Here is a 55,721-nt window from a genome sequence, read left to right on the forward strand (position 1 = left end):
CGCCCCTCCACCACCAGCACCTGCAAGTGACCGTCGGACAGATCCTGCTGCGGCAGGTAGGCACGACTGGTGACCAGGCCTTTCTCGATGTAGCGGTCGGTGATGACCTTGAGCAGTTCGTTGAGTTGCGGCACGCCCAGGCATTGGCCGATGTAGGGCGCCAACAGGCGCTCGCGCTCAGCGGAGGAAAGGCTGTCGGCGCCCTTGAGCTCGATGGTGCGGATGGGGAAGCAGCGGGTATCGACCGGCGCCGTCGGCTGGGCCGGCTTCGCCTCCTGGCCGGGCAGGTTCTTCAGATCCTCCAGGCGCCGGCGCTGTTCTTCGAGCAAACGGTTCTGGCGTTCGCGGATCAGGTCGGTGTCACCGGGGGTGGGGGCAGCGTGAGCGGGGGGCAGCGGAGAAAGGCACAGCAAAGCCAAGCACAACCTCGCCCAACGGGCGGGTGAGAACATGTTCGATCCCTCGAGCAAAATGACATCAAAATAGTGGCGCGACACTAGTTAGCCATCATTTTGACGTCAATTAAAAAGCTGGACCCTGAGGGTATGGCCGGAACCGTTTGTCGGAAATCAGACGATTCTGTCTTTGGGTACGAAACGTCTCGTGAGGAAGCCGGACGCTTCTCTTGAAGCCCAGAAATAATTCGATCCAATCGTCCGGCTTCCTTGGGTCGCTGAACTTTCAACCCCGCGCAAGCCTCAACCCCTTACAGCCCAACAAGGAATACGAGGCCCGCCATGAAGACCCTGATGAAACTCACCTTTGCCGCCACCCTCGCCTGCGCCCTTCCGGCCTGGGCCACCTGCACACCCGAAGAAGCCACCATCAAGCGTGAGCAACTGGCCCAGGAAGTGACCAAGCTCACCGAGCAGAACCCGGCCAAGGCCAAGGAAATCAATGATGAGTTGCAGGCCATGGACCTGGAGACGGCCAGCAAGGATCTGCCGGATAAGTGCCAGTTGATCGATAAGCGCCTGGAAGAGTTGAAGCATGCAGAGAAGAAGGCCGACTGATCGATCCAAACCTCCCTCCGCTTCTGTGGCGAGGGAGCTTGCTCCCGCTGGGGGCGAAACACCTGTGAAACCAGCGTGGCTGATGTGTCAGGCAGAACAGTAGTGGGGCTGTCATGCAGCCCAGCGGGGCGGTGCGACGTTTCGCTAAATCCCTTCGCTACAGTTCTGGTCGAACTTCTGAAGTTCATGCATAAAAAAACCGGACTCAAGGTCCGGTTTTTTTATGCAGCGCTACTGACCACTCATTCAGCCGCCGGCGCCTGGGGCTTGCGGCGTTTGAGCGGGGCCATGCCGTCCTTGCTGACCAGGGCCGGGGCCTCGGTCTTCGGGCGGTTGGCGGTCTTGCGCTTGGTCGGGGCCTTGGCGGCGGATTTCTTCTTGTCGCCCTTGGCATCGACTTTTTTCTTCTTCGCGCCAACGGCCTTGCCCGAAGCCTTGACCTTTTTCGGTCCGCTGTAGGTGCCTTTGACTTCCTTGATGGTGCGGCGCTCGAAGCTCTGCTTGAGGTAGCGCTCGATGCTCGACATCAGGTTCCAGTCGCCATGGCAGATCAGCGAGATCGCCAGGCCATCATTGCCGGCGCGGCCGGTACGGCCGATGCGGTGCACGTATTCGTCGCCACTGCGAGGCATGTCGAAGTTGATGACCATGTCCAGGCCTTCGACATCCAGGCCACGGGCGGCGACGTCAGTGGCCACGAGGATTTTCACCCCGCCCTGCTTGAGGCGGTCGATGGCCAGCTTGCGGTCTTTCTGGTCCTTCTCGCCGTGCAGGACGAACGCCTTGTATTCCTGGGCGACCAGGCGACCGTAGATGCGGTCGGCCATGGCCCGGGTATTGGTGAACACGATGGCTTTTTCGTAGGTTTCGTTGGCCAGCAACCAGTTCACGATCTGCTCTTTGTGCTGGTTGTGGTCGGCGGTGATGATTTGCTGGCGGGTGGTGGAGTTCAGCTGGCTGACCGCGTTGAGCTGCAGGTGCTCGGGATTGTTCAGCACCTTGGCCACCATTTCCCGCAGGCCCGAGCCGCCGGTGGTGGCGGAGAACAGCATGGTCTGTTGACGCTGGCTGCACTCGTCCACCAGGCGCTGCACGTCTTCGGCAAACCCCATGTCCAGCATGCGGTCGGCTTCATCCAGCACCAACACTTCGACTTCCTTGAGGTCGAGGTTGCCGGCGTTCAGGTGCTCGATCATCCGCCCCGGCGTGCCGATCAGGATGTCCGGTACCTTGCGCAGCATGGCGGCCTGGACCTTGAAGTCTTCGCCGCCGGTGATCAGGCCGGACTTGATGAAGGTGAATTGCGAGAAGCGCTCCACTTCCTTCAAGGTCTGCTGGGCCAGTTCGCGGGTCGGCAGCAGGATCAGGGTCTTGATGCTCACTCGAACCTTGGCCGGGCCGATCAGGCGGTTGAGGATCGGCAGCACGAACGCGGCGGTCTTGCCGCTGCCGGTTTGCGCCGTCACCCGCAGGTCACGCCCCTGGAGCGCGAGCGGAATAGCCGCGGCCTGCACCGGCGTCGGCTCGACAAATTTAAGCTCGGCCACGGCTTTGAGCAGGCGTTCGTGCAGGGCGAATTGGGAAAACACGGGTGCTACCTCGAAGAAATGCAAAAAAACAGCTGCATAGGGTAACGGTTTCGAGCGCGCAGGCCGAGTTTCTTTGTGCAAAGCGCGACAAAACAGTGTGTTTTTATCAACGAAACCGTCATCAACGGTCACTTCACCGGGCTTAAATGCTCTAATTCGCCTTCGTCGCGCTCACAGAAGAACCGTTTCGTCCATGGATATCAAACAGCTCTGGCTCAATCTTCAAGACCTCTGGGGTGCCCTCGACCAGCATCCGCTCCTGCATTGCGGCCTGGCCCTGGCGCTGCTGCTGGTCATCGCCCTGGTACTGGGGCGCGTGGCGCGCTACGTGATCCTGCATGGTGCCAAGCTGCTCGGGCGCCAGCCGGCCCTGAACTGGGTCAACGACCTGCGCCAGAACAAAGTCTTCCATCGACTGGCACAGACGACGCCGTCGTTGATCATCCAGTTCGGCCTGCACCTGGTGCCCGGGCTGAGCAAGACCAGCCTGGTGTTCCTCGGCAATGTCGCCCTCTCCTTCACGATCCTGTTCATGCTCCTGGCCATCAGCGCCCTGCTCAGCGCCCTGCTGGACGTCTACGCCCGCACCGAACATGCGCGTACCCGCTCGATCAAGGGGTATGTGCAACTGACGAAAATGGTGCTGTATGTGTTCGGCGCGATCATCATCGTCGCCACCCTGATCGACCGTTCGCCGCTGTTGCTGCTGTCCGGCCTGGGTGCGATGTCGGCGGTGATCCTGTTGGTCTACAAGGACACACTGTTGTCCTTCGTCGCCAGCGTGCAGTTGACCAGCAACGATATGCTGCGGGTCGGCGACTGGATCGAGATGCCCCAGGTCGGCGCCGACGGCGATGTGGTGGACATCACGCTGCATACGGTCAAGGTGCAGAACTTCGACAAGACCATCGTCTCGATCCCCACCTGGCGCCTGATGTCCGAATCGTTCAAGAACTGGCGCGGCATGCAGCAGTCCGGCGGGCGGCGGATCAAGCGCAGCCTGTTCATCGACGCCAGTGGCGTGCGCTTCATCAACGACGATGAAGAACGGCACTTGACCCAGGTACGCCTGCTGACCGACTACATCACCCGCAAACAGGCCGAGCTCAAGGCCTGGAACGAAGCCCAGGGCAATGTGGCGGCAATGTCGGCCAACCGGCGGCGGATGACCAACCTGGGCACGTTCCGGGCCTATGCGTTGGCCTATCTCAAGAGCCATCCCGAGATCCAGCCGAACATGACCTGCATGGTCCGGCAACTGCAGACCACGGCCCATGGCATCCCCCTGGAAATCTACTGCTTCACCGGCACCACCGTGTGGGCCGATTACGAGCGGATCCAGGGGGACATCTTCGATTATCTGCTGGCGGTGATGCCGGAGTTCGGCTTGAACCTGTACCAGCAACCCAGCGGCATGGACCTGCGTTCCGGCTTGCTGCCGGCAGTGCTGGGGGCCAGTCATCTGCCCGAACAGGAAAAAGACCTGGCGTAGCGCCAGATAAAGACCTGCCCCTTTCCACAGCGCCATAACGCTGAAAAAGGAAAAACCCCGGCGGGAGCGAGCAAGCTCGACTCCCACCAGGGTGATGTCCCGCCGGGTTACTTGACCTGGCGCTGCGGTGCCTTGTGCACCATGGTGTAGGCGTAGTCCACGCCCATGCCATAAGCGCCGCTGTGTTCCAGCACCAGTTCCATCACCGCCTCGTACGTGTCCTTGTGTGCCCAGTCGCGTTGGTATTCCAGCAGCACTTGCTGCCAGGTCACCGGCACCGCACCTGCCTGGATCATCCGCTGTACCGACATGTCGTGGGCTTCCTTGCTGGTACCGCCGGAGGCGTCGGTGACGATGTACACCTCGTAGCCTTCAGCCAGTGCTTCCAGTGCCGGGAAGGTCAGGCAAACCTCGGTCCACAGCGCCGCGATGATCAGTTTCTTGCGGCCGGTGGCTTTCACCGCATCCACCAGGGCCTTGTCTTCCCAGGAGTTCATCGAGGTGCGCTCGATAGGCTTCTGGTCCGGGTGGACCGCCAACAGCTCAGGCCAGATGTAACCGCTGAAGCTTTCGGTTTCGACCGATGTGTAGATGGTCGGCACGTTGAAGATCTTCGCCGCCTTGGCCAGGCCCACAGTGTTGTTCTTCAGGGTCTGGCGGTCGATCGATTGCACGCCGAAGGCCATTTGCGGCTGGTGGTCGATCAGGATCAGGGCGGAGTTGGTTGGGTTCAGCAGTTCGCGGATAGACATGGTGTGTTCCTTTTAAATGTCGATATTTCAATGGTTTGGGTCAGTAGCGCTTGCCTTCGTCGGTGTTGTCGTCGGCATGGGTGTACTTTAGGGGCTACCAATAAAAGGGACAATTACCTAAAATAGAGAATCATTGATTCTAAAATAGGGACAATAATGGATCGCATCGACTGCATGCGTGCCTTCGTCGTCACGGTCGGAGAAAACGGCTTTGCAGCCGCCGCCCGCGCCATGGACGTACCGAGGTCAAAGGTCAGCAAGCAAATCCAGGCGCTGGAAGAAGCGATTGGCGTGCAGCTGCTGCAACGCACCACGCGCAGCCTGCATCTCACCGAAGCGGGGGCCGAGTATTTCGAAGCGGCGCGGGAAGTGTTGGCGGCCCTGGATGAAGCCGAGCAACGGGCACGGGACGGGATTGGCGAACTGCGCGGGGTGTTGCGGGTCAACGCGCCGATGTCGTTCGGCCTGCGCCGGCTGGGCAAGTTGATCCCGCTGTTTCATGAACGGCATCCGAACATCGAGCTGCAGGTGGTGCTCAGCGACCAGCAGGTGGATCCGGTGCGCGGCGGTTTCGACGTGACCATCCGCATCGCCAGCATGCCCGACTCGACCATGATCGCCCGGCAACTGGCACCGGCCCCGCGAATCCTGGTGGCCGCCCCCGCCTATCTCGAGCGGGCGGGCGTGCCGCAGAACCCTCAGGACCTGCGCGCCCATCAATGCCTCAACTACGGCTACCTGCAAAGTGGCGCGAGCCTGCAACTGTGCAACGGCAAGGAGACGCAACGGGTCAATGTCACCGGCCCCCTGCATGTCAACAACGGCGACTTGCTGGCACAGGCCGCCGAGGCCGGCATGGGCATCGCGCTGCTGCCGGACTTCATCGTTGAAGATGCCCTGGCTGCCGGACGCCTGGTGCCGGTCCTGTGCGACTGGAAGGCGCCGGCGATCAGCATCAATGCCGTGTACTCGTCGGCACGGCGGCTACCGCAGAAAACCCGGGCGTTCATCGAATTTATGGTGGAGCAATTGGCGATCAAGCAGGGCGCTCCGGGCGCTTGCTGAGATCGCCGATGATTCACCTGGCAACCAGCGGTCTGCGCAAGCTCAAGCGGCTCATCCAGACCGCCGCCAGGATCACGCCCCCGCCCAGGAACAGCCGCCCCAGCTCCTCGTGCTGATTCCAGATCAGCAGGTTCAACAACAACCCCACCGGCACATGCAGGTTGTTCATCACCGCCAGCGTCCCGCCCTGTACCAGGCAGGCGCCTTTGTTCCACCAGTAAAGTCCCAGCGCCGTGGAGACCAGGCCAAGGAAAACCAGCACGCCCCATTGCAACGCAGCTTCAGGCCAGAAATCCGCCTTGCCGAACAGCAGGAACGCCGGCAGCACCACCGCCAGCGCACCGAGGTAGAAGTAGCCGAAACGCCGATAGTGCGGCAGATCGCTCGGGTAACGCGCCACCAGGTGCCGGTACAGGACCTGCCCGGCCGCGTAGGTGAAGTTGGCCAGTTGCAGCAGCAGGAAGCCCATGAAGAAATCCGGGCTGACCCGGTCATAGCGAATCACTGCGGCTCCCGCCACGGCCACCAGCGCCGCGATCAATGCCCAGGGATTGAATCGGCGGTTCAGTGCGTCTTCGATCAGAGTCACGTGCAATGGCGTGAGGATGGTAAACAGCAACACCTCGGGCACCGTCAATACCCGGAAGCTCAGGTACAGGCAGACGTAGGTCACGCCGAACTGCAAGGCGCCGATCAGCAGCATGCCGCGCATGAACGACGGTTCCACCTGGCGCCAGCGCGTCAGTGGAATGAACACCAGCCCGGCCAGCAGGACCCTTACCAGCACGGCAAAGTAGCTGTCGACATGCCCGGCCAGGTATTCGCCAATCAGGCTGAAGGAAAATGCCTGGATCAAGGTTACAAAAAGTAGATAGCCCATACGCCCCTCGTTTCGAATGGCGGCGAAGATAGCCGTTTTGACGCAGGGGGGCGAGCCTGGGCGGATTACGGACCGGGGATGGGAGCTGCGGCCGAGTGGCTGGCACCGCGTTGCCAATGGGCATTGGTCGCGCGCTGCAGCACTCGGGTCAGCGCTTGGAAGTTCGCCGGCTTGGTCAGAACGTCATCGGCGCCAGCGGCTCTGAAACGCTCGATCTCGCTGGAAAACGCGCTTGCGGTAAATGCAACGACATAACAGGTATCGCCACATGGAAGTTCGCGAATCCTGCGGATGGCCTCCAGACCGTCCATGACCGGCATGTTGATATCCATGAAAATGATCCCCGGGATCGCCGCCATGCACCGGTTGATCGCCTCCTGGCCGGTTGATGCCAGGTCCGGCGAATATCCCAGCTCCTGCAGCATCGCCATGGCGACTTTCTGGCTCACGGGATGATTCTCCACCAGAAGAATATCGAGCGGGTACTGGCTGGCAAAGGATGAGTCGTAACCCGCCTGCGCCTCCTCCTCGAGGGGGATTTGCGAAACTGGAAAGATTTCCATCGGGAGCGAGAAGCTGAACGTCGACCCCACCCCGGGCTGACTGGTGAACGACAACGTTCCGCGCTGCGCCTCCACCAGGTTCTTGCAGATGGAAAGCCCCAGGCCACTCCCGGCGAAGCGCTGGTTGCTCGCCCTTGCGAGCTGGGAGAACGGCTGGAAGAGGTTGTGCTGCAGCTCCTCGGGAATGCCGATGCCGGTATCACGAATGGAAAAATCCAGCCAGGCCTGGGGGCCATGACCACTGGTCGTGACCTTGAGGGAGATCTTGCCGCTGTCGGTGAACTTGACCGCATTTCCCAGCAGGTTGATCAGTATCTGGCGAAGACAATCGCTATCGGTCTTGATCAACGATGGCACATCCGGCGAAACCTGGGCCTCGAGTACCACTGGCTTGTCCTGGATGTTCTGGCGGGTGATGTCGATACAGGACGAAACCAGCGCCCTGAGTTCGAAAATAGAAGGCTTGAGCTCCAGCTTGCCGGCTTCGATCTTCGCCAGGTCGAGCACGTTATCGATCAGGGAGAGCAGGGTTCGCCCGCTGGCATGAATCGTTTTCAACAGGCGGCTTTGCTCCGGATCCAGGTCGGATCGAGCCAGTAATTCGGTCGCGCCGATGACGCTGTACATCGGCGTGCGGATTTCATGGCTCATGGTCGCCAGGAACCGGGTTTTCGAACGATCGGCCTCTTCGGCGGCCTGTTTGGCCTGGTTCAACAGCCGTTCGTTCATGTGCAGCTCCTGGAGGTGGCCGCGCATGCGCAGAAGAATGAGCGCGAGAAAGACCAGGATGGCCACGACGATGTGATACAGCGAATCGTGGTTGAGCTGCTGGTAGTAATCCTCCAGGGTAATCTCGGCCCCGGCCACATAAACCGTTCCATCCCTTGATTTCATGGGGACGAAGACAGCGCGAAAGTCCCCCCAGTGATCCGAGTAATCGATCCAGGTGGGCTGCGTACGCTCGAAGCTGTCGAGCAGCGCCTGGCTGGCATCCGGGTAAGGATCGAAGAACCGCACGAAATTCTTCTCTCGGATTTCCTTTTCCGATGCGCTGGAGCTGATCAGGATGGCCTTGGCGTCACGTTTGATCACGCTATAGACGAAGGCGGTGCCCATGGACTCGTTGAAGCTGGAAAGCCGCTGGATGGCGTCCCAGTCCTGTTCCGGGGTCTTGGACTGCTTGTCGACCAGATTGTCATGGTAGCGGTCGCCCAGGATCGCCGAAGCGCCCAACGCGGCATGCAACAGTTTGTTATTGATGTTCTCGGTGAGTACGCCCTGGGTCTGGACGTAGAGATAGTAGATGTATCCACTGGCACCTAGGACATAAGCCAGAAGTAAAGCCCATGTCTTTCGTTTGAGTTTGAACATCTATGACAGCCTCCCTACTGCGCGCGCCCAAGCATAGGTTGATGACCGGCGGGAAACAATTCTTATCTCCCTGGGCTCGATCATGAAGGGCCGGTGTCGACTTGACCGAGCGCCCCGTTTCCCTTCCTCGGCCGGTGTCGCAATCGCTGCAGAACTCAAACCTCAGGTGAACAGGCAAAAAAAAGCCCGATGTCGCTAAAGCGTTCGATCGGGCTACGGCACTCAGGAGCAATAAGTGCAAAGGGAGGTTCGATGCGCAAAACGGTTTGAAGGGAAGCGCCAGGTCACTAGACCACCTGGCGATTATCCGAGGATTAACGGATCAGGCGACCTCGGCCAGTCTGGCATTGGCCTGGTTCAAGCCCTTCTCCTGGAAGTCGCCGCCCAGGTTCATGCCCTCGGCGTGGATGAAGGTCACATCATGGATGCCGATGAAGCCCATGACCTGGCGCAGGTAGGGTTCCTGATGGTCCGAACTGCCGCCGGCGTGGATCCCGCCACGGGCGGTCAGTACGAAGGCACGCTTGCCTACCAGCAGGCCCTGCGGGCCGGTGGGGGTGTATTTGAAGGTCACACCGGCGCGCAGCACATGGTCGAGCCAGGCTTTCAAGGTACTGGGGATAGCGAAGTTGTACATCGGCGCGGCCATGACCAGCACGTCGGCGGCGAGCAATTGATCGGTGAGCTGGTTGGAGCGCTCCAGCGAAGCAGTTTCCACTTCGTTGCGTTGCTCGGCAGGCTTCATCCAACCGCCCAGCAGGTTGGCGTCCAGATGAGGCACCGGGTTGACGGCCAGGTCCCGCACGCTGATTTCATCGCCGGGGTGGGCGGCTTGCCACTGCTTGATGAAGGTCTGGGTCAGTTGACGGGAAACCGAGTCTTGCTGGCGGGCACTGCTTTCGATGATCAGAACGCGGGACATGGGATGTAGCCTCCATCGGAAAATGTTGTCAGTCGATGGAGTGAAGGTTAAACGTGACCATATCGATGAAAAAGCGCAAATAACTGCTGCAAACCATCGATAATTTCGTTTATAAGCAAGGCACGCGTTGCAGCGCCGCCTTGCACCCGATCATTTCGGCTTGCAGGTCAGCACGATCCGCAGCTTGATGATGTCGCGATTGAACTTGGCGGTCACGTTCTTGAACTTGCCCGCGGCGACTTCGATCTTGCGAGTGCGAGGTGCCTCGGGACCATTGCGGAACAGCACGGTACAGGCCGCGTCGGTGTTGCCATAGTTGTTGACCTGGATGGAGCCGATATCGGCGTCGGTGTCGTAGGGGGTGTAGTCGATGCTGACGCCTTCGAGGTGTTTTTCCACGTCGATGGGGTAGGCAAAGGCAGTCAGCGGCAGCAGGGCCAGCAACGCACAACAGGTTTTTTTCATTCGGCAGTCTCCACCCGGGGACCGCCAGCTTAGGACAAGAGGAGCTCAATATGAAAGCGCCCCGTGTGACCCTTGATCAATGGCGAACGTTGCAGGCGGTAGTGGACCACGGCGGCTTCGCCCAGGCCGCCGAAGTGTTGCACCGCTCCCAGTCATCGGTGAGCTACACCGTGGCCCGCATGCAGGACCAGCTCGGCGTGCCGCTGCTGCGCATCGATGGACGCAAGGCCGTGCTGACCGAAGCCGGGGGCGTGCTGTTGCGTCGTTCCCGGCAACTGGTTAAACAGGCCAGCCAACTGGAGGACCTGGCCCATCACATGGAACAAGGCTGGGAAGCGGAAGTGCGCCTGGTGGTCGACGCCGCCTACCCCACCGCCCGTCTCGTACGGGCGCTGACGGCATTCATGCCCCAGAGCCGCGGTTGCCGGGTGCGCCTGCGCGAGGAGGTGCTGTCCGGCGTCGAAGAAGTATTGCTCGAAGGCGTGGCCGACCTGGCCATCAGCGGTTTCAGCATTCCCGGTTACCTGGGGGCGGAATTGAGCGACGTGGAATTCGTCGCGGTGGCCCATCCCGAACACGCCCTGCATCGGCTCAATCGCGAACTCAGTTTCCAGGACCTGGAAAGCCAGCTGCAGGTGGTGATCCGCGACTCCGGTCGCCAGCAGCCCCGTGACGTGGGCTGGCTCGGCGCCGAGCAGCGCTGGACCGTCGGCAGCCTCGCCACCGCCGCCACCTTCGTCAGCAGCGGCCTGGGCTTCGCCTGGCTGCCCCGGCACATGATCGAACGGGAATTGAGAGAAGGCACGCTTAAGCGGCTACCCTTGGACCAGGGCGGCAGTCGCAACCCGAGCTTCTATCTGTATTCGAACAAGGAAAAACCCTTGGGGCCGGCCACGCAGATTCTCATCGAACTGCTGCGCACCTTCGACACCGCGCCGCTGGATGCGCCCTTCGCCGCCCCTGAACAAGCCTGACAAGGATTTCGCCGATGGCCTATTTCGTTCATGAAGATTGCAACCTGCATTACGAGGAATATGGCCACGGCGCCCCGTTGGTCCTGGTCCACGGGCTGGGCTCCAGCACTCAGGACTGGGAAAAGCAGATCCCGGTGTTATCCGCCCATTACCGCCTGATCGTCGTGGACGTGCGCGGCCACGGCCGTTCCGACAAACCCCGCGGGCGCTACAGCATCGAAGCCTTCAGCGCCGACCTGGTGGCCCTGATCGAGCACCTGGCCCTGGGCCCGGTGCACTTGGTGGGCTGGTCCATGGGAGGCATGATCGGCTTTCAACTGGCCGTGGACGAACCCCGCCTGGTCAGGAGCCTGTGCATCGTCAACAGCGCTCCCCAGGTCAAGATCCGTACCGCGGACGATTGCTGGCAATGGTTCAAGCGCTGGAGCCTGATGCGCATCCTCAGCCTGGAAACCATCGGCAAGGCCCTCGGTGCCAAGCTTTTCCCCAAGCCCCACCAGAGCGCCCTGCGACTGGAAATGGCCCGGCGCTGGGCAACCAATGACAAACATGCTTATCTCGCCAGCTTCGACGCCGTCGTGGGCTGGGGGGTCCAGGAACGACTTTCCCGGATCGCCTGTCCAACCCTGGTCATCTGCGCCGATCACGACTACACCCCGGTGGCAGTCAAAGAAGCCTATGTAAAGCTGCTGCCCGATGCACGGCTGGTAGTCATCGCCGATTCACGGCACGCTACCCCGCTGGATCAACCCGAACACTTCAACCAAACCCTGCTCGACTTTCTGATCGCAGTCGACTCCACCCCTCAGGATCATTGAACCCATGCTGAAAAACATCGCCCTCGCCGTCGGCTCCGTCCTGTTTGCCGCCAACCTGATGGCCGCGCAGCCGGCCAAGGCGCCCCACGTAGTGCTGGAGACCACCAACGGCCAGATCGAAATCGAACTGGACCCGGTCAAGGCTCCCGTCAGTACGCAGAACTTTCTCGAGTACGTGGACAGCGGCTTCTACAACGGCACGATCTTCCACCGGGTGATCCCGGGCTTCATGGCCCAGGGCGGTGGCTTCACCCCGCAGATGCGACAGAAGGACACCAAGGACCCGATCAAGAACGAAGCCAGCAACGGCCTGCATAACGTACGCGGCACCCTGGCCATGGCCCGCACGTCCAACCCGAATTCGGCCACCAGCCAATTCTTCATCAACGTCGCCGACAATGCGTTCCTCGACCCGGGCCGCGACGCCGGCTACGCGGTCTTCGGCAAAGTGGTCAAGGGCATGGACGTGGTGGACATCATCGTCAACTCCCCCGCCGCTACCAAACAAGGCATGCAAAACGTGCCGATCGATCCTGTGATCATCAAGTCGGCCAAGCGCGTCGACCAATAAAGGCACAGGGCAAGCCTGAGCGGCGGCTGATCGAGCGCCGCTCACAGCAGAAAGGAGAGCCCTCGCCCGGGCTGTTTATCCATGGTTTACCGCCGTTTCGAAAAACTGATCGACATCTTCCGCGACGCGCCGAGCGCCGCTCCACCTGACCGCGTCCTGCCCTTCTACACCTACTACCTGAAGCAGGTCTGGCCAAGCTTCGCCGTGCTGCTGGTGGTGGGCTTGATCGGCGCCCTGATCGAAGTGGCGCTGTTCAGCTACCTGAGCCGCATCATCGACCTGGCCCAGGGCACGCCCAACGTCGACTTCTTCAAGATCCACGGCCTGGAGCTGGCGTGGATGGCAGTGGTGGCGTTGATCCTGCGGCCCATTTTCGTGGCCCTGCATGACCTGCTGGTGCACCAGACCCTGAGCCCCGGCATGACCAGCCTGATCCGCTGGCAGAATCACAGCTATGTGCTCAAGCAGAGCCTGAATTTCTTCCAGAACGACTTCGCCGGACGCATCGCCCAGCGCATCATGCAGACCGGCAACTCCCTGCGCGATTCGGCGGTACAGGCCGTGGACGCGCTGTGGCACGTGCTGATCTACGCCATCAGTTCGCTGGTGCTGTTCGCCGAAGCCGACTGGCGCCTGATGATCCCGCTGCTGCTGTGGATCAGCGCCTACATCGGCGCGCTCTACTACTTCGTGCCACGGGTCAAGGAACGCTCCGTGGTGTCCTCCGATGCCCGCTCCAAGCTCATGGGCCGGATCGTCGACGGCTACACCAACATCACCACCCTGAAGCTGTTCGCCCATACCCATTTCGAACAGCAGTACGCACGCGAGGCTATCGAGGAGCAGACCGAAAAGGCCCAGCTGGCCGGACGCGTGGTGACCAGCATGGACGTGGTGATCACCAGCATGAACGGGATGCTGATCGTCGGCACCACCGCCTTGGCGCTGTGGCTATGGACCCAATCGCTGATCAGCGTCGGCGCCATTGCCCTGGCGACGGGGCTGGTGATTCGTATCGTCAACATGTCCGGCTGGATCATGTGGGTGGTCAATGGCATCTTCGAGAACATCGGCATGGTCCAGGACGGCCTGCAGACCATCGCCCAGCCAGTTACCGTCACCGACCGCGACCACGCCAAGCCCCTGGAGGTGGCCCGTGGTGAAGTGCGCTTCGAGCATGTGGATTTCCACTATGGCAAGAAGAGCGGCGTGATCAGCGACCTGAACCTGACCATCAGGCCAGGGGAAAAGATCGGCCTGATCGGCCCGTCCGGCGCGGGGAAATCCACCCTGGTCAACCTGTTGCTGCGCCTGTATGACGTACAGGGCGGACGCATTCTCATCGACGGCCAGGACATCGCCGAAGTGAGCCAGGAAAGCCTGCGCGAACGGATTGGCATGATCACCCAGGACACCTCGCTGCTGCACCGCTCGATTCGCGACAACCTGCTCTACGGCAAGCCCGACGCCACCGATGCGCAGCTATGGGAAGCCGTACACAAGGCCCGGGCCAATGAGTTCATCCCGTTGTTATCCGATGCCCAGGGCCGTACCGGTTTCGATGCCCATGTGGGCGAGCGCGGCGTGAAACTGTCTGGCGGCCAGCGCCAGCGCATCGCCATTGCCCGGGTGCTGCTCAAGGATGCGCCGATCCTGATCATGGACGAAGCGACCTCAGCCCTGGACTCCGAAGTGGAGGCCGCCATCCAGGAAAGCCTGGAGACGCTGATGCAGGGCAAGACCGTGATCGCCATTGCCCACCGCCTCTCGACCATCGCTCGCATGGACCGCCTGGTGGTACTGGAAAACGGCCGCATCGCCGAAACCGGCAGCCATGCCGAACTGCTGGCCCACGGCGGGTTGTATGCGCGGTTATGGCAGCATCAGACCGGAGGTTTCGTGGGGATCGACTGAGCTGAGAGGTGTGGCTTGGCCCCATGAACAAGGAGCTGACGGCTTGCTCACTGTGGCGAGGGGATTTATCCCCATCGGGCTCCTGGCAGGCTGAACCCGGCTGGCCTGACAGAGCGCAGTCTCAGGTTTTTGGGTTGCTGCGCAACCCAGCGGGAATAAATCCCCTCGCCACAGGGGCCGGTGTCGGTCAGCCGATATCAGCACTGCCGATACGGCAGTGCCATCCTGGCCTCTTCGGCATAGGCCAACACGCCTTCATGCTCGCGGGCGAGGAAATCCGCCACTGCCGCTTTCAACCCGGGGTGGCGCAGGTAATGCCAGGAGCGGGTGATCACCGGCTCGAAACCGCGAATCAGCTTATGCTCGCCCTGGGCACCCGCATCGAAACGCTGCAAACCGTGGGCAATGGCGTAGTCCATGCCCTGGTAGAAACAGGTTTCGAAATGCAGGCGGTCGAACTCCGCCAGGCAGCCCCAATAGCGCCCGTAGAAGCTGTCGCCCCCCACCAGGCTGAATGCCATCGCCACCGGCCGGGTGCCTTGCCTGGCCAGGACCACGCGAATGGCCTCGGGCATGCGTTCGGCCAACAGGCTGAAAAATGCCCGGGTCAGGTACGGCGCCTGCCGGCGTATCGCATAGGTATTGGCGTAACAGGCATAGACAAAATCCCACGACGCCTCATCCAGTTGATGCCCCTCGAGCCATTCGAACTCGATGCCCTGCCCTGCCACCTGCTCGCGTTCCTTGCGCATCTGCTTGCGCTTGCGGGAACTGAGCACGTCGAGGAAATCCTGGAAATCCCGATAACCGCGATTCTGCCAGTGGTACTGGCAGCCGATTCGCTGCAGCCAGCCCTCCTGCCCGGCCAGCGCCGAGTCGGTGAAGGCGTCGGTAAAGTTGATATGGGCGCTGGATAGCCCTTCGATTTCCAGGTAGCCCGGCAGGCTGGCCAGCAACTCCAGGCCGTCCTCGACCCGAGCCGCCAGCAGTCGCGGACCGCTGACCGGGCTGAACGGCACCGCCGTCAGCAGCTTGGGGTAATAGTCGATCCCGGCACGGGCACAGGCGTCGGCCCAGCCATGATCGAACACATATTCGCCGTAGGAATGCCACTTGCGATAACTGGGCAAGGCGGCCAGCAGACGACCCTCTTCGATATGCAGCAGATGTTCCGGCCGCCAGCCGGATTGCGCGCCCAGGCTGGCGCTGTCTTCCAACGCGCCCAGGAAGGCGTGGCGCAGGAACGGTTGGTTGGCGGGCACCAGTGCGTCCCACTCTTGAGGCGCGATGGCGGACAGGTTGTCCAGGACGTGTAGCGGCATGCGGTTCCCCGATCTCCAGACTGCGGATGGGGCGAGTATCGCCGATCTCGGCCTGCGCACCATAAAAAAACCCCGCCGGAGCGGGGTCGAAAGGAGCTTTAACGGATGAAGAAAGAGCTCTGTATCAAGTCAGCGCGATTCAGAACACGTACTGGGCACGGACCACGAAGCCGTCACCGTCGTCATCGCCATTGGCGTTGGTGACCTTGTCGGTCTTGGCCTTGATGTAGGCACCGGTGATTTTCACGGCTTCGTTGGCGTACCAGTTCACACCCAGGTTGTGCACCTTGGCTTCGGCATCGCCCACTTCACGGGTGGCCGAGGCCGTGGTGATGTTGTCGTCCTCGACGGTCAGGCTGTCGAAGCGATAGAACAGTTCCCAGGCACCGATGGACTTGTTCTGAGGCTTGATCGAATCGAATTTGCCGACCTTGTAGCCACGGGACTCACCGGTGAGGGTGTAGGCGCCCTGCACGTAGAAACCGTGGCCCTTGATGTCTTCGAAACCGTCGGCGTCAGCCTTGGTCTTGCGGGTGACGTATTCACCCTGGATCGAGGCCGGGCCCATGGCGAAGGCGGCTTCCAGGCCGAACGCGGTGTCACGGTCGTAGGAGCCGGCCGGCGAGTTGTTGGCACCGCCCAGTACCGGACGGTTGCCGTTCGGACCGGCATCGTTGCCGCCGAGGGTTTCCACGCCACGCATGCCCAGGCGGGAGCGATAACGCGCGTCGAACACGGTGTCGGACACGTCACGGGAAGCCACGTTCACACCGAAGTGCAGCACGTTGCCGGCGTCATGCATCGGCGCGAACACGAAACGGCCGTTGACTTGCTTGACGCTGTCGCCGTCGGTGTCGTCGGTGTCCTTGCTGAACACACCGGCCGAGGCATAGAACGAATCGGCGAAGGTGCTGGAGGCTTGCAGGCCCAGGCCGTTCTGGTGGCTGTTGGTCCAGTCGATCAGGTCGTAGGCAGCGTTGCGCTCAGGTGCGGTGACCCACTTGGAGCTGGTGGCTTTTTCCAGGCCGAAGTCGGGGTCGAAACGACCGACCTTGATCGAAACCGGCTTGAAGCCGTTGTAGGCCAGGGACGCTTCGTCGAAATAGCCGTTGTCGGAGTCGCCGCTGTTGTGGGACATGTCGTAGTTGATGGTGTAGGCCCAATCCGTGTACAGCACGCCGGACAGTTCCAGGAAGGCGCGGCGGATGTAGGCGGCATCGGCCGAATTGCCGTTGTCGGTGTAGATGCCGTCGAACTGGCTGTAGTCAGCCTGCAAACGACCGCCAAGCTTGAAGCTGAACTCTTTGTCAGTGGTGGCGACTTCAAGGCCGCCCTTGGTTTTGACCACGATATCGGCGCCGTCGGTGGTGACGGTACCGGCGAAAGCCTGGGCGGTTACTGCCATTGCCAGCGCGCTGGCGGCAAAACCTGCGAAGTGCTTACGGATCATCGAAGAATTCCCCTGTTGGTAGTCTATGCGTTAGAAAACACGCGGAAACGGGCCCGCTGGTGTTGGGAGGGGATCTTGGCGGCGGGTTGTGTCAGGCAAGTTGCCATCACATAAAGATTTCATGACAGCGGAACTTTTTACTTCGAATTGAAATAACCAGTACCACGGCCAGCCCTTGTGGGAGCGAGCTTGCTGGCGCTAGCGGCATGTCAGTGACAGCTTTTTGCCTGATACACCGCCATCGCGAGCAAGCTCGCTCCCACAGGGGCTCTCAGGACTCAGCGGATGTTTCGGCGACGCTCGGCGGCAAGCTTTTCGGCGAGGTGATCCAGATCGGGAATGGGGGGTTGGGGAAGACGCTTGAGCGTCGCCTGCATCAGGCGCATCTGGCGGATAAAACGCCGGCAGTTGGGGCAGAACATCAGGTGATGGCGCACCATCAGGCGCTCACGAAAGGTCAATTGACCATCGAGGTAATCGCTGGAGCGCGCTACTTGTTCCTTGCAGGTCAGCATTCACCGGTTTCCTCGAAATGTTCCACCGTCGCAAAGACCTTCAGCCGTGCGCGATGCAACAGCACCCGTACATTGGAGAGCGTCAGGTCCAGAAGATTACAGATTTCCTGCAACTCCAGCCCCTGCCGCTCCCGCAGGTCCAATACGCTGCCCTGCAGTTGCGACAGGCTGAGCAGCGTGTGTTCGAGGCAATCACGTAACTCGCCTTCGGTAAGCAAGGCCTCGGGCGAGTCCTGATGCCAGGCGAACGGCGCCAGCAGCCAATGGCCATCGGCGGCGAAACGATCGTCCCCCACGGTGCCGTGAGGCGACGGCAGGTCATCGAGCAGCACCTCGCGACGATTCTGCTTGTAGCGCCCTTTGGCTGTGTTGGCGGTGATGGTCAACAGCCAGGTCTTGAGACTGGAGCGCCCCTGGAACCCGCTGAGATTTCGCACCACCGACAGCCAGGCGTCCTGTACCACTTCATCGGCATGACGGCTGCCGACGATGGCATAGGCCACGGCGCGCATCGGCCCCTGATAGGTGCCGACCAATTCCTTGTAGGCCTGCTGCTCGCCCGCCAGCAGGCGCTGGAGCAGCTGGGTGTCATCGATGGCCGTCATTCAATCCCCCGCTGCCTGGCAAGACTGACGATGTATTCGTGGCGAGGGGATTTATCCCCTCGTCACAATGAACCGTCTCGCCGAAGTGTGGATCAACGCTTGCGCAGGATCACGCTGCCGATCGAATAGCCGGCGCCGAACGAGCTGAGCACCGCGACCGAGCCGCTGGGCAGGTCGTCCTGATACTTGTGAAACGAAATCACCGAACCGGCCGAGCTGGTGTTGGCGTAGGTATCGAGAATCACTGGTGCTTCCGCCTCGGTGGCCTCGCGCCCCAGCAGCTTGCGCACGATCAGCTGGTTCATGCTCAGGTTGGCCTGATGCAGCCAGAAACGCTTCACTTCGCCGACGTTCAGCTGGTTTTCTTCCAAGTGAGCCCCGATCAGCTCGGCCACCATCGGGCAGACGTCACGGAAGACCTTGCGACCTTCCTGGACGAACAGCTTGTCCCGGGTGCCGATGCCCTCTTCTGCCGCACGGTTGAGGAAGCCGAAATTGTTGCGGATGTTATTGGAGAACTTGGTGAGCAGCTTGGTGCTGACCACATCGAACTGGTACGGCGACGTCGCCAGGTCCGCCCGCTCGATGATCACCGCAGTGGCGGCGTCACCGAAAATGAAGTGGCTGTCGCGGTCGCGAAAGTTCAGGTGGCCGGTGCACACCTCGGGGTTGACCATGAGGATGGCCCGGGCCTGGCCCAGTTGCACGCTGTTGGCTGCCGCCTGGATGCCGAATGTGGCCGAGGAACAGGCCACGTTCATGTCGAAGCCGAAGCCCTCGATCCCCAGGGCTTCCTGGACCTCGATGGCGATGGCCGGGTATGGGCGCTGCAGGTTGGAACAGGCGACGATCACCCCGTCGATGTCGGCGGCCGTGCGGCCGGCGCGTTCCAGGGCCTGACGGGCGGCACCGACGGCCATTTCGCACAGCACCGACCACTCTTCGTTGGAGCGCTCGGGCAGGCGCGGGGTCATGCGTTGCGGGTCGAGGATGCCGTCCTTGTCCATGACAAAGCGGCTCTTGATACCGGAAGCCTTTTCGATGAACGCTGCGCTGGATTCGGTCAATGCCTCCACTTCACCCCGCTCGATGGCCTCGGCATTGTCGGTATTGAACTGCGCGACGTAGGTGTTGAAGGATTGCACCAGCTCTTCATTGGAAATGCTGTTGGCCGGGGTGTACAGGCCGGTGCCACTGATGACGACGTTATACATGGTCGTGTCTCTGATCTGTTCAGGCAGAAAGCATTGGTACAACCGTACCAATACACAAAGGGTCTTTTCCCATCCTGGGGAAGCAGACCTGGCATCGCTTTATTCCGATCCGCCCGTGGCATTGAAGCTCAAAACCACGGGACCGGCATTTATAGGCGCGAAGTTTGCCATAAACGCTGGCGTTTGGCCCATTCTCCCTCACTTACAACACAAAACCTGTGGGAGCGAGCTTGCCCGCGATTGCGGTGTATCAGTCAACATCAATGCAAGCTGAACCACCGCTATCGCGAGCAAGCTCGCTCCCACAGGGGTCATGGGGCTACCCCCTGATTCTGCGATCAGCCCTCTACCACGCTCCACTGCTTGCCCAGGCGCTTATCGGAAATCGGCACCTTGGTTCCCAGTTGCTGGGCAAACAGCGATACCCGGTACTCCTCCAGCCACCAGCGATACACCTCCAGCTGCGGATCGCGCTTGCCTTCCTGGGCGTGCTTGGCGGCACGGGCCTGGTACTGCGCCCAGAGGTTCGACAACTCGCCGCTCCAGACCCGATCCTTCTGCACCTGGCTGCCCAGCTTTTCGAAGCGCTGCTCGACGGCCCTGAGGTAGCGCGGCAACTCCTTGAGCCACTGGTGCGGGGTTTCGCGCACGAAACCGGGGTACACCAGATGGCTGATTTGCTGCTTGATGTCGTTCAGGGCCACGGCCTGGGCCAGGTCGATCTTGCCCTTGAAGCGCTTTTGAAGACCGTGCCAGAGCTTGAGGATGTCCAGGGTCAGCTTCGCCAGGCGTTCGGCGTGCTCGGTCCAGCCGCCGCGCTTGCGCTCGGCCAGGGAAGCCAGCGCGGCGCCGTCGCGGGGCAGGTTCGCTTCGCCTTCCAGTATGCAGCTGTCGAGGCTGGCCAGCAGGATGTCTTCCACCAGGCTATCGATACGGCCCAGCTCGCGATACAGCAGGCCCAGCTCCGTCAGGCCCGGCAACTTGCCTCGCAGGAACTTCGCCGTCTCGGCCAGTTGCTGCATCAGCAGCCGTTGCAGGGCGCGGCGATGCTGGAATTCGGCTTCGGCGGGGGTCGGGAAACGACCTTCCTTGACCACGCCTCCCTCTTCCACCAAAGCCGGGTAGACCGTCATCGACAAGCCGGCGATCTGCTGCTGGGTTTTCTCGGCCACTGGCGCGAACACCTTGGCTTGCACCGGCGCCTGGCTTTTCGCCGTCTGGGGCACGGCCAGGGCCGCCTGGCTGGCTTCGGCAAATCGCGCCGTCAGCTCGGCCAGGTCACGGCCTTCGCCCAGGAACTTGCCCTGGCCATCGACGATTTCCAGGTTCATGCGCAGGTGGCTTTCCACCTGCTGCGCGGCTTCCGTCCAGGCTTCGTCGCTGACCCGCGCACCGGTCATGCGCAGCAGTTCACGGCCCAGCGCTTGAGGCAGCGAACCTTCGGCGAACGTGATGCGTTGCAGCGCGGCCTTGACGAAGTCCGGCACCGGTACGAAGTTCTTGCGCAAGGCCTTGGGCAGGTTGCGCACCAGGGCGATGCACTTGGCCTCGAGCATGCCGGGCACCAGCCATTCCAGGCGCTCCGGCGGCAACATGGGCAGCAGCGGCGCCGGTACGCGCAGCGTCACGCCGTCGCGCGGATGATTGGGCTCGAAGTGATAGCTCAACGGCAAGGTCAGGTCGCCGACACGCAATGTGTCGGGGAAATGCGCGGCAGTGACCTCACTGGCCTCGCGCGCCAGCACGTCCTCTTCACGCATGATCAGCAACTGCGGGTCTTTCTGGCTGTTGATCCGGTACCAGCTGTCGAAGGTCGCCGTCTGGTGGATCTCGGCGGGCAGCCGCGCGTCGTAGAACGCGAACAGGGTTTCCTCATCCGCCAGGATGTCCCGCCGGCGGGCCTTGGCCTCCAGTTCGTCGAGCTGCTCCAGCAAGCGGGTATTGGCCCCCAGGCATTTGGCCCTGGACTGGATCTCGCCGCGCACCAGGGCCTCGCGAATGAACAGTTCCCGGGACACCACCGGGTCCACCGGGCCGTAGTGCACTGGCCGACGCCCGACCACGATCAACCCGAACAGAGTGATCTGCTCATAGGCCACCACCTGCCCACGTTTCTTCTCCCAATGGGGCTCGAAGTGGTTCTTCTTGATCAGGTGTCCGGCCAGGGGTTCGATCCAGTCCGGCTCGATCCTGGCCACCATGCGCGCGTACAGCTTGGTGGTTTCCACCAGTTCGGCGGTCATCAGCCACTGCGGACGCTTCTTGCCCAGGCCCGATGACGGATGCACCCAGAACCTTCGCTGACGGGCGCCGAGGTAGTCACCGTCCTCGGTTTTCTGGCCGATCTGGCTGAGCAGGCCCGAGAGCACCGCCTTGTGCAGTTTCGGGTAATCCGCCGGGTCCTTGTTGAGGCTCAGCTGCATGTCGCGGCAGATCAGGCTCAACTGGCGGTGGGAATCGCGCCACTCTCGCAGACGCAGGTAATTGAGGAAGTTCTTCCGGCACCAGTTGCGCAACGGGCTGGCGGTCAGGGCCTGGCGCTGTTCTTCGAAACCACGCCACAGATTGACCAGCCCGGCGAAATCCGAATCCGGATCCTTCCACTGGGCGTGGGCCTGATCGGCCGCCTGCTGGCGCTCGGGCGGACGCTCCCGCGGATCCTGGATCGACATGGCGCTGGCGACGATCAGCACTTCCTGCAGGCTGCCCAGCTTCGCCGCCTCCAGCAACATGCGGCCCATACGCGGGTCTACTGGCAGGCGCGCCAGCTGACGACCCAGTGCGGTCAATTGGCCGTTGCGGTCCACCGCCGACAACTCTTGCAGCAGGTTGAAACCGTCGCTGATGGCCTTGCCGTCCGGCGGCTCGATGAACGGAAAATCGGTGATTTCACCCAGGCGCAGGTGCAGCATCTGCAGGATCACCGCCGCCAGGTTGGTGCGCAGGATCTCCGGGTCGGTGAATTCCGGCCGCCCGAGAAAATCCTCCTCGCTGTACAACCGCACGCAGATCCCCGGCTCGACCCGCCCGCAGCGCCCCTTGCGCTGGTTGGCGCTGGCCTGGGAAATGGCCTCGATGGGCAGGCGCTGGACCTTGGCCCGATAGCTGTAGCGGCTGATGCGCGCGGTGCCGCTGTCGATCACATAGCGGATGCCCGGCACGGTCAGCGAGGTCTCGGCGACGTTGGTCGCCAGCACCACGCGCCGGCCCGGGTGAGACTGGAAGATCCGCTGCTGTTCGGCCGGCGACAAGCGGGCATAGAGCGGCAGGATCTCGGTGTGCTTGAGCTGGGCCTTGCGCAGCATCTCGGCCGCGTCGCGAATTTCCCGCTCGCCCGGCAGGAAAACCAGCACATCCCCAGGGCTGCGGCGTTCGCTGCGCTCATGGGCGGCGATTTCATCCAGCGTGGCCAGGATGGCCTGGTCGACGGTCAGGTCGTCCTCGACCCGGTTGCCTTCCTCGTCCTGCTCCAGGGTCAGGGGCCGATACCAGGTTTCCACCGGGAAGGTACGGCCCGAGACTTCCACGATCGGAGCGTTGTCGAAATGCCTGGAGAAGCGCTCCAGGTCGATGGTGGCCGAAGTGATGATGACCTTGAGGTCGGGACGACGGGGCAAGAGGGTCTTCAGGTAGCCGAGCAGGAAATCGATGTTCAGGCTGCGCTCGTGGGCTTCGTCGACGATGATCGTGTCGTAGCGCTCGAGGTAACGGTCGTTCTGGGTTTCGGCCAGCAGGATGCCGTCGGTCATCAGTTTGACCAGTGTGTTGGCATCGCTCTGGTCTTCGAACCGCACCTGATACCCCACCAACGCTCCCAGCGGCGTCCCCAGTTCCTCGGCCACGCGGCTGGCCACGCTGCGGGCGGCGATCCGCCGTGGCTGGGTGTGGCCGATCAGGCCATGCTGGCCGCGACCGATTTCCAGGCAGATCTTGGGCAACTGCGTGGTTTTGCCCGAGCCGGTTTCGCCGGCGATGATCAGCACCTGGTGTTTTCGCAACGCGTCCTTGATTTCATCGCGCTTGGCGGCGATCGGCAGACTGTCGTCATAACGGATCACCGGCAGGCTGGCCTTGCGCGCCAGCACCTGGTCGCACGACGCCTGCATCCGCGTCACCCACTGGGCCAGTTTCGCCTCGTCGGGTTTCTTGCGCAGCTCGAGCAACTGACGCCGCAACCGGTGACGGTCGGCGAGCATGGCGTGGTCGAGGTTCTTCAGCAGTTTGTCGATAGCGGGGGCTTGGTCAGTCATCAGGTACGCAAGGGTCATCGGTTTGAGCAAGGGGCGATTGTCGCAGATTTGCGGCCATTGCGCCGAACACGCAAAGCAGCCCACCGCCACACCCTTGTGGGAGCGAGCTTGCTCGCGATAGCGGTGGTTCAGCCTCGATTGATGTTGACTGATATGCCGCTATCGCGAGCAAGCTCGCTCCCACAGGAGATTTTCGTCAAGGCTGCTTTTGTGGCGAGGGAGCCTGCCGGGTTATTCGTTATCCAGGTCCTTGCGCCGATATGGAAACACATCGATCACCTTCCCTGCCCGGATCGCCTCTTGCAGGCCTTTCCAATAGTCGGCGTTGTACAGCTCGCCATGCATCTGGTCGAACAGTTTGCGTTGCCCGGCGTCGGCGAACAGGAAGGGCGGGAATTCCTCGGGGAAGACATCCAGCGGCCCGATGGAATACCAGGGCTCGGAAGCCATTTCGTCTTCCGGCGTGCGGGGCTGAGGGATGTGGCGGAAGTTGGCTTCGGTCAGGAAACAGATTTCATCGTAGTCATAGAACACCACGCGACCGTGGCGGGTCACGCCGAAATTCTTGAGCAGCATGTCGCCGGGAAAGATATTGGCGGCCGCCAGTTGCTTGATGGCCAGGCCATAGTCCTCCAGGGCTTCGCGCACCTGGGCTTCGCTGGCATTTTCCAGATAGAGATTGAGCGGTGTCATGCGCCGTTCGGTCCAGCAATGGCGGATCAACACGGTGTCGCCCTCGACCGACACCGTGGATGGCGCCACATCCAGCAGCTCCTCCAGGCAGGCCGGTTCGAACTTGCTCAACGGAAAGCGGAAATCGGCGAACTCCTGGGTATCGGCCATGCGCCCCACCCGGTCGACGCTCTTCACCAACCGGTACTTCTCGATCACCGTGGCGCGGTCGACGTTTTTCGACGGCGAGAAACGGTCCTTGATGATCTTGAAGACCGTGTTGAAGCCCGGCAAGGTGAATACGCTCATGACCATGCCCCGCACCCCGGGGGCCATGATGAAGCGGTCGTCGGTGTTCGCCAGGTGATTGATCAACGCGCGATAGAACTCCGACTTGCCGTGCTTGTAGAAACCAATGGACGTGTACAGCTCGGCAATATGCTTGCCCGGCAGGATGCGCTTGAGGAAGCCGATGAATTCCGCCGGCACCGGCACATCCACCATGAAGTACGACCGGGTGAACGAAAAGATGATCGACACCTGTGCCTCGTCGGTGATCAAGGCGTCGATCTGGATGCCCCGGCCCTCGCGGTGCAGCAACGGAATCACCAGGGGCCATTGGTCATCGCGGGTGAAGATCCGGCCCACCAGGTAGGCGCCCTTGTTGCGATAGAGCACCGAGGAAAACAGTTCCACTGTCAGTTCCGGGTCCTTGCAGACCCAGTCCGGCAGGTTCTCTCGTAGCTGGGCCTCCAGGCGCTGCAAGTCACCCGGCAGATCGGCGTAGTCCTCGCTGAAACGGTAATCGGCGAAGATGCTCGCCAGCATCCGGTCCAGTTGGCCCTGGGGCTTGTAGGTGCGGGTCTGGGCAGCGCGGGCCCGGCGCAGGCTGGGCCGGGTGGTGTGGATGAACATGGTGCCGTCGCTGATCAGGTCGTGGCTGAACAGGCCGCAGAAGATCGAGTTGTACCAGGTCTCCGACAGCTCGTCGTCGAAGCGCAGGTCGATCAGGCTGATGTAGGCGCTTTTCACCAGCGGCCAGCAACTGACGTCCATCAGCGCTTCGGCATCGAACGCCTGGCGCAGGCGGGTCACGGTTTCGAAGACTTTTTCTTCGTACAGGTTGATTCGTGCCGCTGACGCCGCCTGTGCCTCCTGCCACCGGGCCTGCTCGAACCGGGCACGGGCGCCGTCGGTGATCTGCCGGAAATGCTCCCGATAATCGTCGAAGCCTTCGAGGATCGAACGGGCGATATCGATGGCGGGCCATGGTTGCGGCATAAGGTGAACCTCGGCGGGTCATATTTATTGTTGGCGACTGAGCTTAGAGGCCAATCGCGCGGCAACGCAACCATTGCCATCGGTCTTCGCGGGGGCGACACTTGCCAGCCAACCACGGAAGGAACCCCCTCTTGAACCTCGTCGATCTCCTGCGTCTGCTGTCACTGGCCGCCATCTGGGGGGCGAGCTTTCTGTTCATGCGCATCATCGCCCCTGTCATCGGTACGATCCCCACCGCATTCTTTCGTGTGTCCATCGCCTTCGTCGGGTTGCTGGTGATCCTGGCGCTGATGCGTATCGACTGGAATTTTCGTGGCAAGCTGAAAGTCGTGATGGGCCTGGGCCTGATCAACTCCGGCATCCCGGCCACCTTCTATTCCCTGGCGGCCCAGGTGCTGCCGGCCGGTTATTCGGCGATCTTCAACGCCACGACACCGCTGATGGGGGTGCTGATCGGCGGACTGTTCTTCAGCGAGCAACTCACCGTGGCGAAAGTCAGTGGCGTGTTCCTCGGCCTGTTGGGCGTCGGCATCCTGACCGGCGCCGGTCCGGTGGCCTTCGACCTGCAATTGCTGATGGGCGCCCTCGCCTGCCTGATGGCGACCACCTGCTATGGCTTCGCCGGTTTCCTCACCCGGCGCTGGCTCGATCATCAAGGCGGGCTGGACAGCCGACTCTCGGCGCTGGGCAGCATGTTCGGCGCCACGGTGTTCCTGCTGCCGCTGTTCGGCTACAGCGTCATCAGCCAGCCACCGGCCAGCTGGGGCGGCTGGAGCGTCTGGCTGTCGCTGCTGGGACTGGGCCTGGTGTGTACCGCCCTGGCGTACATCCTCTACTTCCGCTTGCTCAGCGCCATCGGTCCGGTCAAATCCATGACCGTCACGTTCCTGATCCCGCCGTTCGGCGTGCTGTGGGGGGCGCTGCTGCTGGATGAGCCGTTGGGCATGGCACACCTGTATGGCGGGGTGTTGATTGCGGCGGCGTTGTGGCTGGTGTTGAAACCGGCGGCCCAGACGTCCGTTCAGGTGCCTCAGCGTCGCTGAAAATGCCATCGCCAGCAGACCCACTCCCACGAGGATCACCCTGTGGGAGCGAGGCCGCTGCGATGGCGGTCGTACAGTCACTCTCGCGCTAGTGGTCAGCGGCTTTTACGAAACACGAACGCCAGCCCGATGATAATCAGCACCATCCCCAGCACGCTCAACAACGCCAGCCGGTTGCCGAATACCAGGTAATCCATGATGGCCGTCACCGCCGGCACCAGGTAGAACAGGCTGGTGACATTCACCAGGTTGCCCCGTGCGATCAAGCGGTACAGCAACAACGTCGCCAGTACCGAGACCACCAGCGCCATCCACAACACCGGCACGATGAAACCCGCGTTGTGCTCGAAGTGAAACGGCTGGAACGGCACGAACACCGCACACAGGACAAGCCCGGCCAGGTACTGGACAGGCAGCGTGCCCAAGGGATTGTCGGTGATGCGTTTCTGCATGATCGAGCCGGCCGTCATGCTCAACAGCGCCAGCAGCCCGCACAGCATCCCGGCCAGGGACATACCGGCCAGGCCGATGCCCTGGTACACCACCATGACCAGCCCGGCCAACCCCAGCATCAGGCCGAACATCCGCTGCCAGGAGCGCTGGCGCTCCATGAGCACCACGGTAAGGATCGGCTGCACACCCATCAGCGTCGCCATCACCCCGGGCGTGACGTTCATCTGCAGCGCCAACAGATAGAAAATCTGATAGGCGCCCAACAGCACGAGCCCGGTGGCCGTTGCGTACAACATCGGTTGGCCCGCCTTGGGCAATTTGAACTTGAACACAGGGATCAAGACCACCAAGGCGCACAGGGCGATGGCAAAGCGGATCAGCAGGAACGCGAAGGGCGAAGCATGGGCCAGGCCCAGTTTGGAAAAGATCGCCCCGCTGCTCCACAGCAGGACGAACAAGCTCGTGGAAGCCGCCGCCAATAAGGCGTTTCTGGAAAGGAAAAACATGAATACCACCTGTTATCAGGCAAAGAGCCAACTCAGCCGAAGCTGAAGTCCAGTAGTTTTTTCAGGCGGGCACAGGGAACGGCAACGACGGCCGATCAGCCCTGAACGCCAACACCTGGCGGTGATACGACGGCGTACACCGCAGGGCTACTGACAGGTGGAGGGTATTGACCGATCTGCCCACGCTGCTGGTCCCCGCACGGCACGACGCCAGCGTTCAACGCTGGAACCACAACCGCGATGACAGGGGATACAGACATGAGTCGATCTCTGGAAGGATGGGTTTGATAACCCGAGAGCGCCGACTATAACCAGCGCTCGAGGTGCAATGCAATGCTCAGACGAACAACCAGTAGCCCAATGCCGTCAGCACCGCTACCGCCAGGACGGGTCGCATCACGCGGTAGGCCTTGGGATGCTGGCGCTTCCACTGCTTGACCCGGCCACTGATACCGTCGCTGAACGACTTGCTCCAGGCATAGGCCCGGTTGATACCGCCGACATGTTCGTCGTCCAGGTTCTGCGGCGCGGTGGCACGTCCCAGGAAGGCGCTGATGGTGCGGTTGAGGCGCGTCATCAGTTGGCTTTTCAGCGGCCGCTCGACATCACAGAACAGGATCACGCGGGTCTGGGGTGTTTCATTCTTGACCCAATGCACATAGGTTTCGTCGAACATCACGTCTTCGCCATCGCGCCAGGCGTAGATCTGGCCGTCGACAAAGATCCGGCAATGTTCGGAGTTGGGTGTGGAAAGCCCCAGGTGGTAGCGCAGCGAGCCGGCAAACGGGTCGCGATGGGGATTCAAGTGGCTGTCACCCGGAAGCAGGGCGAACATGGCGCCCCGGACGTTGGGAATGCGGTTGACCAATTCCACGGTCCTGGGGCACAGCTGCTCGGCCGACGGTAACGGCTTGTCGTACCACTTGAGGTAGAACCGCTTCCAGCCCTTCTTGAAGAACGAGCCGAAGCCGGCGTCGTTGTTCTTTTCGGCGGCCCGGATGTATCCCTCGTCGAACAGGCGCATGGCCTCGTCGCGAATGACCTGCCAGTTGTCCTTGAGCACATCCAGTTCCGGGAACTTGCTGCGGTCCAGATAGGGTTTGGAAGGCACTCCGGAGAACAGGTACATCAAGGCATTGTAAGGGGCGAACAACGCCGAGTGGTTGACGAACTGGCGCAACACCGGCAGGCGTGCCCTGCCGCGCAGGTGCACATAGAGGGTACTGCCTATGAACACCAGCAAGACCGACGCCTTGGCGACGAACGAAACGGTCATTTTCAAACTCCTTGTCAAAAACTTAAGCGACGCCAATTGCCCGACGTAGCCGAAGGCCATGGTAAAGATTCATGGCCCGGGTAAAAACCGTCCGACGCAACATTCTCTGTTGAGTAAAACGCAATAAACCCTTCTAGCATGCGTCAGCTGAACCAAGGCTGACGCCAGCAAACATTGTCCTCTGGTTCTCGCGGCGAGGGGATATCCCCTCGTCGCCTCAGGCTTGCTTTCAACCCGACGTCACTGCTGGGTCTCCTGTTCGGTGAACAGGTCGCTGAACAGCATGCTCGACAGGTACCGCTCGCCGGAATCCGGCAGGATCACCACCAGGGTCTTGCCCTGCATCTCCGGTTTTTCCGCCAGGCGCACAGCCACGGCCATCGCCGCGCCACAGGAGATGCCGCAGAGAATTCCCTCCTCCTGCATCAGTCGCAAAGCCATGGCCTTGGATTCGTCGTCGGTGACCCGCTCGACCTGGTCGACCATCGTCAGGTCGAGATTCTTCGGCACGAATCCCGCCCCGATTCCCTGGATCTTGTGGGGGCTTGGCTTGATTTCCTGGCCTGCCATCGCCTGGGTGATCACTGGCGAACTCTCGGGCTCCACCGCCACCGACAGGATCGGCTTGCCACAAGTGTTCTTGATATACCGTGAAACCCCGGTAATGGTTCCGCCGGTGCCCACGCCCGCGACCAACACATCCACTGCGCCATCGGTGTCGTTCCAGATTTCCGGGCCGGTGGTTTTTTCGTGGATGGCCGGGTTCGCCGGGTTATCGAACTGTTGGGGCATGAAATAGGTGTCGGGGTCGCTGGCGACGATTTGCGTGGCCTTCTCGATGGCCCCTTTCATCCCCTTGGCCGGCTCGGTCAGCACCAGCTCGGCGCCAAGGGCCTTGAGCACCTTGCGTCGTTCGATGCTCATGGACGCCGGCATGGTCAGCATCAGCTTGTAACCACGGGCCGCAGCCACGAACGCCAGGCCGATGCCGGTGTTGCCCGAGGTGGGCTCGACAATGGTCATGCCCGGCTTGAGCCGGCCCGTGCTTTCCGCGTCCCAGATCATGTTCGCACCGATCCGGCACTTGACCGAATAGCCCGGGTTACGCCCTTCGATCTTGGCCAGGATGGTCACGCCCCGCGGGGCGATGCGGTTGATCTGCACCAATGGCGTATTGCCTATGGAATGGGCGTTATCAGCGTATATACGGCTCATGGCTGGGTCCTTAATGCGGCGTGAATTCAAGCGACTAAAGGTATGCCTGTTGCCCCTGGGCGTCCAGTTGCACCGAACGTCCGCCTGTCACGACAGTCAATGGCTTTGGGGGTGTTCTCAAGAACAGGCTGGAGACTCAATGACATGAAACGTCGATACAGCTGGCCACTGTGGGCCGTCGCCGCCATCGTTGCGCTGCTGGTGACCCTGCACCTGGCCCTGCCTTACCTGGTGCGCGACTACCTCAACGATCGGCTGGCCGACATGGGCGACTACCGTGGCCGGATCGCCGATGTGGACCTGGCGCTCTGGCGCGGGGCCTACCGCATCAACGGCCTGCAGATCGTCAAGGTCGACGGCAAGGTCCCGGTGCCGTTCGTCGATGCACCGTTGATCGACTTGTCGGTGAGCTGGCATTCGCTGTGGTACGACCATGCGGTGGTGGCACAGGTGGAGTTCACCCACCCCGAGGTGAACTTCGTCGACGGCGGGGCCAACCGCCAGAATTCCCAGACCGGCCGGGGCACCGACTGGCGCGAACAATTGGGCAAGCTGCTGCCCATTACCCTCAACGAGGTAAGGCTAAACGACGGCAAGGTCACCTTCCGCAATTTCAATTCAAAGCCACCGGTCAACCTGCGGGCCACCAACGTCAACGCCAGTTTCTATAACCTGACCAACGTGGTGGACACCGAGGGCAAGCGCGACGCCCGCTTCGAGGGCAAGGCGCTGGTGGCCGAGCACGCCCCGCTGGAAGTCCAGGCCACGTTCGACCCGCTGAGCAATTTCGAGGAATTCGAGTTCCGCCTGCGGGCCAGGAACATCGAACTCAAGCGCCTGAACGACTTCGCCGCGGCCTACGGCAAATTCGATTTCAATGCCGGCCATGGCGACCTGGTGATCGAGGCGCAAGCCGAGAACGCCAGGCTCAGCGGCTACATCAAGCCCTTGCTGCGGGACGTGGATGTGTTCGACTGGCAGCAGGATGTGGAGAACGAAAAAAAGAACATCTTTCGCTCGGTCTGGGAAGCCTTGGTGGGCACGGGCGAGACGGCGCTCAAGAACCAGCGCAAGAACCAGTTCGCCACCCGGGTGGAACTCAGCGGCAACGTCCACCAGCAGGACATCAGCGCTTTCGAGGCCTTCCTGCAGATCTTGCGCAACGGTTTCGTCCAGGCGTTCAACGCCCGCTATGAACAACCGGCACCCTCGACCGAGTAAGGTCTGCGTCTTTCTGTGGCGAGGGTAGCCCCATGCAGATACGCCGAGACCGAGTCAGCATGTGACGCTCCATTCAGAGACTGAATACAGCGTCTGCGTTCACAGTCGGCGGGACGTCGCGTTATAGTCGGGCATGGCATTTATTTCGCGCCCCGCCTCGTCCAGGCCGGCGCTCCCGTTCGAGGAATCGCAGATGAAGTTCGAAGGCACCAGCGCCTATGTGGCTACCGATGACCTGAAACTGGCCGTCAACGCCGCCATCACCCTGGAGCGGCCACTGCTGGTCAAGGGCGAACCGGGCACCGGCAAGACCATGCTGGCCGAACAACTGGCGCAGTCCTTCGGGGCGCGGTTGATCACCTGGCACATCAAGTCCACCACCAAGGCCCACCAGGGCCTGTACGAGTACGACGCGGTCAGCCGGCTGCGGGATTCGCAGCTGGGCGTGGACAAGGTCCACGACGTGCGCAACTACCTGAAGAAAGGCAAGCTGTGGGAAGCCTTCGAGTCCGAAGAACGGGTGATCCTGCTGATCGACGAGATCGACAAGGCCGACATCGAGTTCCCCAACGACCTGCTGCAGGAACTCGACAAGATGGAGTTCTACGTCTACGAGACCGACGAAACCATCAAGGCCAAGCAGCGCCCGATCATCATCATTACCTCCAACAATGAAAAGGAGCTGCCGGACGCCTTCCTGCGCCGCTGCTTCTTCCATTACATCGCCTTCCCCGATCGCGCCACGCTGCAGAAAATCGTCGACGTGCACTACCCGGACATCAAGAAGGACCTGGTCAGCGAAGCGCTGGACGTGTTCTTCGATGTGCGCAAGGTGCCGGGCCTGAAGAAGAAACCTTCCACCTCCGAACTGGTGGACTGGCTCAAGCTGCTGATGGCCGACAACATCGGCGAAGCGGTGCTGCGCGAACGCGATCCGACCAAGGCCATCCCGCCGCTGGCCGGCGCACTGGTCAAGAACGAGCAGGACGTGCAACTGCTGGAGCGCCTGGCGTTCATGAGCCGTCGCGGTACTCGCTGATCCGCTTCGGTTAACAAGAGCGAGGGCGATTGCCATGCTGCTGAACCTGTTCAATGAGATGCGCGCCGCCAAGGTGCCCGTGTCCGTGCGTGAACTGCTGGACTTGATCAACGCGCTGAAGCAGCGGGTGATCTTCGCCGACATGGACGAGTTCTATTACCTGTCCCGGGCGATCCTGGTGAAGGATGAACGGCACTTCGACAAATTCGACCGGGCGTTCGCCGCGTACTTCAATGGCCTGGAAAAACTCGACGACCATCTCCAGGCCCTGATTCCCGAAGATTGGTTGCGCAAGGAGTTCGAGCGTTCGCTGACCGACGAAGAGCGCGCGCAGATCCAGTCCCTGGGTGGCCTGGACAAGCTGATCGAAGAATTCAAGAAACGCCTGGAAGAACAGAAGGAACGCCATGCCGGCGGCAACAAGTGGATCGGCACCGGCGGCACCAGCCCATTCGGCTCCGGCGGCTTCAACCCCGAAGGTATCCGCGTCGGCGACGCGGGCAAGCGCCAGGGCAAGGCCGTGAAGGTCTGGGACCAGCGCGAATACAAGAACCTCGACGACCAGGTCGAGCTGGGCACCCGCAATATCAAGATCGCCCTGCGCCGGCTGCGCAAGTTCGCCCGCCAGGGCGCGGCCGAAGAGCTGGACATCGATGGCACCATCGACCACACCGCCCGGGATGCCGGTCTGCTGAATATCCAGATGCGTCCGGAACGGCGCAACACCGTCAAGCTGTTGCTGCTGTTCGACATCGGCGGTTCCATGGATGCCCATGTGAAGATCTGCGAGGAACTGTTCTCGGCCTGCAAGACCGAGTTCAAGCACCTGGAGTATTTCTACTTCCACAACTTCGTGTACGAATCGGTGTGGAAAAACAACCTGCGCCGCACCTCGGAACGCACGTCGACCCTGGACCTGCTGCACAAGTACGGTCCCGACTACAAGGTGATCTTCATCGGCGACGCCGCCATGGCGCCCTATGAAATCACCCAGGCTGGTGGCAGCGTCGAACACTGGAACGAAGAAGCCGGCTACGTGTGGATGCAGCGCTTCATGGAAACCTACAAGAAGCTCATCTGGATCAACCCTTATCCCAAGGACACCTGGGGTTATACCGCCTCGACCAATATCGTGCGGGAACTGGTGGAGGATCGGATGTATCCGCTGACCTTGCGGGGGTTGGAAGAAGGGATGCGGTTTCTGTCCAAGTAGACGCTTTGGTGCCTTTCAGGGCCTCATCGCGAGCAAGCTCGCTCCCACACGGGATCTTCATCACACAAAAGATCCCCTGTGGGAGCGAGCCTGCTCGCGAAGCTTTTAGCGCTTGGCAAACACCTGCAAACACTCCACCTGCTGGCGATGCGCGACCTCCTGCACCATCGGCCGCAGCCGTACCTGCGTACCGGGCAGGCACTGCGCCAGGCGAGCCAGGGCCAATGGCGTCAATGCACCCAGGCGCGGGTAGCCGCCGATGGTCTGCCGATCGTTGAGCAGCACAATCGGCTGGCCGTCCGGTGGCACCTGCACGGCGCCCAGGGGGATGCCTTCGGAGATCATCGAGGGCCCCTGATATTCCAGCGCCGCGCCCAGCAACCGGATGCCCATGCGGTCGGCGCGACTGTCCAGCGTCCACGGGGTATTGAACGCGTCGAACAGGCTTCGCCCACTGAATGCGCCATTCTGCGCCCCCAGGATCAAGTCCAGCGGCTGCGCTTGCTGGAAGTCCGGGATCAGCGAGTGCGGCATGGGCCGCGGCGCCGCCACGCCGGAGTAAGCCAACCGAGCCCCGCGCTCCAGCGCCCGCCCGCGTCCATCCAGGCCGCCAAGCTCTTCGCGCACTACCGTCGCTCGGCTACCCAGCACCGCCGGCGCATCGAATCCGCCGGGGGCCGCCAGGTAGGCGCGGGCACCGAGCACCGGCTGAGTGAAGCTCAGCGTCTGGCCCCTGCGCAGGCCGAAATAGCGCCATGACGCCACGGCCTGACCGTCGATCCGCGCCCCCAGGTCCGCCCCGGCGATCGCCAGCACGCAATCACCTTCGGCCACCACGGTGAAACCACCCAGGGTGATCTCCACCACCGCTGCGTCCAGCGCATTGCCCAGCATCCAGTTGGCCCAGGTCATCGACAACCAGTCCGCCGCCCCGCCCTGGGTCACACCCAGATGGCGGACACCGAAACGGCCGGCGTCCTGCAACAGGCACAGCGCAGTGCTGGCCTCGATCGATAGGCGACTCATGCCTGCGCCTCCAACGGTGTGTCGTCGCCACCCAGGGCGATGAATTCGGCATGGCCCACGGCCTCGAAACGCACCGTGTCACCGGGCCGCATCAGGCTGTAGCCGTCACGTTCGCGGTCGAACAACCTGGCCGGCGTGCGGCCGATCAGGTTCCACCCTCCCGGCGACACCACCGGGTAGGCCGCGGTCTGCCGCTCGGCGATCCCCACGCTACCCGCCGCCACCCGTTTGCGGGGCGTATCCAGGCGCGGCGCGGCCAATACCTCGTCCACCAGGCCCATGAAGGCGAATCCCGGGGCGAATCCGAGGGCGAAGACCTGGTATTCGCGTTCGCTGTGACGACGGATCACCTGCTCCACGCTCAACCCGCCGCGACGGGCCAGCAGTCCCAGCTCCGGACCGACACTGGGGTCGTACCAGACCGGCAATACATGGCGCTGGCCGACGGAGCGGGCGTCCGGCGACAGGTTGTCCAGCGCCTGGACGATCAGTTCCCGTGCCTGGGCCGGGCTGAGGGCCAGCAGGTCGTAATGCACCATCAAGGTGGTGTAGGACGGCACCAGATCGATCAGGTGCCCGCCGAACCCCTCGCGCAGACGCTCACTGGCGGCGAGCATCCAGGGCATGTTGTCTTCGGCGATGGCATCGAACAGGCGCACCATCAGGCAGTCCACCGCCACCACTTCCACGCGTGGCTTCATGGCGTGCTCTGCCGGTCCAGAGCCTCGCGGATGCGTTGCACGGCCGCCACCGAACTGGCGTTGTCACCGTGCACGCACAAGGTGTTGGCCCGCAGGTGCAAGGCGCTGCCGTCGCTGGCGGTCAGCGCATCGCCACGGGCGATGGTCAGGGCCTGGGCGATGATGACCTGGGCATCGTGGTGCACAGCCCCAGGCAGTTGCCGCGAGACCAGGCGACCGGCGCTGTCATAGGCGCGGTCGGCGAAGGCCTCGAACCACAGGGTCACGCCATATTCATCCCCCAGGGCCTGCGCGGCGCTGTTGTCCCGGGTGGCCATCAGCATCAACGGCAGTTCCCGGTCATAAGCGGCCACCGCCTGGATCACGGCGCGCAGTTGCGCCGGGTTGGCCATCATGTCGTTGTACATCGCCCCGTGGGGCTTGACGTAGCTGACCCGCCCGCCCTGGGCCCGGCAGATACCATCGAGGGCGCCGACCTGATAATGCAGCAGATCCTGCAGTTCCTGGGCGGTGTAGGCCATGGAACGCCGGCCGAAGCCCACCAGGTCCTGATAGGCCGGATGCGCACCGATCCTGACGCCGTGGCTCAGGGCCAGGCCGACGGTCTTGCGCATGATGCTCGGGTCACCGGCGTGGAACCCGCAGGCGATGTTGGCGCAGTCGATGAAGGGCATCACCTCCGCGTCCAGACCCATGGTCCAGCTGCCGAAGCTCTCGCCGATGTCGCAGTTCAATAGCAGGCGGTTCACGTGAACGCTCCTGTAGATTTTGAGCACTGGGGCCTGTGCCCCACAGATTAACAGTTACTCGGCTTCCAGCTGCTTGCCTTGGGTTTCCGGCAGGCTCAGGGCTGCCAGGATCACCACGCCGTAGGACACCGCCGCGAACGCACCGATACCCACGCTCAGCGGTACTTTCTGGCTGAGCAGGCCGATCAACAGGGGGAACAAGGCCGCTACCGCACGCCCGATGTTGTAGCAGAAGCCCTGTCCCGAACCCCGGATTCGCGTGGGAAACAGCTCGGTCAGGAACGAGCCCATGCCACTGAACATGCCGGAAGCGAAGAACCCCAGGGGAAAGCCCAGCCAGAGCATCACGTCGTTGCTCACTGGCACCTGGGTGTACAGCAACACGATGGTGAACGAGCCGATGGCGTAGAGCACGAAGTTCTTCTTGCGCCCCAGGATGTCCGACAGGTAGGCACTGATGACATAGCCGATGTAGGAACCGACGATCACCATCGCCAGGTATCCGCCGGTGCTGAGCACGCTCAAGCCACGCTCATTCTTGAGGAATGTCGGCAGCCAGGAAGTGATGGCGTAGTAGCCACCCAAGGCACCGGTGGTCAGCAGGGAGGCGCGGATCGTGGTGAACAGGATGCCGGGAGCGAAGATCTCGTAGAACTTCGCCGGGTTCTGCGGCGTCAGCCGGGCCTTGGTCTGGTTATAGACTTCCGGGTCCTTGACCAGCCGACGGACGAAAATCACGAACACCGCCGGGACGATGCCGAGGATGAACAGTGCCCGCCAGGCATCTTCCGGTGGCAGCACCGAGAACAGCAGAGCATACAGGATCGCCGTCATGCCCCAGCCCAGGGCCCAGCCCGACTGCACCATGCCGACGGCCTTGCCGCGGTCCTTGGCGCGGATCACCTCGCCCATCAATACTGCGCCGGCGGTCCATTCGCCACCGAAGCCGAAGCCCATCAGCGTGCGGGCGATCAACAGTTGCTCATAGTTCTGGGCGAAGCCACACAGGAAGGTAAAGAACGCAAACCACAGCACCGTCAGTTGCAGGGTACGCACCCGGCCGATACGGTCCGAGAGAATCCCCGCCACCCAGCCGCCGATGGCTGAAGCGATCAGGGTACTGGTGTGGATCAGCCCGGCCTGGCCGGTGGTGATGCCCCACATCGCGATCAGGGTCGGCACCACGAAACTGAGCATCTGAGTGTCCATGCCATCCAGGGCGTAGCCGATCTTGCAGCTCCAGAACGTGCGGCGCTCCTGCTGGTTGATGTTGCGATACCAGTCGAACGGGCCGGACCGGGCCTGGGGCTGGGGGACGCCGAGGGTGTCGGGTGCACTCATGGTGGTTCTCCACGGTTTTATTGTTCTAAGCCTCGACGATGCACGCAGAGACCGGTTGCCCTCGATTCTTGAGCGCGCACGCCATCGCGTCCAACGAATAAAACCTTGGCCGGGTCATAAGAAAAATTTGATTGGTCAGGATGTGGGCCTGGCTGGCAAGTCTGCCCGGGCACCCTTGTGGCGAGGGGATTTATCCCCGCTGGGGCGCCAAGCGCCCCCTGTAAGGCCACCACTGTGTGTCAGGCAGGATCATTTCCATTGCTGCATCGGGGGGGGGGCCGCTTCGCTGCCCAGCGGGGATAAATCCCCTCGCCACAGGAGCACTACGAACGCAATGTCAGAGCCCGCGCAGGTCCCGCTCTTCGATCGGCCGGCTCTGGCGCAGGCGCTTGCCGCCCAGCACCACCCAGTCGATCAGACGGAACAGGCATTCGAGGCCGAAAGACAGCAGCATGGCCCCGCCGATGCCCCAGAGCATGGCTTCGGGGGTCAGCAGGATCTGGTAGCTGTAGCCGTTCCAGGTTTCCTTGCGAATGTCCGGATCGGCGGCCAGCGCCACCTGCAGCACTCGGATGTACCACGGCCCCTGCATCGCCTGGAACTGTTTGTCCAATGCCTGCTGGCGCACCAACAGGGTGTTCAGACTGTCGGCATCGCTGCGAAAGATCGGGTCTTCGCTGGCGCGATAATGGGCCACCAATGCCTGCATGTCGCCTTTGAAAAACTGGTTGGCGGTGTCCTGGAAGCCGCGCAGGCCCGTCTGGGCTTCGATCAGGTGCGCCTCGACCCGCTTGGCGTAATCGTTGACGAACCCCGGCACCTGCACCCCCACCAGCAGGCCCACCGCAAACAACACAAGCCGTAGATAACTGAGCAACATAACGTGACGTCCTTATTCGGTATCGCCATGGCTGACGCATTCGCCGCGCCGCCACAGGCTCCATTGGCCCGGTTCGTAGCGGGTCCAGGTTTCGTTTTCGGTCAGGGGTTCGGTGGCGATCACCGTGACCACGTCGTTGGGCGTGGTTTCGGCCTGGAAATCCACGATCACGTCCACATCCTTGAGGCGCGCCGGGCCAAACGGTGCACGACGGGTGATCTGGGCCAGTTTGGTCGAGCAATAGCAGAACAGCCAGTCGCCATCGCTGAGCAGGCAGTTGAACACACCCTTGCTGCGGTATTCGCTGCAGGCCTGGATCAAGGACGGCAGCAACGACTCCACCTCGACCGGCTCCGGAAAGGCCTGGCGCACGCGGTTGAGCAGATCGCAGAACGCCGCTTCGCTGTCGGTATCGCCCACCGGCCGATAGAAACTGGCCTGGGGCTGGAAATCGGCGAGCTGGCCATTGTGGGCGAAACACCAGTTGCGCCCCCACAACTCACGCACGAACGGGTGCGTGTTGGACAGGCAGACCTTGCCCACATTGGCCTGGCGGATATGCCCGATCACCACTTCGCTCTTGATGGGATAACGTTGCACCAGGTTCGCCACTTCCGATTCGCTGCTGGCGGCCGGGTCCTGGAACAGACGCAGGCCACGCCCCTCATAAAAGGCGATGCCCCAGCCATCCCGATGCGGGCCGGTCTTGCCGCCGCGCTGCATCAGCCCCGTGAAGCTGAACACGATGTCGGTCGGCACATTGGCGCTCATGCCCAATAACTCACACATGCTCGGACTCTCGCTTGAAGGGGGCAGGCCTGGCTACAGACGCGGTTCGATACGCGAACGCTGAGGGTTTCCCGGCACCGGCGGGCGACCGTAACGGTCATCCCCGGCCACGCCGAACGGGGGTGCATCCTCCACGTCATCGGCGGCGGCAGCGGCTTTCGCGGCAGCGGCCCGCTCCTTGCGAGCGTTGGCGGCACGCTCGATGGGGAAACGGATCAGTACCACGATCAGGTAGAGGCCGAAGGCAATCATGCCGTACATGAACAGATCGGACACCGCCCGCCAGGCGTTGTTGCCGACCTTGAACAGCACGTCCAGGGCCACGATGGCCAGGGCCGGGGCGACCTTTTCCTTTACCGGGTCGACGATGGTGGGGCTGAACAGCAACACGGCCATCAGCAGCCGCAACGGCTCGCGCAACCAGCGCCACATGAAACGCGTCATGCGCATCCATACCAGCAGGCAGCCCAGCGCGGCGAAGGCGTATAGGCCCCAGGCGATCAGATAGTCGTTCTCGGTCATGGTGTCCATGGCAAGGCAGGCAAATAGGCGCTTATAGTAACGGCTTTTCGCGCTTGAGGCTGCCCCGGCGTCTGCCCGGTGAGCTGTGTGGACAGTCCGACCGGCCAACAGAACTAATCGCACAGGTCACCTGTCCTTTTTCGTACAACGTTCGAGAGTCTTTCATGCCCCTATCTGCCCACGTTTCCAACGCCCCGATTGCCCGCAGGGACATCGGCGTCGACCCGTATGCCTGGCTGCAGGAGCGCGACACCGAGGCGGTGCTCGACTATCTCAAGGCCGAAAACAGCTACCAGGAGGCGCAACTGGCCGACCAGGCCGAACTGCGCGAAACCCTGTTCCAGGAGATCAAGGGGCGGATCCTCGAGACCGACCTGTCCCTGCCCTCCCCTTGGGGGCCATACCTGTACTACACCCGCACCACCGCCGGCGATGAGTACCCGCGCCATTACCGCTGCCCGCGTCCGGCCGACGACAGCCTGACCGTGGACGAGAGCCGCGAGCAACTGCTGCTGGACCCGAACGAACTGGCCGGCGGCGGGTTCTTTTCCCTGGGTGCGTTCAGTATCAGCCCCGATCATCAGCGCCTGGCCTACAGCCAGGACACCTCGGGCGATGAGATCTACACCCTGTTCGTGAAGGAGTTGTCCAACGGCAAGGTCAGTGAACTGTCCTTCGAAAACTGCGACGGCAGCATGACCTGGGCCAACGACAGCCTCACGCTGTTTTTCGGCGAGCTGGACGATACCCATCGGCCTCACAAGCTCTGGCGTTATCGGTTGGACGGTACCGCCGCCGAGGAAGTGTTCCATGAGCCGGACGGGCGTTTCTTCCTGCATTGCTACCGTTCAAGTTCCGAGCGGCAACTGATCCTGTCCCTGGGCAGCAAGACCACCAGCGAAGTGTGGGTGCTGGACGCGGCGCAGCCCCAACAGCCCTTCACATGCCTGGCGCCCCGGGTGGAAGACCACGAATATGACGTGGACCACGGCCTGCTCGAAGGTCAATGGACGTGGTTTATCCGCAGCAACCGCGACGGCATCAACTTTGCCCTGTACCAGGCACCCGACACCGGCGTGGCGCCGGTCGAGGCCGATTGGCAGAACCTGATCCCCCACAGCGACACGGTGATGATCGACGGCCTGAGCCTGAACGCCGGCGCCATGACCTTGAGCTTGCGCGAGGGCGGGCTGCCCATCATAGAAGTTCACCCACAGGGTTTGCCGGCATATCGGGTGCAATTACCGGACGCAGCCTACAGCCTGCATGTGCAAAACAGCCTGGAATTCGTCAGCGAGCGTATCCGCCTGCGCTATGAGGCCCTGAACCGTCCGGCGCAGGTCCGTCAGTTGCAGTTGGCCAGCGGCGAACAGGTGGTGCTCAAGCAAACCCCGGTGCTGGGCCCGTTCGATGCGGACGCCTATGTCAGCCAGCGGCTTTGGGCGAGCGCGCCGGACGGCACGCAAGTACCCATCAGCCTGGTGATCAAGCGCGAAGCCCTTGGCCGGCCGGTGCCTTTGTACCTCTATGGCTATGGCGCCTACGGCGAGAGTCTCGATCCGTGGTTTTCCCATGCCCGGCTGAGCCTGCTCGATCGCGGTGTGGCGTTTGCCATCGCCCATGTACGCGGCGGCGGCGAACTGGGAGAAGCCTGGTATCGCGCGGGCAAACAGGAGCACAAGCACAACACGTTCAGCGACTTCATCGCCTGTGCCGAGCACCTCATCGCCCAGGGTTTCACCACGGCCGAGCAGCTGGCAATCAGCGGCGGCAGCGCCGGAGGCCTGCTGATCGGCGCGGTGCTCAACCAGCGTCCGGAGCTGTTCAAGGTCGCCATTGCCGAAGTGCCGTTCGTCGATGTGCTCAACACGATGCTCGACCCGGACCTGCCATTGACCGTCACCGAATACGACGAATGGGGCAATCCCGAGGAGCCGGCGGTCTATGATCGGATCAAGGCCTACGCCCCGTACGAGAACGTCAGCGCCCAGGCCTATCCGGCGCTGCTGGTGATCGCCGGGTACAACGACAGCCGCGTGCAGTATTGGGAAGCGGCCAAGTGGGTGGCGAAATTGCGTGCCACCAAGACCGACGACAATCCGTTGCTGCTCAAGACTGAACTGGGCGCTGGCCACGGTGGCATGAGCGGTCGCTATCAGGGATTGCGTGACGTAGCGCTCGAATATGCGTTTGTGTTGAAGGTTTTGGGGCTGGTCTGAGGAACTCTGTGGCGTGGTCGGGTCTTAGGCTCTGTACGAAAAGTCTCGAAACACAGGTCAGGCGAGGCAGTTATTCAACGCAGCATGAACGAGTATCAAGGCTTTTCGTACAGAGCCTGGCTCCCTGTACCACTCCCCCCAAGGCGATATAGGGTTTGCCCGCGATAGCGATGTGTCAGTCAATATCGACGCCGACTGATTCGGCGCCATCGCGAGCAACTCGTTCCCACACGGGGTCTTCTTCAATCCGAAACCGCAACAGACACAAGAAAAAGACCGTGAAGACATGCCAGAACCGACCTTACTGAACAATGAAATCCGCGACTGGCTGATGGACTGCGGCCTGTTCGACCAACTGTTGCCCGTGGATTTCGCCGCAGCCTCAGGCTATTTCAGCATCAGCGCCATTGCCCAGGGCGAAGCCATTTTCCGCGAAGGCGATGCCGGCAGTTTCATGTGCATCATCCACACCGGCCAGGTGGCCGTGCAAAAAGCCGGCCCTGACGGTCAGCCCGTGACTATCGCCACCCTGCGCAGCGGCCGGGCATTCGGCGAAATGGCCGTGCTGGACGGTGAACGGCGTTCGGCCAGTTGCATCGCGGCCAGTGATTGCCAGCTGCTGAACCTGGGCAAGGACTCCCTGGAAAAAATGCTCAACGACGCCCCGAAGGTCGCCGCCAAGATCATCCGCGCCCTCGCCGTCTCCCTGTCCAAGCGCCTGCGCATGGCCGATGGACAACTGTTGTCGCAGCAGGTCTAGCACCCTTTATCAGGCCCTTGAAAATCGCTGGCAGGACCAATATGGGCCTGGCTGATCCGATGCCATCGCGAACAGGGTTATTGCCATTGCGCAAGCCAGGCGACTCAGGGCTAACCCCCCGGCGACTTAGCCTTTGGCGGTTTCGGCTCCATCCCCGGTAGAGGCTGGTCCTTGGGCGGCCTGGGCATCTCGATGGGCGGCAGCAACGGCGGCCCACCGCTGCCGGGCCCCGCCTGGGGCGCGCTGCGAGGAACCACAGGCGGGTATGGCATGGGTGTAGCGGTACCGGGCGAACCGGGGATGCTCGGCGGACTCACCGGGATCGTCGGCTGCTGGCCGTGTGCCCAACCGATCGAAAGTATCGCCAGGACGACCGCCGTTAGCAGGGTGCGCTTCATCAATGGCTCCGTGGCTATTGTCCATGTAAGGCTAGCTGCTGCTCGGGGGTTTGCCTTGCCGGTGCATCAACCGGCATCGCGAAGGCCGGCAGTGCTGAGCTAAACTCTGTTCAACCGTCATCAGTCTTCTCCAAAAGGTGAACCCATGAGTTCGTCCACACCGCCGTCCAATACCGCCAAGCTGGACCGCATCCTCGCCGACGCCCAGCGCGACCGGGAAATGGGTTATCGCGACAAAGCCCTGAAAATGTATCCCCATGTCTGCGGCCGCTGCGCGCGTGAATTCTCTGGCAAGCGCTTGAGCGAACTGACCGTTCATCACCGCGACCACAACCACGACAACAACCCGCAGGACGGCTCCAACTGGGAGCTGCTGTGCCTGTATTGCCACGACAACGAGCATTCGCGCTACACCGACCAGCAGTATTTCGGGGACGGTTCCCTGAGCACGCCGAAGATCGCGAAGGCGACCCACAACCCTTTCGCCGCGCTGGCCGGGTTGATGAAAAAGGACGAGTGAACGCTGCCACCCGAGAGATCTCACCCCAGTGTTCCAAGGTCCGTCGAGCGTTTTTCAGGGGGCAGGCCCGCTCTCACAGGTGAGCGGGCCATAGCAGCGCCAATGTGGAAACGAACCTGCTCGCGATAGCGATGCAAGAGCTTGCCCCATCGCGAACTCACCCCACTTCCGCATTCCCCGTATAATCGCGCCTTTTACCAAAGGCATCCTGCCCGTGGCCAACAAACGCTACAGCTGCATCGGTCTGTTCAACCCCAAGTCGCCGGAAAACGTCGGTTCGGTCATGCGTGCCGCCGGCTGCTACGGCGTGGCGTCGGTGTTCTACACCGGCAAGCGCTATGAACGCGCCGCCGACTTCGTCACCGACACCAAGAAAGTGCATTACGACATTCCCTTGATCGGCATCGACGACCTGAAAAAAATCCTGCCCCTGGGCTGCGTACCGGTGGCCGTTGAGCTGGTGGAAGGCGCCCGCCCCCTGCCCGAATACACGCATCCGGACCGGGCCCTGTACATCTTCGGCCCCGAAGACGGCTCGCTGGACAAGGACATCCGCGACTGGTGCGAGGATGTGGTGTACATCCCCACCAACGGCTGCATGAACCTGGCCGCCACCGTCAACGTCGTGCTCTACGACCGCATGGCCAAGGGCAACAACACACGCTCGGGGCCGCAATTCCGCTGACCGGTGCGAAATTCCATTGAACGACGGATCTGCTCCGACAGTCAGTTTTATACAAATTCCCATACCGGAGACAGATCATGAGCGATAACAATCCGTTCGAGCCGATTGAGTCCACCCCTTTTCAGTCCCGTCCCGTGCAAAACGTACATGGCTGGGAGCGCGCGGGCTCCCTGGCCGGCGGTGTGCTGATGATGGGCAAGGGCCTGCGTCGTGGCGGCATCATCGGTCTGGCTCAGTTGGCCATCGGCGGCATGGCGCTGGCCCGGGGCATCACCGGGCATTGCTCGGCCAAGACGCTGCTGGAAAAGAATCGTCAGAACCTGCGCAACGCACGCGCGCGGATCGAGCAGGCCGGCGATGAACTGACCCGCATGAAGGCCAACGCCGAAGCGGCGACCCACACGGCCACGGTGACGGGGAATGATTCGTTGAGTTCGCCCAAGGCGGGGCTTTGATCGGGCAGATGCAACTGCGCTGATGGCCTTGGCGCCAACAGGCTCGCTCACACATTGATCGGATCGGACACAGATGATGTGCCCCTGAAGAACCAACGTGGGGACGAGCCTGCTCGCGATGGCAGTGTCACTGGAGCAAGCGTGTATCCAGCACCGTAGAGCCCGCCCCCAGGATATTTTCGCTGAGCTGGACAAATTCCTCGGTATCGATCGTTTCCAGGCGCATCGCCGCTTGCAGGACATCGTCCAGGGAGCGTTTGTTACGGGTCTTCAAGCGAATCTCCCGATCCAGCTCCTGCAGCAACAACACCGCCCTGGCCACCGTCGCCGGGTTGACCTGCTCGCCGCGCAACGTCGTCACGCCCTTGCTGTCCCGGGCTAGGCGTTCATTCAGGGCCTGATAGCGGTCATCACTCATGCCGCCGGCGCGGCGCAGCAATTCCACGCCGTAATACTCGGCCAGGCCTTCGCTGATCCAGTCGCTGCGCTCGCTGTCGTTGATGCGCACGAGCGCCTGCACCAACTCGCGCAGCAACGGGCTGTTGCCCCGTTCGCTGACCAGCGGCGGCCGGCTGTGCAGATAGATCGACTCATGACCGGCCTGGGCTCCCCGCCAGAAAGGATCGGCCGCGCCAACGATCAACAGCTTCGGCGGGTGCCGCGGGATCAGCGCCTGCACCTGCGGCCAGACGAACGTCAGCAGGGTCAGGACGTCCATCCGGCGCATGCCCTGGCCCTGGGGCGATGCGACTGTCACTTCGGTTTCGCCCAGGCGCGCGCGGCGACTGCCGAGCTTGCCGGCAAGTATCCAGCCCGTGGGACGGTCGAACAGGCGTGACGGGTTATCGATGCGAAAGCGTTGCTTACCAATGCGCGGCCAAGGCGTTTCGACGCTTTTCCAGCCATCGGGCAATGCCACTTCCAGGCGGGCTACCAGTTCCACACCGTCCTGCTGGTCGAGCCGGGCCGCCGGCACCAGGTCGTCGCCGCGCAACAACGCCCAGCCAGGGGTCATGCGGGTTTCGAAAGCGCCGCTCTTGCGCTCATGGCTGATGCGCACGCGATAGCTCAGGCTCGCCTTGTCGGGGCCCGGTTGCCAGACGCCTCGGGCCTCCTGGCCGGAGGTGAGCTGCCACTTCCCGTCTGCCTTGAAGTCGCTGTAGCGGCTACCGTCGCCCAGGTCGAAATCCAGGCTACGCACTGCCGAACCCCGTGCCAGGGTCAAGCGCACCTCGGCCTGGTCGCTTTTTGGCAACAGATGGACGTGATAGTCCAGGTCGACTTTCTGCGCCGCCCACAGCGGTCCGCTCAACGCCAGCCACCCAAGGACCAGCGTGCGTCTCAATCCTTCAGCCATGCACTTCCCCTGGTGTCGCGACGTCCGGTGGCTCAACCGGCGCGGAATATCAGATGGTCTTCCCAGTCATCTTCGGCCACGCTGCCTTCGGCCAGCATGCGCCCGGACTGGGAAATGCGCTCATGGTGCACGGCGTCGCGGTCGCCGCAGACCAGGTGATGCCACAGCGGCAGGTCCTTGCCTTCGCTGACCAACCGGTAACCGCAGGTCGGCGGCAACCATTTGAACTCGTCGGCCTTGCCCGGCGTGAGCTGGATGCAATCGGGCACGAAATCGCGACGGTTGGGGTAGTTGGTGCACTGGCAGGTCTTGAGGTCCAGCAGTTTGCAGGCGATGCGCGTGTAATAGACGCTGTTGTCTTCTTCATCCTCGAGCTTTTGCAGGCAGCAAAGACCGCAACCGTCACACAGCGACTCCCATTCCTGGGCATCGAGCTGATCGAGGGTCTTGCGTATCCAGAAGGGTTCGACTTTGGCGGCCATGGCTCGGGCATCAACATCAGGTGGTGAAAAGGCCGACAGTCTAGTGCCGGGGCCTCGCCAGGCCAAGCATTGGCGACTGTCGGTAGGCGGGGCTTGTCAGGCCGGGCAACGGGCAGTAGGTTGCGTCATTCCCGTCCCGAACCCGAGCAGGTCATCTTCATGAGCGCCAATCCCCGCATCGCCGATTACGCCATCCACCCGCAATTCATCGAACGCTGGTCTCCGCGCGCGTTCACCGGCGAGCCGATTGCCGAAGAAACCCTGATGGGCTTTTTCGAAGCCGCGCGCTGGGCGCCGTCGGCCTACAACTCGCAACCCTGGCGTTTCCTCTACGCACGCCGCGACACGCCGAACTGGGAGCGCTTCCTGGGCCTGCTCAACGAGTTCAATCGCAGTTGGGCCCAGCACGCCTCGGCATTGGTGATCGTCGTCTCGAAAACCACCTTCGCAGTACCCGGTGCCACCGAGGAAACCCCGGCTCAGAGCCACACTTTCGATACGGGAGCGGCCTGGGGTCACCTGGCGCTGCAAGCCAGCCTCAGTGGCTGGCATACCCACGGCATGGCCGGTTTCGACCACGAACTGACCCGCCAGGAACTGAAGATTCCCCAGGGCTACGCCCTGCACGCAGCCGTGGCGATCGGCAAGCTGGGGGACAAGTCCACCCTGGCCGAATACCTCCAGGCCCGGGAAACCCCAAGCCCGCGCCGGCCGTTGAGCGAGCTGGTGACCGAAGGCGATTTCACCCTGTAGTACCTGCGCCAGCGTGGGGGCGAATGCGCTCCCACGACCGGTCCGGCCGTCTCAATAACCCCGGGCGAAGTCCACTTCCCCGCGCAGGGCTTCGCCCGCCTGATAGGCCCGCAGGTTTTCCAGGAACAATTGCACCAGCATCGGAGGCGATGTCGGTGCCGAGCTGTGACCGGTCAGCAACAGGCCCCATGCCGTCCAGAACGGGTGACGCTGCGGCAGCGGCTCCTGGCGGCAGACGTCGATCACCGCGCCGGCCAGGTGCCCGTCCTTCAAGGCCTGCACCAGGTCCGCGTCCACCACGGCCACGCCGCGACCGGCATTGATGAACAGCCCGGTAGGCTTGAATTGCCTGAACAGCGCCGCGTCATACACGTCGTGGGTCTGGGGCGTGTTGGGCAGCAGGTTGATGACGTAGTCCACCTCACCGACCAGGCGCGGCAGGTCCTTCATCGTCCCAACCTCGAGGAAAGGCGCCAGCTCCCGTGCCTCGCTGGCGATGCCATAGAGCTGCACGCCAAAGGGCACGAGGAACTTCGCCACACACTGGCCGATATCGCCGGTCCCTACAATCAACGCCTTGCGCCCCGCCAGGCCTTGCCCCTGGCGGTTGTCCCACTTGCGCTCCACCTGGCTGACCAACCGCGCCAGCACTTCGCGTTCATGGCCAAGCATGTAGGTGAGCACGTATTCGGCCATCAGCTGGCCGAAAATGCCCACGGCGCGGGTCAGACGATAGTCCCGCGTCAGGCCCTCGGCCAACAACGGCGTAATGCCTGCCCAGGTCGATTGCAGCCAGCGGGGTCGATGGCCCTGACGCAACAGCGTCGCCAGCAGATCGGGCTGGCCAAGCCAGACCGGACAGTCGCTGGCCAGGCGCGACAGTTCGGCGGAGTCGCCGCTGGTCAGGACTTCGAGATCGGGTGCAGCCTGGCGCAGCAATTGGGCATACACCGCGTGGTCGTGTTCGGCAATCAGAACGCGCATGAATCAAACCTTTCAAAAACAGTGCAGACGACTGCCGACAGAGTGTCGCTCCATCCATGCGGCAATCGCCAGGAAATCCAGTATCGTTCAAGAGGCGCCAGGACAGGCGCCCCTGGGGTGCGTCAGACCGGGTCGTTGCGGCGCAGCAACTCTTCGGGCAGATGCTCGATGTATTCGTCTTCGGCCGGTGGCATCTGCAAGTGATACCCCTGGGTGTCGAGGTTCTCCAGCACCTTGTTGATGTCCTCGCGGGACAGCTGTCGCTCGGGGCTCAGCACCAGGTCGAACACATGGGTCGCCTTGCCGAAGGCAGCCAGCAATGGCTCGGGTACCCGCGCCAGTGCATCGCTCTTGAGCACATAGAGGTACATCTCGTTTTTCTTCGAGCTGCGGTAAATGGAGCAGATACGTTTCAAGGCTGTTCTCCGGCAGTGGCCAGGCTATCGAGCAGTGCCTGGCCCATCAATTCGCGGCGCCAGCCACGCAGCGAATCGGGCAATTGGTAAGGACCCTCGGGGAAGCCGCTCTTGATCAGCGCTTCGAGGGTTTTCTTGCGCAGCATCAGTTCCGGGGCGATGCCCAGGCGTTCGGCCTCGGCCTGCCCCAGTGCCCGCAGTCGCTTGACCAGCGCCGAAGCCTCGATGGGCAACGGCTCTGGCACGGCCGGGGGCCATTGCTCGGGCGGCACGTTGGCGGCGCGTTTAATCAGGTCCAGCAAAAACTCGCCATCCTGGCGCACGGTACGTGGGTGCATGTCCTCGATTTTCGCCAGGGCACCGAGGTTATCCGGTTGGGTACGGGCCAGGGGCCATAGGGAATGCTCGCGTATGATCCGGTTGCGTGGCAGGTCACGGGCCCGCGCCTCCCGCTCACGCCAGGCGCATAGTTCCCGCAGCACGGCCAGTTGGGCGCGGGACAGTTTCCAGGCCAGCTTGGCTTCGCGGTAGACCTCGTAAGGATCGACTTCGCGGCGCAGGTTGGCGACCAGCTCGGCGCCGTCTTCCAGAACCCAGGCGTACTTCTCATCGGAAAGCTTCGGGCGCAGTTGTACGAAAACTTCCGCCAGGTGCACTGCATCTTCGGCGGCGTAGCTGATCTGCGTCTCGGACAAGGGCCGCTGCAACCAGTCGGAACGGGTCTCGCCCTTGGGCAGCTCGATGCCCAGCACGTCTTGCACCAACCGCGAATAGCCCATGGAGAAACCCAGGTTCAGGTAGGCGGCGGCCAACTGGGTGTCGAACAATGGAGCGGGCAGGCTGCCCGTCAGGCGCAACAGCACTTCAAGGTCTTCGCTGCAGGCGTGCAGCACCTTGAGCACCGCCGGGTTTTCCAACAATGCCGCCAGGGGCTGCCAGTTATCGATGGTCAAGGGGTCGATCAGATAGGCACGCGTGCCATCGCCGATCTGCAGCAGGCCGGCAATGGGGTAAAAGGTGTCGACCCGCATGAATTCGGTGTCGAGGGCGACGAATGGCAACTGTTGCCATTCGGCGCAAAACCGACCGAGGCTATCGTTGTCGCGAATCCAGTGAATATCGATGGCCACACGGCTCTCCCTTGAAGAATGGCGCGCAGTATATATCGCCGTCAGCGATTGCGAGCATCCATAGAGCAAGAGCCTGAGAGAAATCGCCTGCGCAACGGCAAGAATAGTCCTACATTTTGATTTATTGCTCGACAGCAGTCAGGGCGTCACTCGGACATGCCCGCCGCTAAAGGGGCGGTCCGATGAAAGATTGAACGCCCCGGATGAAAGCAAACATCATTGGCGAGCCAGCACTCCATCGATCACGGCGCCGCGACAGTTGGCGAACATGTCCAGATCCGGGTTGTAGACCTTGCTGTTGACCTCCAGCAACCCAAGCATCGAATGGAACAGGTTGTCCTGGGACAGGGGCTTTTCCCGACTCAGTTGAAGGCAATGGGTGTCGACCGAAAAGGACTTCTGATAGCTGTCGGAAAACCAGGCGAGCATTGCCACGTGCTTCTGCTGCTCAGGGGCCAGCATATAGGGCGTGCCATGCAGGAACAGGTTGTATTCGCCCAGGGACTCGCCATGGTCCGACAGATACAGCATGGCCGTGTCGACCTTGTCCTGATTGGCCCGCAACAGGTCGATCAAGGTCGATAGCACGTGATCGGTGTACACCAAAGTGTTGTCGTAGCCGTTGACGATGCTTTCGCGACTGCAATTGTTCAACGCGTTGCTTTGGCACACTGGGGTGAAATGTTCGTACTGCTTGGGATAACGCTTGAAGTATTCCGGCCCGTGGCTGCCCATCTGGTGCAAGACCAGCACCGTATCCTTGTCCAGGGTGTCGATGAAATGCTGCAGCCCCTGCAACAGGATCTCGTCGCGACATTCGCTATTGGCGCACAGGTCCGGGTCCTTGAGATTGCTCACGTCCTGAACGGTGACCCGGTCGCAGGTGCCCTTGCAGCCGGACTGGTTGTCCCGCCAGATCACTTCCAGGCCGGCGCGCTTGAGCACGTCCAACAGGCCTTCTTCGTTCCTGGCCTTGCTGGCGTCATAATCCTTGCGCCCCATGTTGGAAAACATGCACGGCACCGACACAGCGGTTTCGGTGCCGCAGGAATGCACGTCGGTGAAGGCGATCAGGCCGGCCTCGTGGTCCAGGTTCGGCGTGGTGTCGCGGTTATAGCCGAGGATGCCGAAGTTCTCGGCGCGGGCGCTCTCTCCTACCACCAGTACGGTGAGGGACTTGCGGGCATGGGTCTGCCAGGCCGGATTGCGACTCGCATCCTCCCCCAGCCTGATGAACGGTTGTTCGGCGGACGCGACCTGCTCACGCAGGTAGCCGAATGAGGCACCGATGTAGTTGCTCGGCACGACCATCAGGCGCAACTCGTGGTGGTTGCGAAACAATGACGACAATCCTTGGTAATTGATCAACGCGACCCCACCGATGACGGCCACAGAAACCATACCAACCAATAACTTGCTTAATAACTCCCTGGGCCACCGGCGATAATTGATTGGTATCTTCCACAACAACCAGGACGGCAATACGCCGAGCAATCCCAAGTAGGCAAACAACTTCAATGACAATAGATCACGCACTTCCGTGGCGTTGGTTTCGGCGAAGTTGCGAAACATGCCGGCATCGATCAGCACACCGTACTGGGCCATGAAATAGGCAACGCCGGCGCTGATCAAGAACAGCAGTATCAACACGGGCTTGAGCACTGGACGGAACGCCACGAGGGTGAGCACCAGGTTGAAGGCACAGAAGATCATCACGACAAATGCCAGGCCCATCAGCATGCCCCGGCCATCGGTCGCCGTGATGCTCAGCAAGTGCTCCCATAGAACAGTGTTGAAGGCAACGAGTAAAAAGGCACTGGCGACCAGCGTCACCCACTCGGGGCGCACGGCTTTAATAGGCAGCATAATGATTGATGGCTTCCTGAAAGTTGCTCTTTGAAAAAGAACTGCCGAAACGAAGTGTGAAAATTCGTTTTTCACGGCAACACAAACTTTAGGTAGGCCACCATCAATTTTTCGTGAAAAAGTTGCTACTAAATTATTTTTTAAGAGGCACACATCAAGTGTCGGGGCGGCAGCCGAAGCGGGCCTGACTCGTCTTCGTGCCTGTCGTGTTCCCTACACTATCTGTCCCGTTCCCGACCGTGAAACAGCCTGCGCGGCATTCACTTGGAACCATCGTTCCGCTAGGATCATCGGTCTGGTTTGCGCAAGATCCGCGCAAGGAGCACAGCGAGAAGCAACGGATGCTGAACAGTAACTCCCTCAGAAAGCTGGATATGCAGGACCTCATGGTGTTTAGCGCCGTGTACGAGCAAAGCAGCGTCAGCGGCGTGTCCGAGGCATTGTGTGTCAGCCAGTCAACGGTCAGCTACTGCCTGAAGAAATTGCGCACCTGTTTCAAGGACGAATTGTTCGTCAACACCCGCACCGGCATGCGCCCCACCTATAAAGCCGTAGGCATGTACGACCATGTGCGCAGCATCCTGCAAAGCATCAACCGGTGCCATGACGGTGCCCCCACCTTCGATCCCACCCGGCACGCCGTCACGTTCAACATCTGCGCGCCGGAATACTTCGAACAACTGATCCTGCCGAAGCTGCTCCAGGACTTCGACTATGCGGACCTGCCGGTGGCGATAAACATGCACAAGCTCGAGACGGACATCCCCGCCCAGGGCCTGCGCGACGGCAGCCTGGACCTGGTGATCTGCTTCGGCCCGCACTTCCACAGCGACCATGCCGACTTCAGATCCCGGCAATTGCTGGAAGATGACCTGGTCTGTGTGCTGGATAGGCAGGCGGCGCCACTGGAGCCGCAATTGAACCTTCGATCTTTCGTACAGCGCCGGCACGTTTTTCCGTCGCCCTGGATCTCATCCACCAACATGGTGGACGGCTGGCTGTCACGGCAGGCACACCAGCGACAGATTGCAGCGCGCGCCAATAGCTACAGCGCGGCCTTGAAGATGATCACCGGCACCCACTTCATCCTGACCCTGCCTCGCCGCATCCAGAGGCTGCTGGCCGACGAGGCGGTGTTCAGTCACTGCGAAGCTCCCAAGGGGCTGCCAGGGTTTACCTTGAACATGCAATGGAGCCAGGCAGCCGACCAGGACAGCGCCAATGCCTGGCTGCGAGAACAGATCGTCAAGGCTTGCGCCGGGCTTGATGCCTGAGTTTCAGTTTTCGATGACAGCCTTGGCGTAGGAGCCCCGGTCCATGTCCGCCATTTCCACGCTGCACTGCACGCTGAGCCCTGCCGGCCATGGGCCCAGCTCCTGGAGCACCGCCAGCAGGCTGTCGGCCAGTTGTTTCTTGATCTCCGGCGAACGGCCACTGAGCAAGGAGAGTTTCACATGCACGAAACCTCGCTCGCCCAGACCGGTGCCCACCCGAAAATGCTCGACTTTCCTGGCGCGGCTCTTGATATCCGACTCGGCCGCGAACTGACCGGACGCCACCAGCGCATTATTCAGGCGCAGCAAAGCCACATCGGCATTCAACTGGGGCAGATTGGGGGTGTACTCGAGGTGCAGGTGAGGCATGTTTCGACTCCGGTTCGAAATAAGGCGATGTGGATTCCAGCCGACGCAACCATACCCCGCCTGGCTTCCCGGGCACAGCCTTGCGTGACAAGAGGCGATCAGGGCTCGGGTTGTCCCGATGGCCCACGATTGCCCATGAACGCCTCCAGCCGTGAGCGCAACCAGCGTTCGGCCGGGTCGTTGTCGACATGGCTCAGCCAGACCATCGACAGGTCCAGGGTCGGGGTCTTGAATGGAAAGGGCTCGTTGAATAACTGGCCCGAAGCCGCCATGGCGGTGGCGGTATAGTCCGGCAGGCTGGCGATCAGGTCGGTACCCGCCAGCAACGCCGGCAACGCGCTGTACTGTGGCACCGAAAGCACGACCTGGCGCTTGCGCCCGATCTCGGCCAGCCATTCGTCAGCCAGACCGGCGACGTTCGCCGTGTGAGACACCAGCACGTGGGGCCTCGAGCAGTATTCATCCAGGGTCAGCGGCGAGTCCGACGCATCGGCTCGCAATACCCGCGGCTGAATCTGCCGTAGCAGCTTGCGCTTGGCGTTGGCCGGCAATCCCCGGGTCTGGCTGATTCCCACGGTGATATCACCCGCTGCCAACAAATCGGGGATGCGCCAGTAATCGACGTGCTGGACCACGAACACGACCTGCGGCGCCTCCCGTCGCAAGCTGTGCAGCAGCGGCGGCAACAGGCCGAACTCGACATCGTCCGACAGACCGATGCGAAACGTCATGGTACTGCTGGCGGGATCGAAATCATGGGTCAGGCTCAACGCCGCCGACAGCGAATCCAGCGCCGGCGAAAGGTGCTGGAAAAGTTCCTCGGCCCGGGCCGTGGGCTCCATGCGATGACCGACACGAATGAACAGCGGATCATTGAACCGCGTACGCAATCGATTGAGGGCCGAACTGATGGCCGGCTGGCCGAGGAACAGCTTTTCCGCCGCCCGGGTCACGTTGCGCTCAAGCATCAGCGTTTCGAACACCACCATCAGGTTGATATCGGCCTTGCGTAATTCGCTACGGTTCATCCATGGTTCCCCAGAGGCTGTCATGAATAGCAATATCTCATAACCCTTGGAAACGTATTTGCGATAGCGAAAATTTTAAGCTTGGCTAGGCTTTCGACGACATGTTCAAAACATGTCTTGAATGAGTAAATCGCAGGGAGCGAATCGATGTATTTTGAGATCTACAGACAGACCCGAGGCACCCAGAGCAGCGGAAAAGGCCAATGGCGCTGGCGCTTGAGGGCCGGCAACCACGAGACGATCGCCAGCGGCGAGTCCTATGTGAACAAGGCTGACTGCCTGCATGTCATCGGACTGATCAAGAATGTCCAGGGCGAGACGCCTGTGAAGGAGATCTGAAGCAGCGTCGCGCGCACCGCCCATAAGCTGCTTCGCCGGGCCGCCCAGCCTGGGGAACAGCTTTGTGTGGCTTCCCCCACTCCAAAGCGAGCATTCCTCGATGGCCATACAGCATTCACCTGTCAACTTCGCTCAGAAATGCGCCCTGTTCCAGGATCGGTGGGCACCAAAAGTCGTGGCTGAAATGAACGACTACCAATTCAAGGTCGCCCGGCTCGAAGGCGACTTCATCTGGCATTCCCACGCCGACACCGATGAAACCTTCATCGTGCTGGAGGGCGAACTCCGTATCGACTTCCGGGACGGCTGGGTGACCATCGGCGCGGGCGAAATGTATGTCGTCAAGAAAGGCATCGAACATCGGCCCAGCGCCGCCCGGGAGGCGAAAGTACTGCTGATCGAACCTCGGGGCGTCATCAACACGGGCGAAACCCATGAGCGAACCGCGCAGAACGATGTCTGGATCTGACCGGACCACGAAACAGGGTCAATCGTATTCGGCTTCCAGATGATCGCCCAACAGGCGCCGTTGGCGAGGGGTCGCGGCCGCGAACACGGCAGGGTTGAACTGCCAGTGCAGGTATGGAGAGAACTTCTGCGCCATCATGCGTCGGCCATAGTGCACTTGCAGCAGGTAACGCGAGCGGTCGACGGTCCGGTTGTCACTGCCGGCATGCCACAACTCGCTACGCAGCACCAGCACGTCGCCAGCCCGGCATAACACTGGCTGCGCGGAACGTCCCGCCCATTGCGTCTCGCCTGCCACGGGCGCGCGTCCCGCCCGGTGGCTGCCAGGAATGACGCGTGTCGGGCTCAGATCGGCATCGATATCGTCGAGGTAGAACTGGGCGGTGAAAATCTGCATCGGCAAATCGAAGGCCGGATCAAGCAGCAGGCTCGGCGGCAACTCCATCATCAGGTAGTCCAGGTGCAACGGGGCACCGACGAAACCGGGGTGGCAGCGCCAGGCGGTCTGGCCGATGATATGGCAATCATCCCCCAGGGCCGCTTCCG

General features: G+C 61.9%; 54 protein-coding genes (1 of these 54 running past the window's edge). 20 read left to right on the top strand and 34 right to left on the bottom strand.

The window, feature by feature from the left end; genetic code table 11:
* On the bottom strand, window positions 1–452 hold a 452-nt coding region (locus BLP99_RS21285), incomplete at its 3' end, for a POTRA domain-containing protein (protein ID WP_143007965.1).
* Window positions 453–737: 285 nt separating this feature from the next.
* On the opposite strand from BLP99_RS21285, the gene BLP99_RS21290 reads away from it, so the two are divergent.
* Window positions 738–1,013 (top strand): hypothetical protein, encoded by a 276-nt coding sequence (locus tag BLP99_RS21290; protein ID WP_072398748.1) that lies wholly within the window; start codon window positions 738–740, stop codon window positions 1,011–1,013.
* A gap of 242 nt (window positions 1,014–1,255) precedes the next feature.
* Here the strand turns inward: BLP99_RS21290 and BLP99_RS21295 are convergent, their stop codons facing one another.
* On the bottom strand, window positions 1,256–2,602 hold the full coding sequence (locus tag BLP99_RS21295) for a DEAD/DEAH box helicase (protein WP_072398747.1): 1,347 nt from the start codon (window positions 2,600–2,602) through the stop codon (window positions 1,256–1,258).
* A gap of 193 nt (window positions 2,603–2,795) precedes the next feature.
* Between BLP99_RS21295 and BLP99_RS21300 the strand changes: the two genes are divergently transcribed.
* Window positions 2,796–4,094, top strand: coding sequence for a mechanosensitive ion channel family protein (locus tag BLP99_RS21300; RefSeq protein WP_072398746.1), 1,299 nt, complete (start codon window positions 2,796–2,798; stop codon window positions 4,092–4,094).
* A 107-nt stretch (window positions 4,095–4,201) separates the two neighbouring features.
* Here BLP99_RS21300 and BLP99_RS21305 read toward each other — a convergent pair whose 3' ends face one another.
* Window positions 4,202–4,846 (bottom strand): hydrolase, encoded by a 645-nt coding sequence (locus BLP99_RS21305; RefSeq protein ID WP_008018228.1) that lies wholly within the window; start codon window positions 4,844–4,846, stop codon window positions 4,202–4,204.
* Between the two features lie 156 nt (window positions 4,847–5,002).
* Between BLP99_RS21305 and BLP99_RS21310 the strand changes: the two genes are divergently transcribed.
* Window positions 5,003–5,911, top strand: a complete 909-nt coding sequence (locus BLP99_RS21310; protein ID WP_072432382.1) for a LysR family transcriptional regulator — start codon at window positions 5,003–5,005, stop codon at window positions 5,909–5,911.
* Between the two features lie 13 nt (window positions 5,912–5,924).
* Here BLP99_RS21310 and BLP99_RS21315 read toward each other — a convergent pair whose 3' ends face one another.
* From BLP99_RS21315 to BLP99_RS21330, 4 genes are all read right to left on the bottom strand, one after another.
* Window positions 5,925–6,791, bottom strand: a complete 867-nt coding sequence (locus BLP99_RS21315) for a carboxylate/amino acid/amine transporter (protein WP_072459275.1) — start codon at window positions 6,789–6,791, stop codon at window positions 5,925–5,927.
* 65 nt (window positions 6,792–6,856) lie between these two features.
* On the bottom strand, window positions 6,857–8,725 hold the full coding sequence (locus tag BLP99_RS21320; RefSeq protein ID WP_072398743.1) for an ATP-binding protein: 1,869 nt from the start codon (window positions 8,723–8,725) through the stop codon (window positions 6,857–6,859).
* Window positions 8,726–9,047: 322 nt separating this feature from the next.
* The gene (locus BLP99_RS21325; protein WP_072432384.1) at window positions 9,048–9,647 is read right to left on the bottom strand and encodes an FMN-dependent NADH-azoreductase; all 600 of its coding nucleotides are present in this window, start codon (window positions 9,645–9,647) and stop codon (window positions 9,048–9,050) included.
* 150 nt (window positions 9,648–9,797) lie between these two features.
* The gene (locus BLP99_RS21330; protein ID WP_072398741.1) at window positions 9,798–10,112 is read right to left on the bottom strand and encodes a 3-phosphoglycerate kinase; all 315 of its coding nucleotides are present in this window, start codon (window positions 10,110–10,112) and stop codon (window positions 9,798–9,800) included.
* 50 nt (window positions 10,113–10,162) lie between these two features.
* Between BLP99_RS21330 and BLP99_RS21335 the strand changes: the two genes are divergently transcribed.
* The 4 genes from BLP99_RS21335 (at window position 10,163) to BLP99_RS21350 (ending at window position 14,389) form a co-directional block, all read left to right on the top strand.
* Complete coding sequence (locus tag BLP99_RS21335; RefSeq protein ID WP_072398740.1) at window positions 10,163–11,086, top strand: PA3225 family LysR-type transcriptional regulator; 924 nt, start codon at window positions 10,163–10,165, stop codon at window positions 11,084–11,086.
* Between the two features lie 14 nt (window positions 11,087–11,100).
* Window positions 11,101–11,904: an alpha/beta fold hydrolase gene (locus BLP99_RS21340; protein ID WP_072398739.1), complete on the top strand. Its 804-nt coding sequence runs from the start codon at window positions 11,101–11,103 to the stop codon at window positions 11,902–11,904.
* Window positions 11,905–11,908: 4 nt separating this feature from the next.
* Window positions 11,909–12,475, top strand: coding sequence for a peptidylprolyl isomerase (locus BLP99_RS21345; RefSeq protein ID WP_072398738.1), 567 nt, complete (start codon window positions 11,909–11,911; stop codon window positions 12,473–12,475).
* Between the two features lie 81 nt (window positions 12,476–12,556).
* Window positions 12,557–14,389, top strand: coding sequence for an ABC transporter ATP-binding protein (locus tag BLP99_RS21350; protein ID WP_072459278.1), 1,833 nt, complete (start codon window positions 12,557–12,559; stop codon window positions 14,387–14,389).
* Window positions 14,390–14,586: 197 nt separating this feature from the next.
* Here the strand turns inward: BLP99_RS21350 and BLP99_RS21355 are convergent, their stop codons facing one another.
* The 7 genes from BLP99_RS21355 to aceK all read right to left on the bottom strand — a co-directional run bounded on the left by BLP99_RS21355 (window position 14,587) and on the right by aceK (window position 25,698).
* Window positions 14,587–15,711: a GNAT family N-acetyltransferase gene (locus BLP99_RS21355; protein ID WP_072398736.1), complete on the bottom strand. Its 1,125-nt coding sequence runs from the start codon at window positions 15,709–15,711 to the stop codon at window positions 14,587–14,589.
* 139 nt (window positions 15,712–15,850) lie between these two features.
* On the bottom strand, window positions 15,851–17,161 hold the full coding sequence (locus tag BLP99_RS21360) for an OprO/OprP family phosphate-selective porin (protein WP_072398735.1): 1,311 nt from the start codon (window positions 17,159–17,161) through the stop codon (window positions 15,851–15,853).
* Between the two features lie 278 nt (window positions 17,162–17,439).
* Window positions 17,440–17,676, bottom strand: coding sequence for an anti-sigma factor family protein (locus BLP99_RS21365; protein ID WP_072398734.1), 237 nt, complete (start codon window positions 17,674–17,676; stop codon window positions 17,440–17,442).
* Window positions 17,670–18,281, bottom strand: a complete 612-nt coding sequence (locus tag BLP99_RS21370; RefSeq protein WP_072398733.1) for an RNA polymerase sigma factor — start codon at window positions 18,279–18,281, stop codon at window positions 17,670–17,672. Before BLP99_RS21370 ends, BLP99_RS21365 begins: the two co-directional genes overlap by 7 nt.
* 92 nt (window positions 18,282–18,373) lie before the next feature.
* The gene (locus BLP99_RS21375) at window positions 18,374–19,495 is read right to left on the bottom strand and encodes a beta-ketoacyl-ACP synthase III (protein ID WP_072398732.1); all 1,122 of its coding nucleotides are present in this window, start codon (window positions 19,493–19,495) and stop codon (window positions 18,374–18,376) included.
* Between the two features lie 338 nt (window positions 19,496–19,833).
* Window positions 19,834–23,745 carry an ATP-dependent RNA helicase HrpA gene (hrpA, locus tag BLP99_RS21380; protein WP_072398749.1) on the bottom strand — a complete coding sequence of 1,304 codons (3,912 nt, stop codon included), beginning with the start codon at window positions 23,743–23,745 and terminating at the stop codon, window positions 19,834–19,836.
* 231 nt (window positions 23,746–23,976) lie between these two features.
* Window positions 23,977–25,698: a bifunctional isocitrate dehydrogenase kinase/phosphatase gene (gene aceK, locus BLP99_RS21385; protein ID WP_072398731.1), complete on the bottom strand. Its 1,722-nt coding sequence runs from the start codon at window positions 25,696–25,698 to the stop codon at window positions 23,977–23,979.
* 131 nt (window positions 25,699–25,829) lie between these two features.
* Between aceK and BLP99_RS21390 the strand changes: the two genes are divergently transcribed.
* The gene (locus BLP99_RS21390; protein ID WP_072398730.1) at window positions 25,830–26,741 is read left to right on the top strand and encodes a DMT family transporter; all 912 of its coding nucleotides are present in this window, start codon (window positions 25,830–25,832) and stop codon (window positions 26,739–26,741) included.
* 95 nt (window positions 26,742–26,836) lie between these two features.
* Here the strand turns inward: BLP99_RS21390 and BLP99_RS21395 are convergent, their stop codons facing one another.
* From BLP99_RS21395 to cysK, 3 genes are all read right to left on the bottom strand, one after another.
* Window positions 26,837–27,700, bottom strand: coding sequence for a DMT family transporter (locus BLP99_RS21395; protein WP_092181680.1), 864 nt, complete (start codon window positions 27,698–27,700; stop codon window positions 26,837–26,839).
* Between the two features lie 337 nt (window positions 27,701–28,037).
* Window positions 28,038–28,976 carry an aspartyl/asparaginyl beta-hydroxylase domain-containing protein gene (locus BLP99_RS21400; RefSeq protein WP_072398728.1) on the bottom strand — a complete coding sequence of 313 codons (939 nt, stop codon included), beginning with the start codon at window positions 28,974–28,976 and terminating at the stop codon, window positions 28,038–28,040.
* A gap of 240 nt (window positions 28,977–29,216) precedes the next feature.
* Complete coding sequence (cysK, locus tag BLP99_RS21405) at window positions 29,217–30,191, bottom strand: cysteine synthase A (protein WP_072398727.1); 975 nt, start codon at window positions 30,189–30,191, stop codon at window positions 29,217–29,219.
* 144 nt (window positions 30,192–30,335) lie between these two features.
* Between cysK and BLP99_RS21410 the strand changes: the two genes are divergently transcribed.
* From BLP99_RS21410 to BLP99_RS21420, 3 genes are all read left to right on the top strand, one after another.
* The gene (locus BLP99_RS21410) at window positions 30,336–31,412 is read left to right on the top strand and encodes a DUF748 domain-containing protein (protein ID WP_072398726.1); all 1,077 of its coding nucleotides are present in this window, start codon (window positions 30,336–30,338) and stop codon (window positions 31,410–31,412) included.
* A gap of 193 nt (window positions 31,413–31,605) precedes the next feature.
* Entirely contained in the window at window positions 31,606–32,451 is an 846-nt protein-coding gene (locus BLP99_RS21415) for an AAA family ATPase (protein ID WP_053155966.1), read from the top strand.
* Between the two features lie 34 nt (window positions 32,452–32,485).
* A complete protein-coding gene (locus BLP99_RS21420; protein ID WP_072398725.1) occupies window positions 32,486–33,664 on the top strand; it encodes a vWA domain-containing protein in 1,179 nt (392 codons plus the stop codon).
* Between the two features lie 105 nt (window positions 33,665–33,769).
* Here the strand turns inward: BLP99_RS21420 and BLP99_RS21425 are convergent, their stop codons facing one another.
* The 7 genes from BLP99_RS21425 to BLP99_RS21455 form a co-directional block, all read right to left on the bottom strand.
* Window positions 33,770–34,690, bottom strand: coding sequence for a 5-oxoprolinase subunit C family protein (locus BLP99_RS21425; RefSeq protein WP_072431930.1), 921 nt, complete (start codon window positions 34,688–34,690; stop codon window positions 33,770–33,772).
* Window positions 34,687–35,391 (bottom strand): 5-oxoprolinase subunit PxpB, encoded by a 705-nt coding sequence (gene pxpB / locus BLP99_RS21430; RefSeq protein WP_072459281.1) that lies wholly within the window; start codon window positions 35,389–35,391, stop codon window positions 34,687–34,689. The genes BLP99_RS21425 and pxpB overlap by 4 nt, the downstream gene beginning before the upstream one ends.
* Window positions 35,388–36,140 (bottom strand): 5-oxoprolinase subunit PxpA, encoded by a 753-nt coding sequence (locus tag BLP99_RS21435; protein ID WP_072398722.1) that lies wholly within the window; start codon window positions 36,138–36,140, stop codon window positions 35,388–35,390. The genes pxpB and BLP99_RS21435 overlap by 4 nt, the downstream gene beginning before the upstream one ends.
* Before the next feature lie 54 nt (window positions 36,141–36,194).
* Entirely contained in the window at window positions 36,195–37,481 is a 1,287-nt protein-coding gene (locus BLP99_RS21440) for an MFS transporter (protein ID WP_072398721.1), read from the bottom strand.
* Between the two features lie 337 nt (window positions 37,482–37,818).
* The gene (locus BLP99_RS21445) at window positions 37,819–38,361 is read right to left on the bottom strand and encodes a DUF2937 family protein (protein WP_072398720.1); all 543 of its coding nucleotides are present in this window, start codon (window positions 38,359–38,361) and stop codon (window positions 37,819–37,821) included.
* A gap of 12 nt (window positions 38,362–38,373) precedes the next feature.
* Window positions 38,374–39,150 (bottom strand): class II glutamine amidotransferase, encoded by a 777-nt coding sequence (locus tag BLP99_RS21450; protein ID WP_072398719.1) that lies wholly within the window; start codon window positions 39,148–39,150, stop codon window positions 38,374–38,376.
* A gap of 33 nt (window positions 39,151–39,183) precedes the next feature.
* Window positions 39,184–39,681, bottom strand: a complete 498-nt coding sequence (locus BLP99_RS21455) for an MFS transporter (protein ID WP_072398718.1) — start codon at window positions 39,679–39,681, stop codon at window positions 39,184–39,186.
* 155 nt (window positions 39,682–39,836) lie between these two features.
* Between BLP99_RS21455 and BLP99_RS21460 the strand changes: the two genes are divergently transcribed.
* Both BLP99_RS21460 and BLP99_RS21465 read left to right on the top strand, forming a co-directional pair.
* Complete coding sequence (locus BLP99_RS21460) at window positions 39,837–41,891, top strand: S9 family peptidase (protein WP_092181683.1); 2,055 nt, start codon at window positions 39,837–39,839, stop codon at window positions 41,889–41,891.
* Window positions 41,892–42,177: 286 nt separating this feature from the next.
* Window positions 42,178–42,651: a cyclic nucleotide-binding domain-containing protein gene (locus BLP99_RS21465; RefSeq protein ID WP_072398716.1), complete on the top strand. Its 474-nt coding sequence runs from the start codon at window positions 42,178–42,180 to the stop codon at window positions 42,649–42,651.
* A 110-nt stretch (window positions 42,652–42,761) separates the two neighbouring features.
* Here BLP99_RS21465 and BLP99_RS21470 read toward each other — a convergent pair whose 3' ends face one another.
* Complete coding sequence (locus BLP99_RS21470; protein WP_072398715.1) at window positions 42,762–43,049, bottom strand: hypothetical protein; 288 nt, start codon at window positions 43,047–43,049, stop codon at window positions 42,762–42,764.
* A 145-nt stretch (window positions 43,050–43,194) separates the two neighbouring features.
* Between BLP99_RS21470 and BLP99_RS21475 the strand changes: the two genes are divergently transcribed.
* The 3 genes from BLP99_RS21475 (at window position 43,195) to BLP99_RS21485 (ending at window position 44,709) form a co-directional block, all read left to right on the top strand.
* The gene (locus tag BLP99_RS21475) at window positions 43,195–43,569 is read left to right on the top strand and encodes a YajD family HNH nuclease (protein ID WP_003184246.1); all 375 of its coding nucleotides are present in this window, start codon (window positions 43,195–43,197) and stop codon (window positions 43,567–43,569) included.
* A 214-nt stretch (window positions 43,570–43,783) separates the two neighbouring features.
* Entirely contained in the window at window positions 43,784–44,254 is a 471-nt protein-coding gene (locus tag BLP99_RS21480; protein ID WP_072398714.1) for an RNA methyltransferase, read from the top strand.
* A gap of 77 nt (window positions 44,255–44,331) precedes the next feature.
* Window positions 44,332–44,709, top strand: coding sequence for a YgaP family membrane protein (locus BLP99_RS21485; protein WP_072398713.1), 378 nt, complete (start codon window positions 44,332–44,334; stop codon window positions 44,707–44,709).
* A gap of 127 nt (window positions 44,710–44,836) precedes the next feature.
* On the opposite strand, the gene BLP99_RS21490 is transcribed toward BLP99_RS21485, so the two are convergent.
* Window positions 44,837–46,066: a hypothetical protein gene (locus tag BLP99_RS21490; protein WP_072431924.1), complete on the bottom strand. Its 1,230-nt coding sequence runs from the start codon at window positions 46,064–46,066 to the stop codon at window positions 44,837–44,839.
* Window positions 46,067–46,098: 32 nt separating this feature from the next.
* Window positions 46,099–46,548, bottom strand: coding sequence for a YcgN family cysteine cluster protein (locus tag BLP99_RS21495; RefSeq protein ID WP_072398711.1), 450 nt, complete (start codon window positions 46,546–46,548; stop codon window positions 46,099–46,101).
* Window positions 46,549–46,707: 159 nt separating this feature from the next.
* Between BLP99_RS21495 and BLP99_RS21500 the strand changes: the two genes are divergently transcribed.
* Entirely contained in the window at window positions 46,708–47,301 is a 594-nt protein-coding gene (locus tag BLP99_RS21500; RefSeq protein ID WP_092181686.1) for a nitroreductase family protein, read from the top strand.
* A gap of 51 nt (window positions 47,302–47,352) precedes the next feature.
* Here BLP99_RS21500 and BLP99_RS21505 read toward each other — a convergent pair whose 3' ends face one another.
* From BLP99_RS21505 to BLP99_RS21520, 4 genes are all read right to left on the bottom strand, one after another.
* Window positions 47,353–48,285, bottom strand: a complete 933-nt coding sequence (locus BLP99_RS21505; protein ID WP_072398709.1) for a D-2-hydroxyacid dehydrogenase — start codon at window positions 48,283–48,285, stop codon at window positions 47,353–47,355.
* A gap of 122 nt (window positions 48,286–48,407) precedes the next feature.
* On the bottom strand, window positions 48,408–48,701 hold the full coding sequence (locus tag BLP99_RS21510) for a YcgL domain-containing protein (protein ID WP_053155846.1): 294 nt from the start codon (window positions 48,699–48,701) through the stop codon (window positions 48,408–48,410).
* Window positions 48,698–49,831 (bottom strand): ribonuclease D, encoded by a 1,134-nt coding sequence (rnd, locus tag BLP99_RS21515; protein ID WP_072398707.1) that lies wholly within the window; start codon window positions 49,829–49,831, stop codon window positions 48,698–48,700. Before rnd ends, BLP99_RS21510 begins: the two co-directional genes overlap by 4 nt.
* Before the next feature lie 216 nt (window positions 49,832–50,047).
* A complete protein-coding gene (locus tag BLP99_RS21520; protein WP_092181689.1) occupies window positions 50,048–51,697 on the bottom strand; it encodes a phosphoethanolamine transferase in 1,650 nt (549 codons plus the stop codon).
* A 341-nt stretch (window positions 51,698–52,038) separates the two neighbouring features.
* Here BLP99_RS21520 and BLP99_RS21525 point away from each other — a divergent pair, with 341 nt between their 5' ends.
* A complete protein-coding gene (locus tag BLP99_RS21525) occupies window positions 52,039–52,971 on the top strand; it encodes a LysR family transcriptional regulator (protein ID WP_072398705.1) in 933 nt (310 codons plus the stop codon).
* Between the two features lie 3 nt (window positions 52,972–52,974).
* Here the strand turns inward: BLP99_RS21525 and BLP99_RS21530 are convergent, their stop codons facing one another.
* Window positions 52,975–53,340: a 5-carboxymethyl-2-hydroxymuconate Delta-isomerase gene (locus tag BLP99_RS21530; RefSeq protein ID WP_072398704.1), complete on the bottom strand. Its 366-nt coding sequence runs from the start codon at window positions 53,338–53,340 to the stop codon at window positions 52,975–52,977.
* Between the two features lie 98 nt (window positions 53,341–53,438).
* On the bottom strand, window positions 53,439–54,368 hold the full coding sequence (locus BLP99_RS21535; RefSeq protein WP_092181692.1) for a LysR family transcriptional regulator: 930 nt from the start codon (window positions 54,366–54,368) through the stop codon (window positions 53,439–53,441).
* A 147-nt stretch (window positions 54,369–54,515) separates the two neighbouring features.
* Here BLP99_RS21535 and BLP99_RS21540 point away from each other — a divergent pair, with 147 nt between their 5' ends.
* The gene (locus tag BLP99_RS21540) at window positions 54,516–54,707 is read left to right on the top strand and encodes a YegP family protein (protein ID WP_041023896.1); all 192 of its coding nucleotides are present in this window, start codon (window positions 54,516–54,518) and stop codon (window positions 54,705–54,707) included.
* 100 nt (window positions 54,708–54,807) lie between these two features.
* Window positions 54,808–55,176: a cupin domain-containing protein gene (locus BLP99_RS21545; protein WP_072398702.1), complete on the top strand. Its 369-nt coding sequence runs from the start codon at window positions 54,808–54,810 to the stop codon at window positions 55,174–55,176.
* Between the two features lie 18 nt (window positions 55,177–55,194).
* On the opposite strand, the gene BLP99_RS21550 is transcribed toward BLP99_RS21545, so the two are convergent.
* Window positions 55,195–55,721, bottom strand: the 3' portion of a protein-coding gene (locus BLP99_RS21550) for a phytanoyl-CoA dioxygenase family protein (RefSeq protein ID WP_092181695.1). It continues 244 nt past the right edge of the window; the window shows 527 of its 771 coding nt (coding positions 245–771); the start codon falls outside the window, past its right edge — the gene reads right to left on this strand; its stop codon occupies window positions 55,195–55,197.

Origin of the sequence: Pseudomonas sp. NFACC32-1 (genome assembly GCF_900101215.1) — a bacterium.
Taxonomy (GTDB): Bacteria; Pseudomonadota; Gammaproteobacteria; order Pseudomonadales; family Pseudomonadaceae; genus Aquipseudomonas.

Excerpts from the sequence above, each read along its gene's own strand:
- BLP99_RS21290 (WP_072398748.1), top strand. The coding sequence starts at position 738 with ATGAAGACCCTGATGAAACTCACCTTTGCCGCCACCCTCGCCTGCGCC.
- BLP99_RS21300 (WP_072398746.1), top strand. The coding sequence starts at position 2,796 with ATGGATATCAAACAGCTCTGGCTCAATCTTCAAGACCTCTGGGGTGCC.
- BLP99_RS21305 (WP_008018228.1), bottom strand. The coding sequence starts at position 4,846 with ATGTCTATCCGCGAACTGCTGAACCCAACCAACTCCGCCCTGATCCTG.
- BLP99_RS21310 (WP_072432382.1), top strand. The coding sequence starts at position 5,003 with ATGGATCGCATCGACTGCATGCGTGCCTTCGTCGTCACGGTCGGAGAA.
- BLP99_RS21315 (WP_072459275.1), bottom strand. The coding sequence starts at position 6,791 with ATGGGCTATCTACTTTTTGTAACCTTGATCCAGGCATTTTCCTTCAGC.
- BLP99_RS21320 (WP_072398743.1), bottom strand. The coding sequence starts at position 8,725 with ATGTTCAAACTCAAACGAAAGACATGGGCTTTACTTCTGGCTTATGTC.
- BLP99_RS21325 (WP_072432384.1), bottom strand. The coding sequence starts at position 9,647 with ATGTCCCGCGTTCTGATCATCGAAAGCAGTGCCCGCCAGCAAGACTCG.
- BLP99_RS21330 (WP_072398741.1), bottom strand. The coding sequence starts at position 10,112 with ATGAAAAAAACCTGTTGTGCGTTGCTGGCCCTGCTGCCGCTGACTGCC.
- BLP99_RS21335 (WP_072398740.1), top strand. The coding sequence starts at position 10,163 with ATGAAAGCGCCCCGTGTGACCCTTGATCAATGGCGAACGTTGCAGGCG.
- BLP99_RS21340 (WP_072398739.1), top strand. The coding sequence starts at position 11,101 with ATGGCCTATTTCGTTCATGAAGATTGCAACCTGCATTACGAGGAATAT.
- BLP99_RS21345 (WP_072398738.1), top strand. The coding sequence starts at position 11,909 with ATGCTGAAAAACATCGCCCTCGCCGTCGGCTCCGTCCTGTTTGCCGCC.
- BLP99_RS21350 (WP_072459278.1), top strand. The coding sequence starts at position 12,557 with ATGGTTTACCGCCGTTTCGAAAAACTGATCGACATCTTCCGCGACGCG.
- BLP99_RS21355 (WP_072398736.1), bottom strand. The coding sequence starts at position 15,711 with ATGCCGCTACACGTCCTGGACAACCTGTCCGCCATCGCGCCTCAAGAG.
- BLP99_RS21360 (WP_072398735.1), bottom strand. The coding sequence starts at position 17,161 with ATGATCCGTAAGCACTTCGCAGGTTTTGCCGCCAGCGCGCTGGCAATG.
- BLP99_RS21365 (WP_072398734.1), bottom strand. The coding sequence starts at position 17,676 with ATGCTGACCTGCAAGGAACAAGTAGCGCGCTCCAGCGATTACCTCGAT.
- BLP99_RS21370 (WP_072398733.1), bottom strand. The coding sequence starts at position 18,281 with ATGACGGCCATCGATGACACCCAGCTGCTCCAGCGCCTGCTGGCGGGC.
- BLP99_RS21375 (WP_072398732.1), bottom strand. The coding sequence starts at position 19,495 with ATGTATAACGTCGTCATCAGTGGCACCGGCCTGTACACCCCGGCCAAC.
- hrpA (WP_072398749.1), bottom strand. The coding sequence starts at position 23,745 with ATGACTGACCAAGCCCCCGCTATCGACAAACTGCTGAAGAACCTCGAC.
- aceK (WP_072398731.1), bottom strand. The coding sequence starts at position 25,698 with ATGCCGCAACCATGGCCCGCCATCGATATCGCCCGTTCGATCCTCGAA.
- BLP99_RS21395 (WP_092181680.1), bottom strand. The coding sequence starts at position 27,700 with ATGTTTTTCCTTTCCAGAAACGCCTTATTGGCGGCGGCTTCCACGAGC.
- BLP99_RS21400 (WP_072398728.1), bottom strand. The coding sequence starts at position 28,976 with ATGACCGTTTCGTTCGTCGCCAAGGCGTCGGTCTTGCTGGTGTTCATA.
- cysK (WP_072398727.1), bottom strand. The coding sequence starts at position 30,191 with ATGAGCCGTATATACGCTGATAACGCCCATTCCATAGGCAATACGCCA.
- BLP99_RS21410 (WP_072398726.1), top strand. The coding sequence starts at position 30,336 with ATGAAACGTCGATACAGCTGGCCACTGTGGGCCGTCGCCGCCATCGTT.
- BLP99_RS21415 (WP_053155966.1), top strand. The coding sequence starts at position 31,606 with ATGAAGTTCGAAGGCACCAGCGCCTATGTGGCTACCGATGACCTGAAA.
- BLP99_RS21420 (WP_072398725.1), top strand. The coding sequence starts at position 32,486 with ATGCTGCTGAACCTGTTCAATGAGATGCGCGCCGCCAAGGTGCCCGTG.
- BLP99_RS21425 (WP_072431930.1), bottom strand. The coding sequence starts at position 34,690 with ATGAGTCGCCTATCGATCGAGGCCAGCACTGCGCTGTGCCTGTTGCAG.
- pxpB (WP_072459281.1), bottom strand. The coding sequence starts at position 35,391 with ATGAAGCCACGCGTGGAAGTGGTGGCGGTGGACTGCCTGATGGTGCGC.
- BLP99_RS21440 (WP_072398721.1), bottom strand. The coding sequence starts at position 37,481 with ATGAGTGCACCCGACACCCTCGGCGTCCCCCAGCCCCAGGCCCGGTCC.
- BLP99_RS21445 (WP_072398720.1), bottom strand. The coding sequence starts at position 38,361 with ATGTTGCTCAGTTATCTACGGCTTGTGTTGTTTGCGGTGGGCCTGCTG.
- BLP99_RS21450 (WP_072398719.1), bottom strand. The coding sequence starts at position 39,150 with ATGTGTGAGTTATTGGGCATGAGCGCCAATGTGCCGACCGACATCGTG.
- BLP99_RS21455 (WP_072398718.1), bottom strand. The coding sequence starts at position 39,681 with ATGGACACCATGACCGAGAACGACTATCTGATCGCCTGGGGCCTATAC.
- BLP99_RS21460 (WP_092181683.1), top strand. The coding sequence starts at position 39,837 with ATGCCCCTATCTGCCCACGTTTCCAACGCCCCGATTGCCCGCAGGGAC.
- BLP99_RS21465 (WP_072398716.1), top strand. The coding sequence starts at position 42,178 with ATGCCAGAACCGACCTTACTGAACAATGAAATCCGCGACTGGCTGATG.
- BLP99_RS21470 (WP_072398715.1), bottom strand. The coding sequence starts at position 43,049 with ATGAAGCGCACCCTGCTAACGGCGGTCGTCCTGGCGATACTTTCGATC.
- BLP99_RS21475 (WP_003184246.1), top strand. The coding sequence starts at position 43,195 with ATGAGTTCGTCCACACCGCCGTCCAATACCGCCAAGCTGGACCGCATC.
- BLP99_RS21485 (WP_072398713.1), top strand. The coding sequence starts at position 44,332 with ATGAGCGATAACAATCCGTTCGAGCCGATTGAGTCCACCCCTTTTCAG.
- BLP99_RS21490 (WP_072431924.1), bottom strand. The coding sequence starts at position 46,066 with ATGGCTGAAGGATTGAGACGCACGCTGGTCCTTGGGTGGCTGGCGTTG.
- BLP99_RS21495 (WP_072398711.1), bottom strand. The coding sequence starts at position 46,548 with ATGGCCGCCAAAGTCGAACCCTTCTGGATACGCAAGACCCTCGATCAG.
- BLP99_RS21500 (WP_092181686.1), top strand. The coding sequence starts at position 46,708 with ATGAGCGCCAATCCCCGCATCGCCGATTACGCCATCCACCCGCAATTC.
- BLP99_RS21505 (WP_072398709.1), bottom strand. The coding sequence starts at position 48,285 with ATGCGCGTTCTGATTGCCGAACACGACCACGCGGTGTATGCCCAATTG.
- BLP99_RS21520 (WP_092181689.1), bottom strand. The coding sequence starts at position 51,697 with ATGCTGCCTATTAAAGCCGTGCGCCCCGAGTGGGTGACGCTGGTCGCC.
- BLP99_RS21525 (WP_072398705.1), top strand. The coding sequence starts at position 52,039 with ATGCTGAACAGTAACTCCCTCAGAAAGCTGGATATGCAGGACCTCATG.
- BLP99_RS21530 (WP_072398704.1), bottom strand. The coding sequence starts at position 53,340 with ATGCCTCACCTGCACCTCGAGTACACCCCCAATCTGCCCCAGTTGAAT.
- BLP99_RS21535 (WP_092181692.1), bottom strand. The coding sequence starts at position 54,368 with ATGAACCGTAGCGAATTACGCAAGGCCGATATCAACCTGATGGTGGTG.
- BLP99_RS21540 (WP_041023896.1), top strand. The coding sequence starts at position 54,516 with ATGTATTTTGAGATCTACAGACAGACCCGAGGCACCCAGAGCAGCGGA.
- BLP99_RS21545 (WP_072398702.1), top strand. The coding sequence starts at position 54,808 with ATGGCCATACAGCATTCACCTGTCAACTTCGCTCAGAAATGCGCCCTG.